At 51.8% G+C, this 57,671-nt stretch carries 51 protein-coding genes and 1 pseudogene (1 of these 52 running past the window's edge); 39 read left to right on the plus strand and 13 right to left on the minus strand.

Going from position 1 to position 57,671, the window contains the following annotated elements; all coding sequences use genetic code 11:
- The first annotated feature begins 250 nt into the window (after nt 1-250).
- Nucleotides 251-463 (plus strand): hypothetical protein, encoded by a 213-nt coding sequence (locus BN3772_RS07920; protein ID WP_042177311.1) that lies wholly within the window; start codon nt 251-253, stop codon nt 461-463.
- Nucleotides 464-663: 200 nt separating this feature from the next.
- On the opposite strand, the pseudogene BN3772_RS07925 reads toward BN3772_RS07920, so the two are convergent.
- Both BN3772_RS07925 and BN3772_RS07930 read right to left on the minus strand, forming a co-directional pair.
- Nucleotides 664-957, minus strand: a pseudogene (locus tag BN3772_RS07925) (transposase); the annotation flags it as partial.
- A gap of 237 nt (nt 958-1,194) precedes the next feature.
- Nucleotides 1,195-1,395, minus strand: coding sequence for a hypothetical protein (locus BN3772_RS07930; protein WP_157643564.1), 201 nt, complete (start codon nt 1,393-1,395; stop codon nt 1,195-1,197).
- A 251-nt stretch (nt 1,396-1,646) separates the two neighbouring features.
- Here BN3772_RS07930 and BN3772_RS07935 point away from each other — a divergent pair, with 251 nt between their 5' ends.
- The 15 genes from BN3772_RS07935 (at nt 1,647) to BN3772_RS08005 (ending at nt 17,861) form a co-directional block, all read left to right on the plus strand.
- On the plus strand, nt 1,647-2,069 hold the full coding sequence (locus tag BN3772_RS07935; protein ID WP_042198513.1) for a FixH family protein: 423 nt from the start codon (nt 1,647-1,649) through the stop codon (nt 2,067-2,069).
- 97 nt (nt 2,070-2,166) lie between these two features.
- Entirely contained in the window at nt 2,167-5,628 is a 3,462-nt protein-coding gene (metH, locus tag BN3772_RS07940; protein WP_425280425.1) for a methionine synthase, read from the plus strand.
- Nucleotides 5,629-5,925: 297 nt separating this feature from the next.
- The gene (gene rnz / locus BN3772_RS07945; RefSeq protein ID WP_042198518.1) at nt 5,926-6,855 is read left to right on the plus strand and encodes a ribonuclease Z; all 930 of its coding nucleotides are present in this window, start codon (nt 5,926-5,928) and stop codon (nt 6,853-6,855) included.
- 305 nt (nt 6,856-7,160) lie between these two features.
- The gene (locus BN3772_RS07950) at nt 7,161-7,949 is read left to right on the plus strand and encodes an HAD-IIA family hydrolase (protein WP_042198521.1); all 789 of its coding nucleotides are present in this window, start codon (nt 7,161-7,163) and stop codon (nt 7,947-7,949) included.
- A 45-nt stretch (nt 7,950-7,994) separates the two neighbouring features.
- Nucleotides 7,995-8,810 carry an Fpg/Nei family DNA glycosylase gene (locus tag BN3772_RS07955; protein WP_042198523.1) on the plus strand — a complete coding sequence of 272 codons (816 nt, stop codon included), beginning with the start codon at nt 7,995-7,997 and terminating at the stop codon, nt 8,808-8,810.
- On the plus strand, nt 8,800-9,663 hold the full coding sequence (locus tag BN3772_RS07960) for a deoxyribonuclease IV (RefSeq protein WP_042198526.1): 864 nt from the start codon (nt 8,800-8,802) through the stop codon (nt 9,661-9,663). The genes BN3772_RS07955 and BN3772_RS07960 overlap by 11 nt, the downstream gene beginning before the upstream one ends.
- Nucleotides 9,663-10,013, plus strand: a complete 351-nt coding sequence (locus BN3772_RS07965) for a cyclic-phosphate processing receiver domain-containing protein (RefSeq protein WP_052380433.1) — start codon at nt 9,663-9,665, stop codon at nt 10,011-10,013. Before BN3772_RS07960 ends, BN3772_RS07965 begins: the two co-directional genes overlap by 1 nt.
- Complete coding sequence (locus BN3772_RS07970) at nt 10,010-10,342, plus strand: thioredoxin family protein (RefSeq protein WP_042198532.1); 333 nt, start codon at nt 10,010-10,012, stop codon at nt 10,340-10,342. The genes BN3772_RS07965 and BN3772_RS07970 overlap by 4 nt, the downstream gene beginning before the upstream one ends.
- A complete protein-coding gene (locus BN3772_RS07975; protein WP_042198535.1) occupies nt 10,342-11,118 on the plus strand; it encodes an ABC transporter ATP-binding protein in 777 nt (258 codons plus the stop codon). Before BN3772_RS07970 ends, BN3772_RS07975 begins: the two co-directional genes overlap by 1 nt.
- Nucleotides 11,114-12,187: an SAM-dependent methyltransferase gene (locus BN3772_RS07980; protein ID WP_042198954.1), complete on the plus strand. Its 1,074-nt coding sequence runs from the start codon at nt 11,114-11,116 to the stop codon at nt 12,185-12,187. Before BN3772_RS07975 ends, BN3772_RS07980 begins: the two co-directional genes overlap by 5 nt.
- A 127-nt stretch (nt 12,188-12,314) precedes the next feature.
- Complete coding sequence (locus tag BN3772_RS07985) at nt 12,315-13,814, plus strand: serine/threonine protein kinase (protein ID WP_042198538.1); 1,500 nt, start codon at nt 12,315-12,317, stop codon at nt 13,812-13,814.
- A 134-nt stretch (nt 13,815-13,948) separates the two neighbouring features.
- Nucleotides 13,949-15,502: an ABC-F family ATP-binding cassette domain-containing protein gene (locus tag BN3772_RS07990; protein WP_042198540.1), complete on the plus strand. Its 1,554-nt coding sequence runs from the start codon at nt 13,949-13,951 to the stop codon at nt 15,500-15,502.
- A gap of 79 nt (nt 15,503-15,581) precedes the next feature.
- A complete protein-coding gene (locus tag BN3772_RS07995) occupies nt 15,582-16,637 on the plus strand; it encodes a ThiF family adenylyltransferase (protein ID WP_042198542.1) in 1,056 nt (351 codons plus the stop codon).
- 17 nt (nt 16,638-16,654) lie between these two features.
- Nucleotides 16,655-16,957: a Dabb family protein gene (locus tag BN3772_RS08000; protein WP_042198544.1), complete on the plus strand. Its 303-nt coding sequence runs from the start codon at nt 16,655-16,657 to the stop codon at nt 16,955-16,957.
- Nucleotides 16,958-17,108: 151 nt separating this feature from the next.
- Nucleotides 17,109-17,861: a response regulator transcription factor gene (locus BN3772_RS08005; RefSeq protein WP_052380418.1), complete on the plus strand. Its 753-nt coding sequence runs from the start codon at nt 17,109-17,111 to the stop codon at nt 17,859-17,861.
- A gap of 21 nt (nt 17,862-17,882) precedes the next feature.
- On the opposite strand, the gene BN3772_RS08010 is transcribed toward BN3772_RS08005, so the two are convergent.
- Together BN3772_RS08010 and BN3772_RS08015 are read right to left on the minus strand one after the other, a co-directional pair.
- Nucleotides 17,883-18,389, minus strand: a complete 507-nt coding sequence (locus BN3772_RS08010; protein WP_042198546.1) for a C40 family peptidase — start codon at nt 18,387-18,389, stop codon at nt 17,883-17,885.
- Between the two features lie 275 nt (nt 18,390-18,664).
- The gene (locus BN3772_RS08015; RefSeq protein WP_042198548.1) at nt 18,665-19,306 is read right to left on the minus strand and encodes a thiamine diphosphokinase; all 642 of its coding nucleotides are present in this window, start codon (nt 19,304-19,306) and stop codon (nt 18,665-18,667) included.
- A gap of 188 nt (nt 19,307-19,494) precedes the next feature.
- On the opposite strand from BN3772_RS08015, the gene BN3772_RS08020 reads away from it, so the two are divergent.
- On the plus strand, nt 19,495-19,959 hold the full coding sequence (locus BN3772_RS08020; RefSeq protein WP_042198959.1) for a low molecular weight protein-tyrosine-phosphatase: 465 nt from the start codon (nt 19,495-19,497) through the stop codon (nt 19,957-19,959).
- Nucleotides 19,960-20,098: 139 nt separating this feature from the next.
- On the opposite strand, the gene BN3772_RS08025 is transcribed toward BN3772_RS08020, so the two are convergent.
- Nucleotides 20,099-20,830: an alpha/beta hydrolase gene (locus BN3772_RS08025; RefSeq protein ID WP_042198550.1), complete on the minus strand. Its 732-nt coding sequence runs from the start codon at nt 20,828-20,830 to the stop codon at nt 20,099-20,101.
- A gap of 265 nt (nt 20,831-21,095) precedes the next feature.
- Between BN3772_RS08025 and pdhA the strand changes: the two genes are divergently transcribed.
- The 8 genes from pdhA (at nt 21,096) to BN3772_RS08065 (ending at nt 30,682) form a co-directional block, all read left to right on the plus strand.
- Nucleotides 21,096-22,163, plus strand: coding sequence for a pyruvate dehydrogenase (acetyl-transferring) E1 component subunit alpha (pdhA, locus tag BN3772_RS08030; protein ID WP_042177294.1), 1,068 nt, complete (start codon nt 21,096-21,098; stop codon nt 22,161-22,163).
- A 15-nt stretch (nt 22,164-22,178) separates the two neighbouring features.
- Nucleotides 22,179-23,156 (plus strand): alpha-ketoacid dehydrogenase subunit beta, encoded by a 978-nt coding sequence (locus BN3772_RS08035; RefSeq protein WP_042198551.1) that lies wholly within the window; start codon nt 22,179-22,181, stop codon nt 23,154-23,156.
- 121 nt (nt 23,157-23,277) lie between these two features.
- Complete coding sequence (locus BN3772_RS08040) at nt 23,278-24,930, plus strand: 2-oxo acid dehydrogenase subunit E2 (protein WP_042198553.1); 1,653 nt, start codon at nt 23,278-23,280, stop codon at nt 24,928-24,930.
- Between the two features lie 3 nt (nt 24,931-24,933).
- Nucleotides 24,934-26,346 (plus strand): dihydrolipoyl dehydrogenase, encoded by a 1,413-nt coding sequence (gene lpdA, locus BN3772_RS08045; RefSeq protein ID WP_039873749.1) that lies wholly within the window; start codon nt 24,934-24,936, stop codon nt 26,344-26,346.
- A 118-nt stretch (nt 26,347-26,464) separates the two neighbouring features.
- Complete coding sequence (locus tag BN3772_RS08050) at nt 26,465-27,439, plus strand: S66 peptidase family protein (RefSeq protein ID WP_042198554.1); 975 nt, start codon at nt 26,465-26,467, stop codon at nt 27,437-27,439.
- Between the two features lie 192 nt (nt 27,440-27,631).
- Nucleotides 27,632-28,426, plus strand: a complete 795-nt coding sequence (gene thyA, locus BN3772_RS08055; RefSeq protein ID WP_042198555.1) for a thymidylate synthase — start codon at nt 27,632-27,634, stop codon at nt 28,424-28,426.
- Nucleotides 28,427-28,469: 43 nt separating this feature from the next.
- The gene (locus tag BN3772_RS08060; protein WP_042198556.1) at nt 28,470-28,961 is read left to right on the plus strand and encodes a dihydrofolate reductase; all 492 of its coding nucleotides are present in this window, start codon (nt 28,470-28,472) and stop codon (nt 28,959-28,961) included.
- A 233-nt stretch (nt 28,962-29,194) separates the two neighbouring features.
- Nucleotides 29,195-30,682, plus strand: coding sequence for a glutamate synthase subunit beta (locus BN3772_RS08065; protein ID WP_042177287.1), 1,488 nt, complete (start codon nt 29,195-29,197; stop codon nt 30,680-30,682).
- Nucleotides 30,683-30,821: 139 nt separating this feature from the next.
- On the opposite strand, the gene BN3772_RS08070 is transcribed toward BN3772_RS08065, so the two are convergent.
- Complete coding sequence (locus tag BN3772_RS08070) at nt 30,822-32,822, minus strand: methyl-accepting chemotaxis protein (protein ID WP_042198557.1); 2,001 nt, start codon at nt 32,820-32,822, stop codon at nt 30,822-30,824.
- 573 nt (nt 32,823-33,395) lie between these two features.
- Here BN3772_RS08070 and BN3772_RS08075 point away from each other — a divergent pair.
- Nucleotides 33,396-35,111 (plus strand): proline--tRNA ligase, encoded by a 1,716-nt coding sequence (locus BN3772_RS08075; RefSeq protein ID WP_042198559.1) that lies wholly within the window; start codon nt 33,396-33,398, stop codon nt 35,109-35,111.
- Between the two features lie 130 nt (nt 35,112-35,241).
- Here BN3772_RS08075 and BN3772_RS08080 read toward each other — a convergent pair whose 3' ends face one another.
- Nucleotides 35,242-35,793 (minus strand): GNAT family N-acetyltransferase, encoded by a 552-nt coding sequence (locus BN3772_RS08080; RefSeq protein WP_042198561.1) that lies wholly within the window; start codon nt 35,791-35,793, stop codon nt 35,242-35,244.
- A 168-nt stretch (nt 35,794-35,961) separates the two neighbouring features.
- On the opposite strand from BN3772_RS08080, the gene BN3772_RS08085 reads away from it, so the two are divergent.
- The gene (locus tag BN3772_RS08085) at nt 35,962-38,259 is read left to right on the plus strand and encodes a type IA DNA topoisomerase (protein WP_042198563.1); all 2,298 of its coding nucleotides are present in this window, start codon (nt 35,962-35,964) and stop codon (nt 38,257-38,259) included.
- Nucleotides 38,260-38,366: 107 nt separating this feature from the next.
- Here the strand turns inward: BN3772_RS08085 and BN3772_RS08090 are convergent, their stop codons facing one another.
- The 3 genes from BN3772_RS08090 to BN3772_RS08100 all read right to left on the minus strand — a co-directional run bounded on the left by BN3772_RS08090 (nt 38,367) and on the right by BN3772_RS08100 (nt 40,960).
- Nucleotides 38,367-39,128, minus strand: coding sequence for a DsbA family protein (locus BN3772_RS08090; protein WP_042198565.1), 762 nt, complete (start codon nt 39,126-39,128; stop codon nt 38,367-38,369).
- A 100-nt stretch (nt 39,129-39,228) separates the two neighbouring features.
- Nucleotides 39,229-39,981 carry an HAD family hydrolase gene (locus BN3772_RS08095; RefSeq protein WP_042198567.1) on the minus strand — a complete coding sequence of 251 codons (753 nt, stop codon included), beginning with the start codon at nt 39,979-39,981 and terminating at the stop codon, nt 39,229-39,231.
- 55 nt (nt 39,982-40,036) lie between these two features.
- Entirely contained in the window at nt 40,037-40,960 is a 924-nt protein-coding gene (locus BN3772_RS08100) for an ArsR/SmtB family transcription factor (RefSeq protein ID WP_042198569.1), read from the minus strand.
- A 144-nt stretch (nt 40,961-41,104) separates the two neighbouring features.
- Here BN3772_RS08100 and BN3772_RS08105 point away from each other — a divergent pair, with 144 nt between their 5' ends.
- From BN3772_RS08105 to BN3772_RS08125, 5 genes are all read left to right on the plus strand, one after another.
- Nucleotides 41,105-42,280, plus strand: a complete 1,176-nt coding sequence (locus BN3772_RS08105) for an MFS transporter (RefSeq protein ID WP_042198571.1) — start codon at nt 41,105-41,107, stop codon at nt 42,278-42,280.
- 90 nt (nt 42,281-42,370) lie between these two features.
- The gene (locus tag BN3772_RS08110) at nt 42,371-43,096 is read left to right on the plus strand and encodes a phosphonate ABC transporter ATP-binding protein (RefSeq protein WP_042177278.1); all 726 of its coding nucleotides are present in this window, start codon (nt 42,371-42,373) and stop codon (nt 43,094-43,096) included.
- Nucleotides 43,097-43,133: 37 nt separating this feature from the next.
- Entirely contained in the window at nt 43,134-44,417 is a 1,284-nt protein-coding gene (locus BN3772_RS08115) for a hypothetical protein (protein WP_042198573.1), read from the plus strand.
- Nucleotides 44,410-45,108, plus strand: a complete 699-nt coding sequence (locus tag BN3772_RS08120; protein WP_042198575.1) for a response regulator transcription factor — start codon at nt 44,410-44,412, stop codon at nt 45,106-45,108. The genes BN3772_RS08115 and BN3772_RS08120 overlap by 8 nt, the downstream gene beginning before the upstream one ends.
- Entirely contained in the window at nt 45,105-46,544 is a 1,440-nt protein-coding gene (locus tag BN3772_RS08125) for a sensor histidine kinase (RefSeq protein WP_042198577.1), read from the plus strand. The genes BN3772_RS08120 and BN3772_RS08125 overlap by 4 nt, the downstream gene beginning before the upstream one ends.
- A 110-nt stretch (nt 46,545-46,654) precedes the next feature.
- Here the strand turns inward: BN3772_RS08125 and BN3772_RS08130 are convergent, their stop codons facing one another.
- Nucleotides 46,655-47,878 carry a glucose-1-phosphate adenylyltransferase gene (locus BN3772_RS08130; RefSeq protein ID WP_042198580.1) on the minus strand — a complete coding sequence of 408 codons (1,224 nt, stop codon included), beginning with the start codon at nt 47,876-47,878 and terminating at the stop codon, nt 46,655-46,657.
- Between the two features lie 217 nt (nt 47,879-48,095).
- On the opposite strand from BN3772_RS08130, the gene glgB reads away from it, so the two are divergent.
- The 3 genes from glgB (at nt 48,096) to BN3772_RS08145 (ending at nt 51,957) form a co-directional block, all read left to right on the plus strand.
- Nucleotides 48,096-50,024, plus strand: a complete 1,929-nt coding sequence (glgB, locus tag BN3772_RS08135; protein ID WP_042198582.1) for a 1,4-alpha-glucan branching protein GlgB — start codon at nt 48,096-48,098, stop codon at nt 50,022-50,024.
- Between the two features lie 32 nt (nt 50,025-50,056).
- Nucleotides 50,057-51,481 carry a glycogen synthase GlgA gene (gene glgA, locus BN3772_RS08140; protein WP_042198583.1) on the plus strand — a complete coding sequence of 475 codons (1,425 nt, stop codon included), beginning with the start codon at nt 50,057-50,059 and terminating at the stop codon, nt 51,479-51,481.
- A 227-nt stretch (nt 51,482-51,708) separates the two neighbouring features.
- On the plus strand, nt 51,709-51,957 hold the full coding sequence (locus BN3772_RS08145) for a hypothetical protein (protein ID WP_042198585.1): 249 nt from the start codon (nt 51,709-51,711) through the stop codon (nt 51,955-51,957).
- Between the two features lie 182 nt (nt 51,958-52,139).
- Here the strand turns inward: BN3772_RS08145 and BN3772_RS08155 are convergent, their stop codons facing one another.
- Nucleotides 52,140-52,691, minus strand: coding sequence for a DUF4334 domain-containing protein (locus BN3772_RS08155; RefSeq protein WP_042198589.1), 552 nt, complete (start codon nt 52,689-52,691; stop codon nt 52,140-52,142).
- A 46-nt stretch (nt 52,692-52,737) separates the two neighbouring features.
- Nucleotides 52,738-54,495, minus strand: coding sequence for an alpha-glycosidase (locus BN3772_RS08160; RefSeq protein ID WP_042198592.1), 1,758 nt, complete (start codon nt 54,493-54,495; stop codon nt 52,738-52,740).
- A 545-nt stretch (nt 54,496-55,040) separates the two neighbouring features.
- Here BN3772_RS08160 and BN3772_RS08165 point away from each other — a divergent pair.
- The 4 genes from BN3772_RS08165 to BN3772_RS08180 all read left to right on the plus strand — a co-directional run.
- A complete protein-coding gene (locus tag BN3772_RS08165; protein ID WP_042198594.1) occupies nt 55,041-55,859 on the plus strand; it encodes a transporter substrate-binding domain-containing protein in 819 nt (272 codons plus the stop codon).
- 102 nt (nt 55,860-55,961) lie between these two features.
- Entirely contained in the window at nt 55,962-56,621 is a 660-nt protein-coding gene (locus tag BN3772_RS08170; protein ID WP_042177263.1) for an amino acid ABC transporter permease, read from the plus strand.
- Nucleotides 56,608-57,330, plus strand: a complete 723-nt coding sequence (locus BN3772_RS08175; RefSeq protein ID WP_042198597.1) for an amino acid ABC transporter ATP-binding protein — start codon at nt 56,608-56,610, stop codon at nt 57,328-57,330. Before BN3772_RS08170 ends, BN3772_RS08175 begins: the two co-directional genes overlap by 14 nt.
- 127 nt (nt 57,331-57,457) lie before the next feature.
- On the plus strand, nt 57,458-57,671 hold the 5' portion of the coding sequence (locus tag BN3772_RS08180) for a Ppx/GppA phosphatase family protein (protein ID WP_042198599.1). The gene runs 1,316 nt beyond the window's last position; the window shows 214 of its 1,530 coding nt (coding positions 1-214); its start codon is at nt 57,458-57,460; its stop codon lies off the right edge, out of view.

Raw genomic sequence — 57,671 nt, forward strand, 5'->3', positions numbered from 1 at the left:
TATTTCAATACAACTGCCAGCTGCCAAGAACAATGAACTCCTTAAGTGGGTAAGACCAAGCAGCTGCTAGAAGTCAGCAAAATAGGTTCTTAAGTACTCTATATATAAATCCACCCTTCGGGTGGATTTGTTCTTGTCTTTATGCGGCTTAGAATGCCTTTAAGCATGTAATTTACCGCTCATCACATACATAATGTTCCAGATAAGGTATACTCAATAAATACATTATGTTAAGGAGCTGATATATACGATGATAAGCCAACCCGGATTTTTTGTTAGCGGGGCGTTCAGTGTGTTTTTCTTTTTAGTGTGGCTGGCATGCATAGGGGCAGGGATCGTTGTCTTTGTTCTGTTTGTAAAGCTTGCTCTCCGGGCGATTGCAGCCTTGGACTTATACAATCATGCCAAAAACCTGGAAATCCGTGAACGGTATGAAACGGTCAAAAAGGACGGCAACCTGTAAACGCTGTGCTCTTGGCACCGAAATATGAGGGAAGCAGCCACCGGCAAGGCTGGAGATAATCAGGTACGCTTAATGGAGCTGTCCCAAAAGTGGATTTTCTACGAGCGGAAACAGACCCTTCCTATTTTCAAAACCGTAAAAATGTCAACAGAGCCGCAATTCTCCTGTTATTGGAGAATTGCGGCTCTGCGTTTTTGGTCCTATGTCGCTTGCTTCAGTAGACTGTGGGCAAGGGAAAGCCACCCGACTTCAAGCGTCACTTTTTCCATGCCGCGAAGCAGAAACCGCCGGAAGCCCCGGTTGTTCTTTAGTTGTCCAAAAACACTTTCCGGCTCTGTCATCCGGCGTACAGCCAAAGCGTATCCTTCCTTGCTTTGCAAGATGGCCCGAGCCTGTTTCTGGTACCGCAGTCGTTCCAGACTGACAACCACTTCCCGATTACCTCCAGCCTTTGTACAGCGTTCCTTTAGCGGGCAACCGTCGCAACTTAAACTTAGATCCAATTTCCGCTTAAACAGTGGAGAGAACGGATTGATTGTGGAAAAGCGGCAGCGGTCGCCTTGGTCTCCGGATTTTCACCGCTAAGGGGAATGAAAAAAATCTGGAGAGCACAGCGATTGGAACAACGGTCCGTTCGCGGAGCGTCCTCACCGAGCGCAAACGCCCATCCAACTCCAAAACAAGGGGTGTCCAGCCATTTCATGGCTTATGGGACACCCTCGCTGTGACACCTAGTTCCGGCTGTCTCTGATTCTTCTTTCGTACCCGTTGATGTAATCAAGCCCGGCCTGAGTGAGACCGCTTCCGCTGCTGTCTGTATAACCTGCGTCGACAATGTGCTTCAGTGCAACCGCAAAGTCTCTTTCATCCATGCCGGTTTGCCTGAATTCAGGCTCTTCCTGTTCCTGCAGCAGCTTTAAAATGTGATACACAGGATCCATGCTGAACAATTTTTTCAACAACCCTTCTACAGTCGTTATGCCTACAGCTTATGCAGTGACTGTCAGAAGGGTGAATTGGAGCGGTATATTGTCAGAGGAGATACGGGAATACGCGTATTTAATGCGGTTAACGATTTAATGCCGAAGCAATAGTTAAAATTATATGTATAATAGATACAGAATGGATTACTCGCGCTGTAAGCTTCGAAGGGAACCTTACTATTCAATCGGGAGGATGCCGGATGATCAGACCTAAGCAGCTGGCAGCTGCACTGTCCGTTATTGCTGTGGTATCTTTGGCAGGCTGTTCGTCAAACCGTACGGAGCATAATCATATGCATGCTGCCGCTAATGTTTCTATGGAACCGATTCAGGTGGAATTGAGCTGGAGTCCGCAGCAGGCGAAAGCGGGCGAGCCGGTAACTTTTCAGGCGGCGGTTACCCAGGCCGGCGAGGCGGTAGAGGACGCACGGGAAGTTCTTTTTGAAGTGGTAAGCAGTGAGGATGAGACGGTAAAGGTTGAAGTGAAGGGAGTCTCTGCCGGAGACGGCGTGTATGAGGCGGAATGGACCTTTGCAGACGACGGCGAATATAAGGTTACTTCACATGTAACTGCCCGCACCCAGCACTCCATGCCGGCCAAAATGCTGACAGTGCAGCCGTAGCTGCACTGCCTTCTGCATCAACCGCCAAATAATAACAATTATGCAGAGTGGAAAGCAATGCTTTCCGATTTCGCTTTATTCTGCTAAACTAACTCTAATGTTTTCGGGGGGGATAAAAAAAGTGGCTAAATATACACTTGCTGAGAGCTTGGAGCAGCGCATACTGATTCTGGACGGAGCAATGGGTACAATGATTCAACAGGTTCCCCTTACCGGAGAGGATTTTGGCGGAGAAGAGCTGGACGGCTGCAATGAAATGCTGGTGCTTACACGTCCGGAGGTCATCCAGAGCATTCATGAAAAATACCTGGAGGCCGGCGCGGATCTGATAGAGACGAATACCTTTGGCGCGACTTCCGTCGTGCTGGCGGAATATGAAATCTCGCAGCGGGCGCGTGAGATTAACCTGGAGGCGGCAAGGCTGGCCCGCAATGCTGCAGATAAATACGATACACCTGAGCATCCGCGTTATGTAGTGGGAGCGATGGGGCCGACGACCAAGACACTGTCTGTGACCGGCGGCGTGACCTTCCAGGAGCTGGTGGACAGCTACCAGGAGCAGGCGGTTGCTCTTATTGACGGTAAAGTAGACGCCCTGCTGCTGGAAACGTCGCAGGATACACTGAATGTGAAGGCGGGCAGTATCGGAATCCGCAATGCTTTTGAACAGACAGGCTTTACGCTTCCTGTAATGATCTCGGGCACGATTGAGCCGATGGGTACAACGCTGGCCGGCCAGAATATCGAGGCGTTCTACATCTCGCTTGAGCATCTGAATCCGATCTCGATTGGACTGAACTGTGCTACAGGTCCTGAGTTTATGCGTGATCATATCCGGTCGCTGTCGGAGATTTCTTCGGCGGCTGTAAGCTGCTACCCGAATGCCGGACTTCCGGATGAGAACGGGAATTACCATGAGTCACCGGATTCGCTGGCCCGTAAGCTGGCAGGTTTTGCCGAGAAGGGCTGGCTGAATATCGCCGGCGGCTGCTGCGGAACGACACCGGATCATATCCGTGCTATGGTAGAGCAGATTACGGCCTATCCTCCCCGTCCGCTGAACGGGACTCATCCGCCTGCGCTGTCCGGGATTGAGCCGGTGTACGTAGAGGATGCCAACCGTCCTTATATGGTCGGGGAGCGCACGAACGTATTGGGCTCGCGTAAATTCAAGCGGCTGATTGTCGAAGGCAAGTATGAGGAAGCCTCAGAGATTGCGCGGGCACAGGTCAAGAGCGGCGCGCAGGTCATCGACGTCTGTGTGCAGGACCCGGACCGAGATGAGAGCGAGGATATTAAGAAATTCCTGGAGCTGGTAGTCAAAAAGGTTAAAGTTCCGCTGATGATTGATACCACGGACCCTAAGGTTATTGATCTCGCACTGCAGTATTGTCAGGGTAAGGCGATCATTAACTCCATTAACCTTGAGGACGGCGAGGAGAAATTCGAGCATGTTACACCGCTGATCCATAAGTACGGGGCGGCAATTGTAGTCGGTACCATTGATGAAACCGGACAGGCAATCCAGGCGGATGCCAAGCTTGCAGTTGCGAAGCGCTCCCATGATCTGCTGGTGAACAAGTATGGCCTCCAGGCGCAGGATCTGATCTTTGATACACTGGTGTTCCCTGTCGGAACAGGGGATGAGCAGTATATCGGGTCGGCTAAAGAAACCATCGACGGCATCAGGCTGATTAAGGAAGCTCTTCCGGGGGTGCACACCATCCTGGGAATCAGTAACGTCTCCTTCGGGCTGCCTGAGGCCGGACGTGAAGTGCTGAACTCTGTGTTCCTGTACGAATGCACGAAGGCCGGGCTGGATTATGCGATTGTGAACACCGAGAAGGTCGAACGTTATGCCTCCATTCCGGATGAAGAACGCAGGCTTGCTGAAGAGCTGATCTACAACACGAATGACGAGACACTGGCTGCCTTTGTCGCCGCCTTCCGCGAGAAAAAAGTGGAGAAGAAGGAGAAGATCTCTAACCTGTCCCTGGAAGAGCGGCTGGCTTCCTATGTTGTTGAAGGGACCAAGGAAGGTCTTATTCCTGACCTGAATGAGGCGCTGGGTAAAAACAGTCCGCTGGAAATCATCAACGGGCCGCTTATGGCCGGGATGTCTGAAGTAGGCCGGCTGTTCAATAACAATGAGCTGATTGTTGCTGAGGTGCTGCAAAGCGCTGAAGTGATGAAGGCCTCGGTAGGCCATCTGGAGCAGTTCATGCAGAAGGATGAGACAGCTGTGAAGGGCAAGATTATGCTGGCGACTGTCAAGGGCGATGTACATGACATCGGTAAAAACCTGGTGGAGATCATTCTGTCCAATAACGGCTACGAGATTATCAACCTGGGGATTAAGGTGCCGCCTGAGAATATTATCGAAGCCTTCCGCCGTGAAAAAGCAGATGCCATCGGCTTATCCGGCCTCCTGGTCAAATCGGCTCAGCAGATGGTCACAACTGCGCAGGATCTGCGCTCTGCGGGCATTGATGTGCCGATTCTCGTAGGAGGCGCTGCGTTGACCCGCAAATTCACCAAGACACGTATCCGTCCTGAATATGACGGTCTGGTACTGTATGCGAAGGATGCCATGGACGGTCTGGATATCGCCAACAAGCTGATGAATCCGCAGGAGCGGATCAAGCTGGAGGAAGAGGTGCGTCAGGAAGCTGAGGCTGCGGTTGCAGTAGCTCCGAAGCAGGAGCTTCCAGAACTGACCCGGGCCGTGCGCTCGAAGATTTCAGCGGATGCGCCGGTATTTACGCCGCCGGATCTGGAGCGTCATGTGCTGCGGAATTATCCGCTTGGCCATATTGTGCCTTATGTGAACATGCAGATGCTGCTCGGCCATCATCTCGGGCTGCGCGGTTCGGTGGAAGCCCAGCTTGCTGCCGGAGATCAGCGAACGGTTGAGCTCAAAGAGACCGTGGATGATATTCTGCATCAGGCAATGGTTGAAGGGACAATTGCTCCCCATGCACTGTATCAGTTCTTCCCGGCGCAGTCGCGCGGCAACGATATTCTGATCTATGATCCGCAGGATCAGTCAAGCATTCTGCATACCTTTACTTTCCCGAGGCAGAATGTTGAGCCGCATCTGTGCCTTGCCGACTTCCTGAAGCCGGCAGACAGCGGTATTATGGATTATGTCGGCTTCCTGGTCGTGACCGCCGGACACGGAGTCCGTGAAATGTCGACCGAGCTGAAGGAAAAAGGTGACTACCTGCGTTCCCACGCCCTGCAGGCTGTAGCCCTTGAGGTAGCCGAAGGGCTGGCCGAGCGCGTCCATCACATGATGCGGGATACCTGGGGCTTCCCTGATCCGGCAGATATGACAATGAAGCAGCGGCACGGCGCACGCTATCAGGGAATACGCGTATCCTTCGGATATCCGGCCTGCCCGGATCTGGAGGATCAAGGTCCCCTGTTCAAGCTGCTGAAGCCGGAGGACATCGGAGTAGAGCTTACAGACGGCTTCATGATGGAGCCGGAGGCCTCAGTCTCGGCTATGGTCTTTGCCCATCCGGAAGCGCAGTATTTCAATGTGGAGAAGCAGTAATCTCCCCGCTCTGAACCCAAAATAAGCGAAGGGGGTGCTCCTCCTTCGTAAGCGGACCTCCCGTAACCGGGAGGTTTTTTGCGGACCTATGGTTTAAGGGGCCCCGAAAAGTAACGGGGTCAGTATCCTGTTAAAGGGCCTGCTGTGTGGGGGAATTGTACCCGTTTTAATGAGCTGAACAGGAGCAGGACAAAAGGAAAGGTGCTTTCAGCGCCCAAAAAGGGTAAAATTCAGTTCAGAGACTGGGCAGCAATGATTGCTGCCTAAGGATGCAGATAGATGAAGGGAGGATCTGGAATGGAAATATATTTTCTCGGCACCAATGCCGGGGTACCTACACTGCAGCGCAATGTAACCTCGATTGCCCTCAGGCTGATGGAGGAACGGCGCAGCTTCTGGATGTTCGATTGCGGAGAAGGGACGCAGCATCAGGTGTTGCGCTCGCCGCTGCGGCTCGGCAAGCTGGAAAAGCTGTTCATCACCCATTTACATGGTGACCATCTGTTCGGGCTGCCGGGGCTGCTGTCCAGCCGCGGCTACCAGGGAGGCACAGCACCGCTGACCGTATACGGGCCGCCTGGATTGAAGGCTTTTCTGGAGGTATCCTTATCCGTCAGCCAGTCGCGTGTTCCATATAAGCTGGAGATTGTTGAGCATACAGGCGGACTGATTTTTGAGGATGACACCTTCAAGGTGGAAGCCGGTCTGCTGGAGCACCGGATTGACAGCTACGGATACCGGGTAACTGAGAAGGACAGTCCGGGCAGCCTGAATACTGAGCTGCTGCTGAGCTACGGGCTAAAGCCCGGACCTGTGTACGGCAGGCTGAAAAAGGGCGAGGATATAACGGCTGAGGACGGAACCGTTATCCGGTCGGCTGATGTGGTCTGCGAACCGAAGAAAGGGCGGATTGTCACTATACTGGGCGATACCCGGCCGTGTCCGGGCAGTCTGCCGCTGGCGCAAGGGGCGGACCTGATTATTCATGAGGCGACCTTTGCCCATGAGCTGGCGGATATGGCTTACCAGTATCATCACAGCACAGCTGCCCAGGCGGCAGAGCTGGCTAGCCGGGCCGGCGGGCGGGAACTGCTGCTGACCCACTTCAGCTCACGTTATGTTTCCCAGGAGGAGCTGCTGCCCCTTTTGGAGGAGGCGCAGGCGATTTTTCCGCAAACCCTGCTCGCTGAGGAGTTCTGCACCTTCCCGGTGCACCGGAGAAAGTAGGCGGGGAAATCAAAATTATTTTCCGGGAAAGCGCAGGAAATGACAGTGTGCTGTCAAAAAAAGCCCGGCACCGCAGCAGTTCGCTAGCGTTCGACTGTGTATGTTAAATTTTAAATAAAAGGGCATCGTTTGCTCCACGAAGCAGTAGAGATTATGACGAAACCGGGACAGCGCCGCCCGTTACCGGTGGTCCATTAAGACTAATAGGATCACCCTGCTAGAGCATTTGCTGTAATGTTTTCTGTTAGATTAACAATATTAATGATTAATGTTATAAATAAATTATGCGGAGACGGAGGACGATGATGGATAATATCGGAGGCTTGCTGATCGATCTGGACGGGACGCTGTTCCACGGAGGGCGGATGATTCCCGGTGCAGATAAGCTGATTGAAGGTCTGCGGAAGGCGGGAATTCCCTTTTTATTCGTAACAAACAATTCTTCGCGTACAGCCGCTGGCGTGGCTGCACATCTTAGAAGTATGGGGATTGAGGCAAAGGCAGAGGAAGTATGCACCTCCTCACTGGCGGCAGCCCGTTATATTGCCGGGGAATTACCGGAGGCGCGGGTGGCGATACTTGGAGAAGAAGGGCTGATTGATGCCTGCCGGACTGCGGGGTTGAACATTGTTGAGGATGACCCGCAATTTGTGGTACAGGGTATCTACAGGGCTTTTACATATGATTCACTGGCACAGGCTTCCCGCTGGATTATGGGCGGTGCAAGGTTCGTGCTGACCAACCCGGATCTGATGCTGCCCTCAGATGACGGAGTTATGCCTGGAGCAGGAACGATAGGCGCTGCAATTGAAGCGGCAAGCGGTGTGGCACCGGTAGTGATTGGCAAGCCGGAAGCCCATCTGATTACTTATGCCGCTTCCATACTGGGCATCAAGCCGGAAGAGGCTGTTGTAGTCGGCGATAACATGCGGACGGATATTTCAGCTGGAGTGAATGCGGGCTGCCGGACAGTATTAGTTCTGACAGGACTGACTACAGCGGACAATCTGGAGCATTATAAAAGCGTTACCGGTGTAACTCCGGATGAAATTTGCGGCGATTTAGCTGAACTTATGGCGATGCTCGGTGTATAATGGCAAAGGTATGAGTTTTGACCAACCTAGAAGGGAAGATGATCAATGCCGGAATTACCGGAAATGGAGAACTACAGAAGGCTGCTTAGCCAGCATCTTATAAATGTGCCGATTACGGGTGTGACCGTAAACCGGGAGAAGACAATCAATATGGAGACCGACGCATTTCAAAAAGCGCTGCTGGGTGCACGTATTGTCTTTATCGAGCGCCGGGCCAAGCATATCCTGTTCCATCTGCATGACGGACGCAGGCTGCTGCTTCACCTGATGCTGGGCGGACTGCTGTATTATGGAACCGAGGCGGAGCGTCCGGACCGCACTACCCAGGTAGAACTGGCCTTCGGGGACAATATCCTGTATTTCATAGGCCTGCGCCTTGGCTATCTGCACCTGCTGTCGGTGAAGGAGGGCGAAGCGGCTATGGGTAAGCTCGGACCTGAATTGTTGGACCGGCGGATGACGGCAGAACGGTTCGCTGCGCTGCTGAAGGGACGCCGGGGAGCACTTAAGAGTCTGCTGGTGAATCAGCAGGTGATGGCCGGCATCGGCAACTGCTACGCGGATGAAATTGCCTTTGAAGCCAGACTGCTGCCGTCCACGCTGGTACAGAACCTGTCAGCGGAAGCTGTTGCACGCCTGTATGACAGTGTGCGTAAGGTGCTGACAGAAGCGACGGAGATCGGCGGATACATGGAAATGCCGTTTATGGCCGGCGATAAGGTGACCGGCTCGTATAATGACCGGTGCAAAGTGTATGACCGTGAGGGCGAACCCTGCCTGCGCGGCGGGGGAACCATTGTTAAGGTAGAGCAATCCGGGCGCAAAGTGTTTTACTGTCCGGACTGCCAGCATGAAGGGTAGCCCCAAAATAGGGGCTCATGTCAGCATCCGCGGCGGATACGGCCGTGCGGCCCGGTTCGCCTGGGAGAGCGGTGCGGCATGCTTTCAATATTTTCCGAAGAATCCGCGCAGTCTGAAGCTGAAGCCGCTTGACGGTCGGGATGCCGAGGATTGTGCCGCCTTCTGCCGCAAGCATGGAATGGTCTCAATTGCGCATACTCCTTATCCGACCAATATGGCGGCGGGCACCGCCGGTGCTGCCTCAAGACAGGTGATGGTCGGCTCGCTGCGCAATGATCTGGAGATTGCCGAAGCATGCGGCTCGCTGGGTATTGTGGTGCATTTCGGAACGTTTGGCGGGATGGAGCCGTTACAAGGCTATCAAAATATTATACAATGTATGAATGAAACGCTCGAATCCTGGAACGGGCGGGCGAGACTGCTGATCGAGAATCAGGCAGGCAATCACGGAAGCGAGGGGATGACGCTGGAAGAGCTGGTTAAGGTTCGCGAGCTCAGCCGTCATCCGGACAAGATCGGATTCTGTTTTGATACCTGTCATGCCTTCGCTTCCGGGATATGGAACCCTGAACAGACCGAGGAACTGCTTGGACGCGGGACTGAGCTGGGATATTGGCCGCATCTCGTTGCGGTTCACCTGAATGATTCTATGTTCCCCTACGGGCAGCGAAGGGACAGGCATGCGGGAATCGGGCAGGGCTGTATCGGTGAAGAGAAGCTGCGGGAGCTGCTGCTCTCAGAGCCTTTCCGCCGTGCGGCGGTAGCCATGGAGACCGCCAAGGGCACGGACGGCAGCCACCGCCGGGAAATAGCAGCTGTGCAGAATTGGTATGAAGCGGAGGAACAGCCGTGATTAACATATTTATGGATGACTGCCGCAGACGTCCTGAGGGCTTCACGCTGGCGAGGACAACTGATGAGTGTCTGCTGCTCCTGCGGGAGTGCGAGGTGAATATTCTGTCACTCGATTATGATATGGGACCGTACGATTATAACGGGGATGAGGTTGCCGGGAGGATAGTACTGGAACAATTGTATCCCCGTGAAATTTATCTCCATACCTCAAGCCCTCAGGGGCGCAGGGCAATGTATGAAATGCTCTATGCTGCTGTACCCCGGGAGACGGTGCTGTACAACAGGCCGCTTAGTCATGAACAGCTTGCAGAGATTGCCGCGGCAGCTTCAGGAGAATACGGACAATGAAAGTATTTAAGCATATGAACGAACAAGAGCTGACGCTTGCGCTGGAGCAGGCCGGTGAGCCGCTGGTTGTCTTTCTGCATACACCGCTGTGCGGAACATGCAAGGCCGCGAGACGCATGCTGGAGGTGGCAGCACATCTGCTGCCGCCCGGGCTGCTGATTGCTGAGGCCAATGTTAACATGCTGCCCGGAATAGTCGGCCAATACCGCATATCAAGTGTGCCGGCTCTGCTGATAGCCGGAGCAGACCGGACTGAGGAGCCGGAAATATATTATTCGATGGGCTCTGTGGAGCAGATGCTGGAGTACATAAGGAGAGTGACCTCATAATGATATCATTACAACATCTTACCCTGCGGAGAGAGCAAAGCCTGATTCTTGATGATGTATCGCTTGAAATGAAGCCGGGTGAAAACTGGGTTATTCTTGGACGGAACGGCTCAGGCAAAACAACGATTCTGGAAATGATGACCGGCTACCTGTTCCCGAGCAGCGGCTCGGTGGAAGTACTCGGCTACAAATTCGGGCAATGTGATGTCCGAGAAGTGCGCAAGGAGATCGGGTATATCGGCCCTTCCCTGATGGAAAAGCTGTCACTCAGCGACCCGGTCTGGGAAGTGGTGGCTACCGGAGCCTATGCCTACCTCCGTTTCTATCAGGCGATTCCGCAGCAGGTAAAGGAGCAGGCAATCAAGCTGCTTGAGGATATGAACCTGGGCGGCCTGGCGCATCACCCTTTCGGCACCCTGTCCCAGGGAGAACGCAAAAAGGCGATGCTGGCCAGATGCCTGATGGCTGAGCCCAAGCTGCTCATTATGGACGAGCCCTGTGCCGGTCTTGACCTGTATGAACGCGAGAAGATGCTTGCTGAGATCGACAAGCTGAAGCAGCGCAACGTGTCTGTTGTCTACGTTACCCATCATGTTGAGGAGATCGTGCCGCTCTTTACCCATGTGGCGCTGATCCGTGACGGCAAGCTGGCCGGCTCCGGCCCTAAGGAGCAAGTATTAACGAAAGAGATGATCCTGGCTACATTTGATATTCCGGTGGATGTCGAATGGGATGGCGGCCGCCCCTGGATCAAAATCAGACCTGGAGGCAATTGATTTGAACGAAATAACCCAAGAACCCGGAGAGCAGGCAGCTGCTCCCGAAGACAAAATAATTTCCCGCTATATCTGCACCGCCAATCACGGCTTTGCCCCCTACGCCCAGGAGGAGCTGCGCCGCCTGTTCGGTGCGGTCAAGAGCACGCTGCTGCTGCCCGGCGAGATTTTTCTGGCTACGCTGGAGGGAAGTTCCGGCGAGGTGTCACAAGCACTTAGTGACAATCCGCCGGTATTCCTGCGGCATATCCAGCCTGTCCAGTTCCAGGACCAGGGAGATCTGTCCGCACTGGAACGGCTGGCTGTGTATTTGAGCCGCCGCAGCGAGCTGGAAGGTGAGAAGGTCTCCCTGCATGTCCGGAAGGGAAATACCTCCTTCTGGCCTGACAGCCCCGGAGAACTGCGGATCTGGCTGCAGGAACGCCTGGAGAGCCTGCAGGCCGACTTCACTGTACAGGAGCCTTCATGGATCATCTCCGTTTATGCGGACGGTGATGCCCTATATGCCGGGGTATCCCGGCCGGAGGAGAATCTGTCCAGCTGGAACGGCGGAATGATCCGCTTCCGTAAGGAGGACGGGCAGATCTCACGGGCCAAGTTCAAGCTGATGGAAGCGGAAAAGGAATTTGCCATTCCGTTCTCAAGCTTCCGCAATGCGGTGGATATCGGCGCTTCGCCGGGCGGCTGGACCTCCTTTCTGCTGGAGCGCGGCCTTAAGGTCACGGCAATCGATCCGGCGCTGATGCATGAGTCGCTCCGGAAACAGCCGAACCTGAAGATTCTGCGCAAGAACGCCGGCGAGGTTAAATTCAGCGAGAATGAATTTGATCTGCTTGTCTGTGACATGAGCTGGAGCCCCAAGCTGATGGCTAAGCTCGTTACCGGTCTGCTGCACAGTCTGGCGCCGGGAGGCACAGCTGTAGTAACGGTGAAGCTGATGCACAAGAAGCCGATGGCTGTAATCAAGGAGATCATCACTATGTTCGAGGGAGAGCGGATGCAGCTCCAGCGGGCAAAGCAGCTGTTCCATAACCGGGATGAAATAACACTTTATATGATTAAATATTAATCAGGTGAATAGCATGATGAACAGGGAAAGCCTCCCGTTGTCTGCGCCGCCGGCCTTGTGCCGGCCGTACGCAGCGCGGCAGGTTTTCTTTTTTTTGTATGATGACTAAGAATGGGGGAGAAGCAGTATGAATTTTGCTTCAAGGCTTGCTGAAGGACAGGTTCTGGGGGGCAGATACCGGATTGTAAGGCGGATCGGCTCCGGAGGAATGAGCCAGGTATATCTGGCTGAGGATATGCGGCTGCCGGGGCAGCGCTGGGCGGTGAAGGAGAGCTTCAGTCAGCCGGGCAGCCGTACTGCCGTGGCCGCTGAAGCAGAGCTGCTGATCTCGCTGAACCACCGTCTGCTTCCGCGGGTTGCCGATTTTTTTCCGCCGGATGGTCAGGGCTGCTGCTATCTGGTCATGGATTACATCGAGGGGATGACGCTGGCGGAGTACATGAAGGAGAACCCGGGGCCGCTTGCTGCAGGGCGGATTATTTCCTGCGCCGGTCAGCTGCTTGAGGTGCTGCAGTATCTGCACGGACACCGGCCGCCGGTTATCTACCGTGATCTGAAGCCGGGAAACATCATGCTGACAGGCGGCGGCGATCTGAAGCTGATAGACTTCGGCATTGCCCGCAGCTTCAGAACCGGGGCCGGAGAAGATACAGAGAAGCTTGGTACTGCCGGATTTGCGGCACCGGAGCAGTACGGAGGCGGACAGAGCGGGCCGGCTGCAGATCTGTACGGTCTGGGCGCACTGCTGCTCTATATGGCATCGGGCGGAATATACAGCCGCTGGGAACCGGGAATGGAGGCGAAGCTGCCCGGGCTGCCGGAACGCCTTATTCCAATCATCCGCCGGCTGCTGCGGTATCATCCTGAAGAGCGGTTTCAATGTGCAGAAGATGTATTAGAGGCGCTTCAGCCTTTGTTAGAGCTGCCGGGCAAATCCCGTCTTACAGAGGGGGGACACCTTGATGTACCCTCCAGACAGCGGCCTGTTATGATAGCTGCGCTTGGAGTGGCTGCGGGCCTCGGTACTACCCACACCTCACTGGCTGTCAGCAGCTGTCTGGCCCGAAAGGGTGAAACGGCATGGATAGGCCTGAGTCCGGATTCAATGGTTTTTGACCGGATTCGCAGCCTGCTGGATAATCCGCCCGAATCGGCAGATACCGCTGCCGCAGAGAGGCCTTTAAGCTGGAAGGGCATCGATTTCTGGGCGTGTTCAGCACAGGACGCCCTAAGCAAGTTGTATGAAAAAAACTATGATTATATCGTTGCCGACCTTGGCACAGGCGGGTATGACGGGGCGCTTGAGGCGTTTGCAGACAGTGATATTCCGCTGCTGCTGGCCTCGGGCGCAGACTGGCGGCTGGAGGATACGCTGCACTGGCTGCGCCGCAGCGGACTGACGCCGCTTACAGAGATCTGTATTGGCCTGCCGCTGGCCAGCCGCTCTGCGGCGGCGCTGCTTACCTCAGTGCTGGGGGGAGAGATCCAGGTGTATAGCCTTCCGCTTCAAGTGAACCCATTTCAGCGGAGCGGCAAGCTGATTGGGGTGCTGGATCAGCTTCTCGATGGCACCGGAAAGCTGGCTGTTTCTGCAAAAAGAAAAAGATGGTTTCAGAAAAAAAACTGAACCCAGGAGAATACCTATTCCGGCACAGCGTGTACATGTGCTAAAATGGTCGTTATATGCATAAATAGACCGTTCCTCATGCTTAGCATAGACAGGAATTAGACAGAAGATAGATAGGAGCTTAACGAGAATTTATGAGTTTACTTACTGTAGAAGATGTTTCACATAATTTTGGTGACCGGCAGCTGTTCAAGGATGTATCCTTCCGGCTGCTGGACGGAGAGCATGTCGGATTTGTGGGTGCGAACGGCGCCGGCAAATCGACGCTGATGAATATTTTGACCGGAACACTGCTCAAGGACAGCGGAAAAGTGGAATGGACACCGCGGGTCCGTTATGGTTATCTGGATCAGCATACGAAGCTTTCCCCGGGAAAAACGGTGCGCGATGTGCTTAAGGATGCTTTTCTGCCGCTCCTGGAGCTGGAGAAGGAAATGATGGCCATTACCGATAAGATGGGTGATGCCACGCCTGAGGCGCTTGAGCAGCTGCTGGAGCAGATGGGCGAAATCCAGGAACAGCTGGATATCGGTGATTTTTATCTGATCGATGTCAAAGTGGAGGAAATGGGCAACGGCCTCGGCCTCTCGGCAATCGGACTGGATCGTGATGTTGCGTCGCTGAGCGGGGGACAACGGACCAAGGTACTGCTGGCGAAGCTGCTGCTGGAGAAACCGACTGTACTGCTGCTCGATGAGCCGACCAACTATCTGGACGTTGAGCATATCGACTGGCTGACTAACTACCTGAAGCAGTATCCGTATGCTTTTATGCTGATCTCCCATGATACTGAATTTATGAATAAGGTTGTTAATGTGGTTTATCATCTGGAATTCGGCAAGCTGACACGTTACACAGCGAATTATGAGAAGTTCCTGGATATGGCTGAAATGAATAAGACCCAGCATATTGAAGCTTACGAGAAGCAGCGTGAATTCATTAAGAAGCAAGAGGAGTTTATTCAGAAAAACAAAGCGCGTGCCTCGACCTCAGGCCGGGCGAAAAGCCGTGAAAAGCAGCTCGACCGCATAGAACGGATCGACCGCCCGGAGGAGGCGGCCAAACCAAGCTTCTCGTTCAAGGAGAGCCGCTCCAGCGGCAAAACCGTGTTCGAGGGCATTGACTTCGAAATCGGCTATGACCGTCCGCTGCTGCCGAAGCTGAACATGACGATCGAACGCGGTGATAAAATTGCGATTGTCGGCAGCAACGGTGTAGGCAAATCCACACTGCTGAAGACGATTTTGGGTGTAATTCCGCCGTACAGCGGCAAAACCTATCTCGGTGATTACCTCAATTCCGCGTATTTCCAGCAGGAGGTCAAAGCTGCCAGTGTTACGCCGATTGATGATGTATGGAATGAATTCTCCAGTCTTACCCAGAATGAAGTGCGCGGCCATCTGGCCCGCTGCGGGCTGAAAAACGAGCATATCACCCGTCCGCTGAGCATGCTGAGCGGCGGAGAACAGGCTAAGGTGCGCCTGTGCAAGCTGATGATGCGAGAGAGCAACTGGATTCTGTTCGATGAGCCGACCAACCACCTTGATATCATTGCCAAGGCTGAGCTGAAGCGTGCCCTTCAGGAATACAAAGGTACCGTTCTGCTGGTCTCCCATGAACCGGAATTCTATGAGGATTGGGTAACGAAGACCTGGAATGTTGAGCAGTGGTCTGCACAGAAGGTATAGAATAATTTCAGAATCCGGGTACAGGCAGTCTTTGCAGGCTGCTGTTTCCCGGGTTTTTAATACAGGGGGCTGTTCAGGAATGAGTGACAGTGATAATATCCAGACGACCGGCCAGAACGGCCGCTATTCCCGGCAGGTACGGTTCACCCCGTTCGGCGCAGATGGACAAGCAGGGCTTGCAGCAGCAAGTGTCCTTATTGTGGGAGCGGGTGCACTGGGCACCGGCATGGCCGAGACTCTGGCCCGCTGCGGCGTCGGGCGGCTGATTCTGGCAGACCGGGATTATGTGGAATGGAGCAACCTTCAGCGGCAGCAGCTGTACACCGAAGAAGACGCACGCCTGCGGATTCCTAAGGCAGAGGCTGCCAAGGCCAGGCTGGAGCAGATTAATTCGCAGATCCGCATTGAAGCCCATATAATGGACGTACGGGCGGAAGAGCTGGAGGGTCTGCTGTCCGGAGTGGATCTGATCATGGACGGCACAGATAACTTTGATACTCGCCTGATCATCAATGATATGGCCCAGAAGCATGACATCCCCTGGATTTACGGCGCCTGTGTCGGCAGCTATGGAATTACATATACCATCATCCCCGGCGAGACGCCGTGCCTGAATTGTCTGCTGGGTACGGTTCCGCTGGGAGGAGACACCTGTGATACTGCAGGGATTCTCCCGCAGGCCGTTCAGCTTGTGACTGCCAATGCGACTGCGGAGGCGCTGAAGCTGCTGGGCGGCAGGCGCGGGCAGCTGCGCGGCAGGCTGCTAAGCTTTGATGTATGGCGCAATGAGCATCAGGAGATCGGAGTTAAGGCGGCGAAGAAAGCGGATTGTCCTTCCTGCGGAAGCCATGCTGTCTATCCTTATCTGACTGCAGCGAATACGGAGCGCAGCGATGTGCTGTGCGGCAGGGATACTGTGCAGATCCGTCCGGCGCAGCGCAGGCAGCTTGATCTGCAGGAGACAGCGGCAAGACTCGCGAAGCTGGGAAGCGGCAGAGTGGAGAGCAATCCGTTCCTTGTCTCTTTTACGGACGAGACCTACAGGCTGGTGGTTTTTGCTGACGGACGGGCACTGATTCATGGAACCAGTGATATTGCTGCTGCGCGCAGTGTATATCACAGGTATTTTGGCTAAGGAAGGGAAGGATATCAATGGACACAGGAACAATCAGGCATATGGCACTCTTTACCCTGAAGTATCCGGCGGATTCAAAGGAGGCGGAGGCCTTCTTGAAGAACGGGGAGAAGATTCTGAGTGCAATTCCCGCCGTGCGCCGGTTTGAGGCGCTGCGCCAGATCAGCAGCAAGTGCCAATATGATTTTTGCTTCTCGATGGAGTTTGCAGGCCAGACAGAGTATGATGCCTACAACAATGATCCGGCCCATAAGGCCTTTGTTACGGAGCGCTGGGAGACTGAGGTTGTGAAGTTTCAGGAGATCGATCTGCGGCATTAATCTGATAAGGTATCCTGCAGGCCTGACAAGCGGAATAAACAGCCGGAAAGACCATTCATGCGGAATGGTCTTTTTGCTTTATGGGGACGCTAAGGGCTAACTGCGGCGGTCATACCGCACTGCAAGGCTGAATGGATGCGGGGTACAAAGAATGAATGAAATAGTCGCCTGGTTTACGGAAGATCAATCTTCTGCCGATGGCGGAAGCACCGGAGGGTTCCTGCCGCAGGCAGAAGCGCACCGTCAGATGGAGCAGCTGCTAAGTGAGCTTGGGCTCCATACGGTAATAAGCGAAGATCCCGGGGATCTTCGCTTATTACTGGACAGGGTGCGGCCTGTGCTGCTGCTTGCGGAAATCAGCAATGCCGGGGCTTGGCAGGGGTGGAATATCATATCGGAGTACCGGTCACAGGGGGTATTCATACCGGTGATGGTGATAGCTGGCGAAGGCAGCGGAGAGGAAGCCGTAGCCGTATTCGAGGCTGGAGGTAATGAATACATGATGAGGCCGCTGCACACCGGAGAATTCAGGTGCAGAGTAATGAATCTGCTCTGGCTCACCGGACGGCGGCGGGGGCACGAATCCCTGATCAAAATTGACGGCCTGATGCTGGACTCCGGCCGGCGGCTGGTCAGCCGTGACGGAATTCAGCTCAGTCTGACGCCTAAAGAATTTGATCTGCTTCATTACCTTGCTGTACGTCATGGGGAAATCTGTCCGCGGGATGAGATTCTAAAGCATGTATGGGGGTACCATTTTCATGCAGATACCAATGTCGTCGATGTATACATCAGACACATCCGCATGAAAGTGGATAAAGGTCACCGGAGCAAGCTGATTCAGACCGTGCGCGGAACGGGATATATGCTGAAGGCGCCGGAAAGCAGCCCTGCGGGTCATTGAGCTGCAGGCTATCTTGCAGGTCTACAGTACGCGGCGCGCCTTCAGATATGTTTTTTTCCAGTTGCCCGAGTTCAGGTCTGATACGGTTACGCCCGGTGAGCCGTATGTGTGCAGAATTTTACCGTTGCCGGCGTAGACTGCTACATGGGTAACATTTTTCCCGTTGGCTCTGCTGCCGCTGGAGAAGAATACGAGGTCGCCTACACGGAGATTGTCTTTGGACACTGCTTTTCCTACTTTGGACTGTGCCACAGAGGTGCGCGGCAGGTTAACGCCATATTTGGAGAAGATATATTTTGTAAAAGATGAGCAGTCGAAGTATTTTGTTGTTGAAGTGGATGCACCGAATTTATAACGGGTGCCTAAGTATTTTTTGCCCAGGTTAACGATGCTTTGTCCGGTTGAGGCTGTCACAGAAGCGGCAGCAACAGGTGCTGTGCCGGCTCCGGTAGCCATCAGAGTACTCAAGCCGATTGTAGTACACATTCCTACGATAACTGCTTGTTTGAACCATTGGTGCTTTTTCATGCTGAAATACCTCCCAGGTTTATATCTTTCTTGTATTCTTCTTCCTCTGTTTCGTAGTATAGCAGTTTATGTATAGCCTATAATTTTCCATAACTGCCTTGGAATCAAGCCCTGCCTGGATTGGAAGCGTTATATTAAAAAAACATTAAAAGTTACAAAATATTAATATTTACAGCTCTGAACAGCACAAAAAAACCGGGAAACCCATGCGGATCAAGGGGAATCCCGGTTTTACACTTTTGAAACAAAGGTTACAACGATGTCTCCGATATGTATTAATCCTTGCTCTGAATGATCAGCAGCAGGCCGCTTTCAATGGTAACCGTACCGGTCTCTTCCAGCAGGCGGTTGCTGACAGCTAAGGACTGGCCCAGCTTAAGGGTCGCGTTATCTAGCGGATACTGGAAGCCCTGCAGTGTAATCCCTGTTACCTCTGGTGTCAGCGGAAGCAGGGAGACATAGGTATAGCCCTGTTCATGAACCAGCGACTGGGAACCGGTAAGAGTAATATAGTTATGAGTGTCCATTATAGAACAGCTTACCTGGCGCTGCAGCGCTCTTGTCATCATCTGGATGCTGGCCAGCGTGTGATCCATTCTTGTACCAGTAACCCCCATAAGCAGGATGGATTCAGGCAGGGTATTCAGCGCCAGATCAAGTGCCAGCTCGCTGTCTGTCAAATCCTTGTCTACGGGATCGCAGGTGACCGTTTCTTTGCTGCCTGCCCTGATGCGTTCCAGCGCCTCTGGACTGACAGAATCAAAATCACCTACCGCTATATCAGGCTTGATGCCATGCTCAACAAGAAACAAGGCCCCTCTATCTGCTCCTATAATAAAATCCTCTTCATCAATATGGCGTAAAAAGTCCGCAGACAGCTCACCCCCGGCGAAGATAACCACGCGATTGGATGGCAAAGCAATCTCCCTCCTCTATTGTTGTTTATAGTTCGTCATCCTCCACAAAGTATAAAGCAATCCTAAAAGTTGTACAATTGCAGCCGGTAACGCTAAAATGGATATAGCGGGTTCCTTCTATATATAGTAGGTAGAATAGATACCGCTCTTAAGTCTTAACATCAGAACCCTGCCGGGAGGTGAGAGAAATCGTAAACGTATTATTCGTATGTCTGGGCAATATTTGCCGTTCGCCGATGGCGGAAGCCGTTCTCCGCAGCAAAATTGCGCAGCGCGGCCTGCAGGAATCCATTAAGGTGGATTCAGCGGGAACCGGAGACTGGCATATCGGGCACGTACCCCATGAGGGGACCCGGCGCATTCTCGATCAGAAGGGAATCAGCTACGCGGATATGACTGCACGGCTTGTAAGCAGCAATGATTTTGACAGCTTCCAGTATATCGTCTGTATGGATGATTCAAACGTGGTGAATGTCCGCAAGCTCCCCGGAGGAGAGAAGGCGGAGCTGCTGACTTTTATGGAGCTGCTTCCGGATGAAGAACTTCGTGAGGTGCCCGACCCTTACTTCACAGGTAACTTTGAACAGGTCTATGCCCTCATTGATGCCGGCTGTGATGTACTGCTGGATACAATAGCAGAGGAAAGGCTGTAGCCAAGGAGATATATATCCGGTACCGTCCTTGAAAAAAGAAGGACGGGCACCGTGTGCCCGTCTCCTATTGGAAGCGTAAACAGTCAGCATCTATACATAAATTAGCTGTTCGTTCACCGTTTCGTCATTTTAAGCTGTTTCATGGGGTTAAGAAATAGAGTAATGATTCTGGGAGTTCTTTTTGCCAAAATCCCCAAAGATGCTTCCCGTCCTTCTCCCGGTAGGAGACGGTGGCTCCGCGGGATTCAAGCAGGGCTTTGGTATCCCGGTTCATCTGCACGAAATCGTATACGCCGGTATCGGTCTGGTAATCTGTCTCCTGTAGTCCTACTACCATATTAATAGTAAGCCAGGACAGATCCTCCTCCTGGGCGATGATATCGCGGGATTCGGGATAATAAGCGCCGGATAAGCTAAGCACACGGCTGAATAAGCCCGGATAGGCAAGCGCCAGATGCAGCGAAACACTGCCGCCCAGAGAGTCACCGGCGATGATACGCTGATCAGGCGTGCGGCGGACCGGATAATTGTGCTCAATGAAGGGAATAATTTCTTCGGCGAAGCAGGAAAGGTACTGCCTGAACCGGCTGCCGAAGGGAGCATACTCCTGAGTCCGGACGGCAACGTTTACCTCTACGCCTACAATAATGAAGGGTTCAACATCTTCTTCAATAATGAGCTGTCCGGCGATAGTGGCAATACGGCCGAAGTTGAAGAATTCCTCGCCGTCCTGGCAATAGATTACGGGATAGCTGAGTACTTCATTGTAGCCCGGGGGAAGATAAATGCGGAGCTTGCGTTCCTCCTGCAGCTGTTCACTCCAGAGGGTTTGCTTAACAATTGTACGTTTCAGAAAAACAGGTTCGCTCATGACTATATCGTCGCCTTTCTTGTCGAATTTTGCATTACACATGCGCTTGCGTTAAAATTACCCAAGCGGTAAATGTATTAAAAATCATTTACATGCTCGAAAAACTTAAATCTGTTATATGATATTAAATATCCTGTTATACATACAAAATTTATGGAAACATAAATTTTATGCGTATTTCTTTGACGAAACATATAAAACAGGTGTATAATAATTCTATAACAGATACCACTGATGTTCAAATTTTTTTATTGAGGTGAAGATGATGACTAGAGTTCCTTATGAAGTGTATACAGAGGACGTGGAGGCCCTTTCGGTGCTTTCTCCGGATGGAGAGGTTATCAACAAAGAGAAAATGCCTGCACTTACCGATGATCAGCTGAAAGAAATTATGTACCGTATGGTCTTTACCCGTACTTGGGATGACCGTGCCGTTAACCTTGGCCGTCAGGGCCGTCTTGGCTTCTATGCTCCGGTATCCGGACAGGAAGCAACCATGATCGGCAGTGAATTCGCACTGCAGAAAGAAGATTTCGTATGCCCGGGCTACCGCGATATTCCACAGCTGGTATGGCACGGACTTCCATTATATCAGGCTTTCCTGTATTCCCGCGGTCATCAGCACGGCGGACAGATTCCGGACGGCGTAAACGTACTTATGCCGCAGATTATCATCGGCGCGCAGATTCTGCATGCTACCGGTATTGCAATGGGCTTCAAGCTGAAGAAACAGCAGAATGTTGCAATCACCTATACTGGTGACGGCGGTTCTTCCGAAGGCGACTTCTATGAAGGCCTGAACTTTGCCGGTCGCTTCAAATTGCCGGTAATCTTCTTCGTACAGAACAATGGCTATGCGATTACTACTCCGTTTGCTAAGCAGACGGCATCCAAATCCATTGCCCACAAAGCAGTAGCTGTAGGTATTCCGGGAATCAAGGTAGACGGCATGGACGTCTTTGCTGTAATCGCTGCGGTTCAGGAAGCTGCAGAACGTGCACGCAAAGGCGAAGGCGCTACGCTGATTGAAGCTGTAACTTACCGTTTCCGTCCGCATTCCCTTTCAGATGACGCCAGCAAATACCGTTCCAAGGATGAAGAAGGCCAATGGAACGAGAAGGATCCTATCGCCCGTCTTGCCAAGTATTTGGAGAAGAAAGGCCTGTGGACCGAAGAAGATACACTGCGCGTAAGAGAAGAAGCGAAAGCGACTGTAAATGAGCAGATCAAAAAAGCAGAGCAAACCGAAAAAATGACCGTTTCAGGCTTGATCGACAGCATGTTCGAGGTAACTCCGAAACATCTGGAAGAGCAAAAAGCCGATTTCGAATAAGGGGGATATCAGGCAATGGCACAAATGAATATGAAAGAAGCAATTCGTGACGCACTGCGCGTTGAACTGAATCGCGACCCTAATGTTATGATCTTTGGGGAAGACGTTGGTAATGTAGGCGGCGTTTTCCGCGTAACAGAAGGGCTGCAGAAAGATTTTGGCGAAGACCGTGTGTTTGATACACCGCTCGCTGAGTCCGCAATCGGCGGTCTGGCTTTTGGTCTGGGAATCCAAGGTTTCCGTCCAATCGCAGAAATTCAGTTTGTCGGCTTCATCTATGAAGCACTTGACCAGATCGTTATCCAGGCTGCACGCCTTCGTTACCGTTCCGGCGGTAAATATAACGCTCCAGTCGTATTCCGTACTCCGTTTGGCGGCGGCGTTAAGGCTGCTGAGCTTCATACGGATTCCCTTGAGGGCCTGATTGCACAGAGTCCGGGGATCAAGGTTGTTATTCCTTCCAACCCTTATGATGCCAAAGGTCTCATGATCGCATCGATCCGCGATAATGACCCTGTATTCTTCATGGAGCACCTGAACCTGTACCATGCGTTCCGCGCTGAAGTACCTGAAGGTGAGTACACTGTTGAACTGGGCAAGGCTAATATTGTCCGTGAAGGTTCTGATGTAACAATCATCTCTTACGGCCTGATGGTACATACTGCTACCAAAGCGGCTGATCAGCTGGAAAAGGAAGGCATTAAGGCTGAAATTATCGACCTGCGCACGGTTAGCCCGATTGATATTGATACAATCGTAGCTTCTGTTAAGAAGACTAACCGCGCAATTGTTGTACAAGAAGCGCAGAAGAGCTCCGGTGTTGCCGCTGAGGTTATCGCGCAAATCAATGAAAAAGCAATTCTGCACCTTGAAGCACCTGTACTTCGTGTGGCAGGTCCGGATACCATCTATCCGTTCGCACAGATCGAAGATAGCTGGATCCCTACACCGGCACGCGTTGTAGCAGCTGTGAAGAAAGTTCTGGAATTCTAATAGAGATTATTTCTGCCGTCCTTGCACAAAGGGCGGCACCACTTTCTGCAATATACTTATACATTAAGCGAATGTTTTCGCTATCCCAAATGAAGCTAAAAACTTTTAGGAGGTTATCAAGGTGGCAAAATTTGAGTACCGGTTCCCGGAGCTGGGCGAAGGTTTGCATGAAGGCGAAATTATTAAAATGCACATCAAAGCCGGCGACAAAGTAACCGATGACGATATCGTAATGGAAGTGCAAAACGACAAGGCAGTGGTAGAAGTACCTTGTCCTGTTAACGGCACAGTGCTTGAAGTATTCACTAAAGACGGCCAGGTATGCCGCGTTGGTGAAGTTGTAGCAATCATTGATGCAGAAGGCGATGTTCCTGAGCAGGAAGGCGGCCATCCGGCTGAAGCAGCTTCCCAGGAAGCAGATGCAGCTAAAGGCGGAGCAGATACTACTTCTTCCCCGGGAACCAGTGCTCCATCAGCTGGCGGCGCTGTAAACTTTGAATACCGTTTCCCTGAGCTGGGTGAAGGCCTGCATGAGGGTGAAATCATCAAGATGCACATCAAAGTCGGCGATAAAGTAACTGACGATGATATCATCATGGAAGTACAGAACGATAAGGCAGTAGTTGAAGTGCCATGCCCGGTTAACGGAACTGTAACTGAAGTCCGTGTTAAAGACGGACAGGTATGCCGTGTAGGCGAAGTTGTGGCTATTATCGCTGCAGAAGGCGAAGTTCCACAGCAGGAAGGCGGCCACGCTGAAGCTCCGGCAGCACAGGAAGCTGCAGCAGCACCAGCCGCTGCACAGGCTGCTGCTCCGGCACCTAACCGTGATATTCTGGCTACTCCTAGCGTCCGCAAAGCCGCACGTGAGCAAGGTGTTGATCTTGCGAAGGTGAACGGCAGCGGCAAAAACGGCAAGATTACACATGATGATGTTGCAGCCTTCCTGAAGGGCGGCTCCGCGGCTCCGGCTGCAGCAGCACCAGCAGAGGCGTCTGCACCTGCAGCAGCTGCTCCAAAAGCAGAAGCTAAAGCGCCAGCGGCAGCACCAGCTGCGTCAGGCAATGCCAGCCTGGAAGAAGAGCGCGTACCATTCAAGGGTATCCGCAAAGCCATCTCCAATGCTATGGTTAAATCGGCATACACAGCGCCGCATGTTACCATCATGGACGAAGTGGATGTTACTGAGCTGGTAGCTTTCCGTACCCGCATGAAGCCTGTTGCTGAGAAGAAGGGCGTTAAGGTTACTTACCTGCCGTTCATCGTTAAGGCTCTGGTTGCCGCATCCCGTCAGTTCCCTGCGCTTAATGCAATGATTGACGAAACCACTAATGAAATTGTGTACAAAAAGTACTACAACATCGGTATCGCTACAGATACAGACAATGGTCTGATCGTGCCGGTAATCAAGGATGCTGACCGTAAGAGCATCTGGATGATCGCAAGTGCAATCACAGATCTGGCTGTTCGCGGACGCGACGGCAAGCTGACTTCTAATGAAATGAAGGGCAGCACGATCTCTATCTCCAATATCGGTTCCGCCGGCGGTATGTTCTTTACTCCGATCATCAACTTCCCTGAAGTTGCGATTCTGGGTACAGGCCGTATCACTGAGAAGCCTGTTGTGAAGAACGGTGAAATCGTAGCAGCTCCGGTTATGGCGCTGTCCCTGAGCTTTGACCACCGTATCATCGACGGTGCAACTGCACAGAACTTCATGAATTACATTAAGACCCTGCTTGCAAATCCTGATATGTTAGTTATGGAGGTGTAATAAATGGTAGTCGGAGACGCTTCAATTGAAATCGACACATTGGTTATTGGTGCAGGTCCCGGCGGGTATGTGGCGGCAATTCGTGCCGCCCAGCTCGGCCAAAAAGTCCTCATTGTAGATAAATCGGAGCTCGGCGGTGTCTGCCTGAACCGCGGATGTATCCCTTCCAAAGCGCTGATCTCTGCAGCTCACAGCTATGAGGCTGCACAGCACGGTGATGTTTTCGGTGTTACTGCCGAGAACGTAAAGGTAGACTGGGCCAAAACCCAGGAGTTCAAAAACGGTGTAGTTAAGAGAATGACCACCGGTGTAACCAGCCTGATGAAGGGCAACAAAATTGAAGTATTCAGCGGCGAAGCAATGTTCATCAGCACAAACGAAGCCCGTTTGTTCAATGACCATGAATCCCCGCGCTACAAATTCAATAACTGCATCATCGCTACAGGCTCCCGTCCGATTGAGCTGAAGCCATTCCCGTTCGGCGGACGTATCCTGTCCTCGACAGAAGCTCTGGATCTGCCAGAGATTCCTAAGAGCATGATCGTAATCGGCGGCGGCTATATCGGCGCTGAGCTTGGTCAAATGTACTCCAAATTCGGCACTAAAGTAACGATCATCGAAGGTCTGGACACTGTATTGCCAGGCTTCGATAAAGATATGACCCGTCTGGTTGCCAAGAACATGGCGAAGACCGGCATCGAGATCGTAACGAATGCCAAAGCGGAAAGTGCAGTTCAGAACGACAAGGAAGTAACCGTTAAGTACTCTGTAGGCGGCGAAACCAAAGAAGTTACAGCAGACTACCTGCTTGTGACTGTAGGCCGTCGTCCGAATACAGACGGCGAGCTGGGTCTTGACCTGATCGGCGTTGAGCTGGACGAGCGCGGTCTGATCAAAGTAGACCATCAGGGCCGCACTAACGTGCCTAACATCTACGCAATCGGCGATATCGTTGCAGGACTTGCTTTGGCACACAAAGCTTCCTACGAAGGCAAGATTGCTGCTGAAGCCATCTCCGGCCACAAATCCGTAGTTGATTACAAAGTCATCCCGGCTGTTGTGTTCACCGATCCTGAGTGCTCCAGCGTCGGCCTGACTGAGAAAGAAGCTAAGGACAAGGGCTACAAGGTAAAAGCCGGCAAATTCCCGTTCGCGGGCAACGGCCGTGCGGTTTCCCTGAACGCTCCGGAAGGTTTCATCAAGATTGTGGCTAACAGCGAGAACAACCTCGTACTGGGTGCGCAAATCGTTGGTCTGGAAGCTTCCAACCTGATTGCTGAGCTGGGTCTGGCAATTGAAATGGGCGCTACGCTCGAAGATATCGCTCTGACAATCCATGCACATCCAACCCTTGGCGAAATCGTCATGGAAGCGGCTGAGCTGGTAGAAGGACATCCAATCCACGTAGTGAAATAATACATTACCGTCTGCTGTTAAGCAGAATCATCATAGAAGAGACTCCCAATGTCATGGTAATGGCTGAGGGGGTCTCTTCTTTTTACATAAAAAATGAACAAGGAGAGGAGTCATCCCAATGAAAGCACCTAAACTGCAGGCCGGCGACGAAATCCGTATCATCTCCCCGTCTAATAGTCTCGGCATCATTGCACCGGAACAAATTGAGGCTTCTCTCAGGCTGCTGGAGGGCTACGGCTTTAAGGTAACTTTTGCAGAGCACGCTTATGAAATGGATCATTTCTCCTCGTCTTCAGTCCGCTCCAGGGTAGAGGATATTCATGAGGCTTTCCGTGATCCTGCGGTCAAAGGCATACTAACCACGCTGGGAGGGTATAACTGCAACCAGCTGCTGCGGGAGCTTGATTACAAGCTGATTGCAGACCATCCCAAGCGTCTCTGCGGCTTCTCCGATATTACTGCGCTTAGCGGTGCCATTTACCGGAAGACCGGACTGATTACCTATTCAGGTCCCCACTTCTCCACCTTCGCCATGCGCCGCGGCAATGAATATACGGTCCGGCATTTTATCCGGATGATGATGGAGGATGAACCTGTCCTGGTGCAGCCTTCGGCATATTGGAGTGATGATGCGTGGTTTCTGGATCAGGAGAACAGGTGCTTTGAGCCGAGTGAAGGGCCATATACGATCTGTTCCGGTCCAGCAGAGGGCATCATCATCGGCGGCAATCTGTGTACGCTGAACCTGCTGCAGGGCACGGAATACATGCCAAGCCTGAAGGACGCCATTCTGTTTGTGGAGGATGATTTTGAATCGGGGCCGGAGGTCTTTGACCGTGATCTTCAGTCTCTGATTCATCAGCCGGGCTTTGAGCAGGTTAGAGGGCTCGTCATCGGCAGATTTCAGCGGGCATCCGGAGTAACAAAGGACATGCTGATTACAATCATTCAGAGCAAAAAGGAGCTGCTGCATCTTCCGGTCGCCGCTGACGTGAACTTCGGCCACACCTCACCGATATTTACTTTTCCTGTTGGAGGCCAGGCTAAGCTGACAGCAGCTGCGGACACTGTAGATTTGCTGATTTGGGAATAACAGCAGAGCGAATGTATGCGGGGTGAACAACAATACAGCCGGACTTCCCACTATTTTCGTACAAAGGAAATCACTGTGCGCAGAAGGATAGTGAACGACAGGAAATTGCATTTTCTGCGCTGAAGTAAGTTACAAGGGTGGTCAGGTCATGGTAAACTGGGAGAAGAAAAAAAGGGGAGATGAGTTTAACTTTTGCGCAACTACTTAGACTTACTTCAGGATGTACTGGATCACGGCACGGCAAAAAGCGACCGTACAGGAACAGGCACCATATCCGTGTTCGGGCGTCAGCTCCGTTTCAATCTGTCCGAGGGCTTTCCGCTGGTTACGACCAAGCGCATTCATCTGAAATCCGTTGTTCATGAGCTCCTGTGGTTTTTGAAGGGAGATACCAATATCTCTTATCTGAAAGAAAACGGTGTGTCGATCTGGGATGAATGGGCAGATGAGAACGGTGAACTGGGACCGGTCTACGGCTCACAGTGGCGTGCCTGGGAGAGCAGTGACGGCCGGCATATTGATCAGATCGCTGCGGTTATTGGTTCCATTAAGAACAACCCGGATTCCCGCCGTCATATTGTAAGCGCGTGGAATGTAGGAGAGATAGAGCAGATGAAGCTTCCGCCCTGCCACTTTGTGTTCCAATTCTATGTGGCTGACGGCAAGCTGAGCTGTATGCTGACTATGCGTTCAGTGGATACATTTCTCGGCCTGCCTTTTAACATTGCAAGCTATGCTTTACTTACCCATATGGTTGCCCAGCAGACGGGCTATGAGGTAGGAGACTTCATCTGGTCCGGAGGCGATGTGCACATTTATACAAATCATCTGGAGCAGGTGGCCACCCAGCTGTCCAGAGAACCGCATCCGCTGCCTAAGCTGAACATCCTCAGAAAGCCGGAGAGTATTTTTGATTATACATTTGAAGACTTTGAGTTTGAAGGGTATGTATATCACCCGGGGATTAAAGCACCGGTTGCCATTTAATCTTTCCGGGACATGATGATTCTTGGAAAAGGAGGGCATAAATATGAGTATCACTATGATTTGGGCGATGGCGGAGAATGATGTGATCGGCAAAGATAATGATATGCCTTGGCATCTGCCGCTGGATTTTGCCTATTTTAAAGAACAGACGCTGGGCAAAAGAATGCTGATGGGCCGCAAAACCTGGGAATCGCTCGGCAGCAAGCCGCTCAAGGGCAGAACGAGCATCGTGATAACAAGGGATACCAGCTTTGCCCCTGAGGGGGCAGAAGTGATTCATTCACTGGAGGAAGCAGTCGCTGAAGGGCGCAAGGACGATGAGCTGATGATTATCGGCGGAGCTGAAATCTACGGGATGATGCTTCCCTATGCGGATAAGCTGCTAGTGACCCGGATTCATGAGCAATTTGCCGGTGAGACGAAATTTCCGGTGGTCGGCTGGGAAGACTGGGAAGAGATCTCATGCGTACAGGGAATTCGTAATGAGCAGAACCCGTATGATTACCGTTTTTACGTCTACGAACGTACGCTTTAACGAAAAAGCGTTTTCTCTGACACAACATGTGAAATAGTACAAATAATCAGCAGATTAATCCATTACAGTGCGAAAGTATTGAATGCTACTATAGTTAAAATTAGAATTGCTAAACTTAAAAATAGTATAGAATGTGCAGGTACTTCATTGCGCTGAATCGACACGAATCTGCCGCAGTATGCTACAATGTACTATACATCAACACGAAGAGAACGGATGGGGGAAACGTAAATATGTCTACACCTACTGGATTTATGGAGTATAAGCGGCAGCTCCCAGGTGACCGGGATCCTGAGCAGCGCATTAAAGACTGGGAAGAATTTCACCATCACCTTACCGAGGATGAGCTCCGCACACAGGGTGCGCGCTGCATGGACTGCGGAACCCCCTATTGCCATACCGGCATTGATATGACCGGCGGCACATCTGGCTGCCCGGTGCACAACCTGATTCCCGAGTGGAACAATCTGGTCTACCGCGGGCTGTGGAAGGAAGCGCTGGAGCGCCTGCACAAGACGAACAATTTCCCTGAATTTACAGGCAGCATCTGTCCTGCACCCTGCGAAGGCTCCTGTACCGTCGGTCTGATCGGCCAGCCGGTTACGATCAAGACCATCGAGCTTGCTATCGTTGATAAAGGCTTTGAGGAAGGCTGGGTTGTCCCTAATCCGCCTGAGAAGCGTACCGGTAAAAGAGTGGCTGTTGTCGGCTCCGGGCCTGCCGGACTTGCCGCTGCAGCGCAGCTGAACAAAGCCGGACATACAGTAACTGTATTTGAACGCAGTGACCGCGTCGGCGGTTTGTTGACATATGGCATTCCAACAATGAAGCTGGATAAGCGTGTCGTTCAGCGCCGGGTGGATCTGCTGGCCGCTGAAGGCATCACCTTTGTTGTGAACACCGAGATCGGCAAAGATATCCCTACACAGCAGCTCGTTGATGAGTATGATGCTGTAGTCCTGTGCGGGGGGGCAACCAAAGCACGCCGGTTCAATGTTGAGGGCAGCGAGCTTAACGGTGTAATGTACGCAATGGATTACCTGACCGGAACAATCAAGAGCTACCTGAACTCAAATCTGGAGGACGGTAACTACGTCTCAGCCGCAGGTAAAGATGTTGTCGTACTGGGCGGCGGGGATACCGGCTCCGACTGTGTAGCAACCTCCCTGCGCCACGGCTGCAAGAGCATTACCCAGTTCGGCACGCATGACAAAGCGCCGCTTGAGCGTGATCCGATTGCCAATCCTTGGCCGCAGTTCCCGAATGTGTATACCCTTGACTATGCACAGCAGGAAGCCAAAGCTATCTTTGGTGACGATCCGCGTGAATTCTCCATTATGACAACCAAGTTTGTCGGTGATGAAGAGGGCAACCTGAAGGAGCTGCACACGGTGCAAATCCGCCGTATGGTGGACGAAACCGGCCGCAAGATTTACCAGCCAGTACCGGGAACTGAAGCAGTCTATCCGGCTCAGCTTGCGCTGATCGCGATTGGCTTCGACGGACCTGAGCAGGATATCATTCAGGAGCTGAACCTCGATACGGACCGCCGCAGCAACGTTAAGGCCCGCTACGGCAAATTCAATACAAACGTTGATAAAGTCTTCGCTGCAGGCGATATGCGCCGCGGACAGAGCCTGGTAGTCTGGGCGATCAATGAAGGCCGCGCAGCTGCCCGCGAGGTTGATAAATATCTGATGGGTTCCACCGTTCTCGTCTAGCCTGTCATGCACGAAGTATATAATCCGTCCTTCCGGCATTCGCTGGTGGGGCGGTTTTTGTTTTTGCCGCATAAAAAGGATGCCATCACTTAGTGTGAGGCATCCTTTTACAACTTCAGCCTTCGTCCGGGCGAAAGGCTTAGTCTTCCAGCTTGAAGCGTTCGATTTTAACCTGCAGGGCTGAAGCCATCTTGGACAGCTCGCCTGAGGAGGCCATTATCTCATCCATTGATGCAAGCTGCTCCTCTGTAGCTGCCGTCACACTCTGGAATGCATCTGAGGTATTGCGGGCAATATTGGAGATCTCGACCACCGAAGCGGCGACCTCTTCAGCTCCGGCTGACATCTGCTCCGTAACGGCGGAGATATCATGAATCTGGCCGTTGATTTTGGCGGCAGACTGTTCAATATTCGCAAATGCCGCTTTTGCTTCTTCTGTAACCTGAATTCCCAGATCCACATCAGCCGATACCCGGGTATGGATAGTCTCATAGGTCTGATCAATAAGGACGGTCATCTGTTCAATGGTATCTTGGATATTACCGGCCGTTGTTTTAGACTGGTCAGCGAGCTTCCGCACTTCAGTTGCCACTACGGCGAAGCCGCGGCCATGCTCTCCGGCGCGGGCAGCCTCAATCCCGGCATTCAGCGACAGCAGATTGGTCTGCGCGGCAATATTCGAAATCGCACTGCTCATTGCGGATACCTGTGAATTCAGGCCGTTCAACTGGCCGATCAGCTCTGATGACAGGTGGGTGGACTCACGGATTGCATCCATCTGCCGGCTGACCTGATTAATCTTCTCGCTGCCGCTGTGGACATCAGCTTCCGTATCTGCCGAGGAGCTGACGATGGAAGATGCTGCTTCGGCAATTTTTTGAATGCCGGAGGACATTTCCTCCATCGCGCGCGACGTCTCAACCATGGCCGCGGACTGTGTCTCGGCTCCGGCGGATGAATCTTCGACCATCCGGGCCACATAAGCTGTAGCTGTAGCATTCTCTTCAGTTGTGGCGGTCAGCTGCTGGCTGGATGCGGCTAATAGTCCGGAGGTTTCGGAGATATCAGTGACAATGTTGCGCAGTGATTCTACCATAAGGTTATAATTTTTGGCCAGATCACCGAGCTCATCGGCACGGTCTACGGTAATCTGTTCATTCAAGTATCCTTCGCTGACGCGCCGGGCAGAACGGTTGAGCCTGATGATAGGACGTGAAATGGCTCTGACCACGAAGTACATCAGAAAGAGTGCGACTACCAGTGCACAGCCCAGGACGATTAACCCGTTAAATAATACAGGGAGTGAAGCGTCAGAAAATTCTTTGGTTTTGATGACACCTACCACAGTGAAGCCTGTTTCAGGATCAGTCATATAATAGCCGCTCATATCAAGCCCGTCATCAGGATTGGTGTAAGCCAGTTGTCCCTGGCCGCCGGCCAGCAGCTCAGCGACGTAAGGTGCGATGTCCTCACCGGCTTTTTTTAGCGGATGGGATACAAATTTATTATTCCGGTCTACAACATAGTAATAGCCTTCTTTGCCAAGCTTATTTTTACTGATCCGGTCGCTTAATGCCTTCAGATTAAAGGTAGTGGCAATGGCACCCTTGCCGTCCTGGAGTGTTTTGGAGATGAACAGGGTATAGTTGCCGGTTGTCATGGATATTGTCGGGTCGGTAAGGGTAACTTTACCGGGATTGCCAAGTGCTGCGGTGTACCAGTCGCGGGTCCGGGGATCATAATCCTGCGGGCCCGGGTCCGGTGCTTTCATCCAGGCTCCGCTCTCGTTGCCGGCTACAAAGAGTTCAAGCTCTGGATGCTCTTTTATAAATAATTCTATAAGCGTACGTGTAGCAGAGGTTTTGTTATCCAGATTGGCAGAGGTCAGCTGCTGGCTGAGCTGTGAGACATTCTGTTTGGCTGCAGCAACTGATTCGCTAATGCCTTCTGCCAGCAGGTCTACGCTAGTGTGCATGGATTCCTGCATTCTGAACTCCAGCTGCTTACTGGAGCTGGTGTAAGAAAAGTAGCTTACCAGCACAACTGGAATAACCAGCATTACGGTAAAAAGCAACAGCATTTTTCTCTGCAGTGAACGGGATGTGAGATTGTAAACAGCATTTTTGATTTTTGTGAACATGGCTATGACTCCCCCTTGGATGCATATGCATAGAGGCTTGACCAGCAGGCAGCTTCCTCTTGAAATGCTCTATTGATTATTTCGGTTTATTTTCAAAAAAAATTCATATGTCAGAGCGTTTACAGGAAACATTTAATTTACAGACCGTATGAAAGGTGTAAGCGTATACAAGGAGAGGGGTGAAACGTTATAAATTATGGCTGTTTGATGACGGGCTTGACGCAATTTGTTGCTTAGTATACATTTAATAACAATTCAATAACGCAGCAGCATTGACCAAGGATCTGCATTCCTGAATATCGCTAGAACAGAGAGAGGATTCACCGGCTGAAAGGTCCTCCGAACCGCGACGGGAGTACACCCTGCCTTGAAAGCTGCAGTAATGAAGGTTAACCTTTATTTACTGCCGGCTCCGGCCGTTATCCGGATAGAGGATTTCCCGGTTTTTTTGCGGGAGTCGAAACAGGGTGGTAACACGACGCATTCGTCCCTGGCGAATGCGTCTTTTTTGTGTTTTAGCAGATTTCCGCGATGATCAATGTTGTCGCAACCTATCAGAGGAGATGATTCTTAATGCGTCAAAGCCAACTATTACTTACCACACTGCGAGATGCACCGGCGGAAGCGGAAACGGCCAGCCACAGGCTGCTGCTGCGTGCCGGATATATCAGGATGCTCGCTTCAGGAATATACAGCTATTTGCCGCTGGGCCGCAAGGTACTGCGTAAGATCGAGCATATTATCCGTGAGGAAATGGATGGTGCCGGAGCCCAGGAGGTCCAGCTTCCGTCTTTGCTGCCTGCCGAGCTCTGGAAAGAGTCCGGCCGCTTTGAGCCTTACGGTAAAGACCTGATGACCATGCTGGACCGCCATGACCGCCAATTTGTACTCGGGCCTACTCATGAGGAGGCTATAACCGCGCTGGTCCGGGGAGAAATAAGCTCTTACCGGAAGCTGCCGGTTACGCTGTACCAGGTTCAGACCAAGTTTCGTGATGAGCTCCGTCCGCGTTCAGGTCTCCTGCGGGGAAGAGAGTTCCTGATGAAGGATGCTTATTCCTTTGATGCAGACTGGGCGGGTCTTGATGATGCTTACAGCCGTATATTCAAAGCATATGAGCGCATCTTTACCCGCTGCGGGCTGAATTTCAAGTCTGTACAGGCGAATGCAGGGGCAATGGGCGGTGAAGGCGGAAATCATGAGTTTATGGCTTTAGCGGAAATAGGTGAAGATACGCTTGCCGTGTGCACCAGCTGTGATTATGCTGCTAATCTGGAAGAAGCTGAGGGTGGTACAGCAGGGATTCTTACCGGTTCGGACCAGGCAGATCAGCCTGCAGCAGAAAGATTTCATACACCGGGAATACGGACCATCGGCCAGCTCGAGCAGGAGCTGCAGATCGCACCGCACCGTATTATCAAGACGCTGGTTTACAGCGGCGGCGGCAGCCTATTTGCCGTGCTGGTCCGCGGTGACCATGAGGTGAATGAGCTCAAGCTGGCTGCTGCCGCGGGCCTTGACGAAATAAGCCTTGCTGATTATGATGCGGTTCAGGAAGGAGCAGGTGTAGAAAGCGGTTATGTCGGACCTGTCGGCCTGAAGCTGCGGCTGATTATTGACAAGGCGGTTGCAGCGATGAATAGCGGAGTTACCGGAGCCGGGGAAAAGGATTACCACCTTAGGCATGTTGTGCCTGGGCGTGATTTCGAACTGAAGCATATAGCGGATATAAGAAATGCTTCCGAGGGTGAGACTTGTCCAAAATGCGGAACGGGCGTATACAAGTTTCATAAAGGAATTGAAATCGGCCATGTCTTCAAGCTGGGCACCCGTTACAGCGGGAAGCTCGGTGCCGTCTATCTGGATGCTTCCGGCAGCAGCAAGCCGATAATTATGGGCTGCTACGGTATCGGCGTCTCACGCCTGATGGCTGCAATAGCTGAACAGAGCCATGATGAGGAAGGTCTGCTCTGGCCGTCTGCACTGGCACCCTACCAGGTGCATATTCTGCAGCTGTCCGCCAGGGATCAGGAGCAGTCTCTGCTTGCTGAAGCGTTATACGGGGAGCTAGGCAGGCTGGGTATTGAAGCCTTGCTGGATGACCGGGACGAACGCGCCGGAGTGAAGTTCAAGGACGCCGGGCTGATCGGCATTCCGGTTGTGCTGGTAGTCGGCAAAGCTGCTGGTGAAGGGAAGGTAGAGTTCTGGGACCGGAGAAGCGGTACGAAAGAGGTTGTCGGCAGCGCAGAGGCTGTATCGCGGGTGCAGGGTAAATTGAACAATACTTGATCCACGTAATGGATAAGCTGGTACCTTCGTTATGTCCTTCTGTATCAATAAGCGGCCCCCCGCTAATCAGCATCAGCCGATGAGCGGGGAGCTGCTTATCAGCATTACTTGGAGGGATCGGTCAGCATGCTCATGCAGGGTTATATCTCGCCATCATATATGTACTGTAATATTTTCCGTCTGACAAAATGCGGTCCTGCTTCAGCAGTCCTTCAATTTCAAAACCAAGGCTTTTATACAGCCGGACGGCAGGTTCATTCATTTCCAGAACACCGCTTAGAATCATTTTGGTAATACCGTTAGCGTCAGCCCAATCTATAGAAGCTTTCAGCAGATTTCTCCCTATGCCGAATCCCCAGTATTCCTTAAGGACACCAACTCCGAATTCTGCCTTATGCAAAAACCGCCTCAGATCATATCCTGCACACCTCGAATAGCCGATAATCTGCCCGTTCATTTCTGCTGCCAGACATATATTATGCGGATGATTCGTATCCTTCTCAATGATAGCTTTGAATCCTTCCTCATCAATATAATCTTCACCGGGAATCCGGTCCATATGCTCTGTTTCACCGTCAACCTGCAGTCGTAAGGCAGACAGCTTCTTTGCATCCCCGGGGATTGCAGAGCGGATTGTATAGTGAAGACCCTTTACCTGAAATTCTTGCCGGTTAATAATCATAGTACGTTCCCTTCTTCCTGTTTTTGAGCTCTTTCTCCACTATAATCCAAAGGCTTCTCTCTATTCAATGATCATACAAGATTAATAGCAGGTAATTATTTTGGCAAAATGGTATAATAAAAAATCTGGATGCATTTTGGAACAATGAAGGGTAAGGAGCGATTTTTTTTGAAAACACTCATTATTGCGGAAAAACCGGACATGGGGCGGAATATCGCCGCCGCAATAGAACCGAAGGCCAAAAATCACCGTTCCTATCTGGAAGGGGATCAATACATCATTACTTGGGCAATCGGGCATCTTATCGGGCTTGCAGAGCCGGATGCTTATGATGTCAAATACAAAAAGTGGAATATTAACGACCTGCCGATCATCCCTGATTCATTCAAGCTGGTTCCGAATGCCCGTACCATTGACCAGCTGAAGGTAATTGGCGAGCTGGCAAAACGCAGCAATCTGCTCGTCAATTCCTGTGACGCCGGGCGGGAGGGGCAGCATATTTTCTCACTGATCCAGCGGCATCTAAAGCTAAACCAGCCTGTAAAGCGGCTGTGGATATCAGACCTGACGCCGGAGACGATCCGCAAAGGCTTTCAGGAGCTGAAGGACGGCTCGGAATATGAGAATCTGACCAAAGCGGCCCGGGCACGAAGCGAGGCGGACTGGCTGATCGGGATGAACGGCTCCCGCGCTTTTACTACGAAGCATAATGTACTGCTGTCAGTTGGACGGGTGCAGACGCCTGTCCTGGCGCTGATCTATGACCGGCAAAAAACGATTGAGGCGTTTTCGTCGCTGAAGTTTTTTGAGGTGGAGGGTCATTTTGCCCAGAATGAGGTTGTCTATAAAGGCATGTGGCAGGGGGACCGCCTGACCGACAAGGAGAAGGCTGACGCGCTGGCCCTTAAGGTTAAGGGAAAACCCGGCCGGATCGCCTCCTATGAGGTTAAGGATACGAAGGAGTATCCGAACAAGCTGTATGATCTGACGCTGCTGCAGCGTGAGGCGAACGGGAAATACGCTTTCTCGGCCAAAAAAACACTGGATATCGCCCAGGCGCTCTACGAGAAGCATAAGGTTATATCTTATCCGCGGACGAACTCCAACTACGTTACCGAGCAGAACATCCCGGAGATGCATAAGACGCTGAATGCGCTGCAGGGCACCTCCTACGATGAGCTGGTCAAGGGTGCGAACCGCAGCCTGGTCCATAAAGGCAATAAATTTGTCTGCAATCCGTCAAAGGTAGAGGATCACCATGCGATCCTGCCGACGAACCGCAAGGCATCGGGGCTGAGTGCAGATGAAGCCAAGCTGTACGATCTGATTGTGCGCCGTTTCCTGTCGCAGTTCTATCCGCCCGCCGAGTATAAGGTGCATACCGTTCTAACGGAGGTGGAGGGCGAGACCTTTAAGACTACGGTCAAGGAACTGCTGAGTCTGGGCTGGAAGGTGATCTATGCCGACCAGAAGAAGGATAAGGCTAAGCCGGCCAAAGGAAAAGGCAAGGACGAGGAGGAGGAAGAGGAGATTGAGGTGAATGAGCCGTTCTCCGTCTCCCCTGCGGATGAAGTGCTGTGCAGCGATGCGGTGGTCAAAGAGAAGGATACGCAGCCGCCCAAGCATTACACCGAAGGCACCCTGCTCAAAGCAATGGAAAGCGCGGGCAAGCAGATTGAGGACGAGGAGCTGCGCGATGTCATGAAGGACTCCGGGCTCGGTACACCGGCTACCCGTGCAGCAACCATCGAGCGGCTGAAAAACGTCGGTTATGTGGAAATGCAGGGCAAAAAAATCGCGATTACCCAGAAGGGGCGGACAGCGATCGAGTTGATCCGCGGAGCGGGCATCGAGCTGCTGACCTCACCGGAGATGACCGGGCAATGGGAGCGGCGGCTTAATGAGATTGCCCGGGGCACGGCGGCGGACGGGCAGTTCATGGAGAACGTCAAGCGCTTCGCTTCCATGATTGTCGACAAGGTTAAAGTCCAGTCCCGGGCGGCCAAAACCTCCTTTGAAGGCGAAACGCCTTCTATCCGGGCCGGCTCCAAAAGCCGGAGCAGCGGGGCAGCGTCCAAGGTAGCTGCGGACAAGCCGGCCGCTGCACGCAAGCGCAGCAGTGCCGGAGACGGTGGAGGCGGCGCCAAGCCAGCCGCTGCAAGAACAGCCAAGCCTGCAGAGCAGGGGAGCGGCGGACCGAAGATTATCGGCAGCTGTCCGCGCCCCGGCTGCGGCGGCACCATCTTCATGGGCCGCAAGGGCTACGGCTGCTCCCATTACAAAGAGGGCTGCAAGTTCGTGATTTGGAAGGAAACGCACGGGCGGACACTGACGGACACCCAGGTTAAGGCGCTGATCGAGAAGGGGAAGACCGGTAAGCTCAAGCTGGCTGACGAGGACGGAGCGCCGCTTGAAGGCAAGCTGATACTGGCGAATGCAGATACCGGGCAGCTCAGTGTAGAATAATCCTGCCCTTCCAGGGTCGACGGGAAGACAAGCCCCAAAAAAGAGGATGCAGCCATGCCGCAGTAGATCCGGCACGTTGCATCCTCTTCTTTTACAGGAACAAACCGTTATTTCGCTGCCTCAGCCAGACTGCTCTCGATCGCAGCCGTCAGTCCCTCATAGGAGGAATCCGGCAGAAGGACACCGTTCACCATGAACTTGGGTGTGCCGTTAACTCCGTATGCCCCGGCGATTTTGAAATCCTCTTTAACGTCGAACATGTGGGTGTGGTTCTTCACATCCTGCTCGAACAAGGCGTAATCGATGCCTTCAATGTTCTCTTTGACGAAGTTAAGGATAAATTTCTGGGTGGCCCAGATGGTGCTCTCATCGCCCTGATTGGCGTACAGCTTATGAACATATTCCCAGAACTTCTCGTTGCTCTGCTTATAGATCGCTTCCCCGGCACTGGCTGCCAGGTAGGAGTCACGGTCAATAAAAGCGAAGTTCATGAAATAGAGCTCAGCCTTTCCGGTATCAACATAGTCTTTGATGAAGGTATCCAGATTAGCCTCGGTCCATTTCTTGCAGGCAGGGCATTTGAAATCGGCGAACTCAATGACCTTGACCTTGGCCTCAGGATTGCCCAGACGCGGCTGCTTCTCATATTTCAGGCCGTCAACCACAATCGTACCCTTCACATCCGTATAGTTAGGCAGACCTTCGAGCACATCTGCCTCTTTGGAGTTGCCGTCCGTGATAACGTAGATAAGTACGATTGCCAGAATAACTGCGATGATTCCCAGCAGCATGGGCAGCAGACGGGAGCCGGATTTGTTCCGGGCAGACTGCTTGTTCGGTGTGCGGTTAGGACTTGCTTGCTTGTTCATTCCTACCTCCTGAATGAGTTTGAAAAAATCTACTCAAACAGTATAAATGTTACCTGTGCAGTATGCCTATGGCATTTGTAACAGGAGGCCGGTCTTATTGTCAGCCGTGACTTTGGAGCTTGGAAGCGGTGCGGATCACCGGCGGAACCTCACTGATCGAGGAAATGGTCATGACCGACTGCTGCAGCTCGCGCTGAAGCTCAATCAGGTTATACAGCCATTCATTCTGCTGCTTCAGATAGATGCTGTTAATGCCGGCAGTCAAGGCCGGAAGCACGTCAGTACGCAGGGAATTGCCGATCATCCAGGTGCGCTGGCGTTCAAACGGATGGGCGACCAGGATATTTTCAAGGGATTCAATATTTTTATGCTGGCGGATAAAGATCCGGTCGTCGAAATAGACATCGAGCTTCATCTGCTCAATTTTGCGCTGCTGAATGGTATCATCCCCGCCGGTATACAGGTACAGGTCGTGCCCGTCATGCTTCAGTGCATCGAGGGTCTCCACCATGCCGGGATAGGCTTCTACCTCCTGATCATACACACTGAGTCCGAGCTTCATCAGCTGCTGCTCATGGTAGGAATCCATAGGTCGGTTATATTTGGCGCAGAAAAAGCGGTAGGTGGCGATCAGCGATTTGGGGAAATTGTCGCTGGCCAGGCCGCTGGTGCTGACCGTTTCAACATCTATTTCTACCTGTTTGGTGCGGAATTCGCCGGTGGTCGGGCCGTATTCCCCGAACCAGCCGGACATGAGCTCGAAATACTGCCCCAAAATGAGGTCAAAATATTTGTTGCAATGCACCAGGGTGTCGTCCAGATCAAAAATAACTTGTTGCGGCAAATATTTCATAACGCTCACTCCTAAACCTGTATGTTATTCAGCAATCACTGCTTGTGTACAGCTATTATAAACGAATATAGGACTCCAGGAACATCTGCAGATCGGAAGCGCCGTCCGGACGGACACTGTAACGCTCATTGCCTTCACCTTCACTGCCCAGATGAACGCGCAGCAATCCGGCAACACGCAGCATCAGCAGATGGTGCATCATAGTATCGCTGGTCTGGCCCAGTACAGATTGAAGCTCCCATAAGGTCTTGGGCTCATGTGCGGCATAACGCAGCAGCCTCAGCCGGGTAGGATCGGACAGCGCTTTGGCTAAGCGGAGCAGAACGGTCGGCGGTTCATCCTCGTTATCTGAAGGAACATCTACCGGGTACTGGATAATCATTAATGTATTATAGAAGCAATACATATTAATCGGCCGGTTATGAATCGTAGGAATGAGCACCACGGTCTGCAGATCAGGTATATCCTCGATGACGACACCGCCTGAGGCATACTCAATCAGCGCTGCCGGGCCCATTTTGCTCTCCAGCATTTTTTTCTCGGAAGCATCCTCAATCAGAAGCGGCAGGAGCTTCTGCTCGGTATGGCGGAAATACTGCTCGTACCACAGCCGCAGAAGCGGCGGATAGTCCTGCTTGATCCGTGCACATTCTTCTATGGTGAAATCCGGGAACAACGGCGCTGTCTGCTCAAAGCACTCTTCCAGTGACTGTGATTCCAGTTCTGAGAGGAACTGCAATACCTTCGAAGCCGGACGGCGCCGGTAAGCCCACACATACAGGACATCATAATCGGTAAACGGCCATTCGGCTGCCTGCCTAAGCATAGATACCTGCTGCGGAGGAATGCGGCCGTCAATATCACGTATCCAGTCCGGACCCATATCCAGGTTGGAGATCCATTTGCGCGTTACATATAACATAAAGCTGTCGATCAGTTCATAGACAGGCGAGACATCAATTTTGAGTTCATAAGTCATGAAGCTTGCACCCCCAGGAAATCGGTCACTTCTATATATTATCTCTTGTTTAGAAGAGGGTTGTCCACTATAATGTTCCATGTTTGCCCTAAAGGGCAGGTTTTATCCGCTATTACCTGATAACCGTTCAAGGAGGATTCATCTGTGTCAGACCGGCTTTTAGCTACACGTTCAAACAGTAAGCTTAACTATTTCATTCTTATTACCGTTATCATTGCTGCCGGCCTGAGCCAGGGGCTGCTGCTGCCGGTGCTGTCTATCCTGCTGGAGCAAAAGGGGGTTTCCTCCTCGCTCAACGGACTGAACGCCGCAGCACTCTATGTCGGATCGTTTGCTATGACCCTTGTTGCTGAGCGGGTCCTTGGTGCTATCGGCTTCAAAAAGCTCATTGCTGCCGGCTTAAGCCTGGTCCTCGTTACGCTGCTGCTGTTCCCGCTGGTGCCGGGTGTCACCGCCTGGTTCGTACTGCGGCTGCTGGTCGGCATCGGTGATGCAGCCATTAATTATGCAGCTCAGCTATGGGTACTCCTTATGGCACCGGCAGAGCACCGGGGGCGTAACCTTTCGCTGTACGGAATGTCCTACGGCCTGGGATTCAGCCTGGGTCCGGCCGGAATCAGCCTGCTCCGCTTCGGCGAGGCGGCACCGTTTCTGATTCTGGCCGGATTATTCCTGCTGGCTCTGCTACTCGTGTTGTTCAAGCTCCCCAATTCCCGCCCGGACAAGGTAGAGCAGAACGAAGGTCAAGCCCGCCGGTTCGGCCGCAGCTACAGCCTGGCCTGGTATGCGCTCATTCCGGCGCTGCTGTACGGGTATATGGAGGCGAGCCTGAACAGTAACTTCCCGGTTTACGGCCTGCGCTCAGGCTTCACCACTGACCAGATTGCCGCGCTCCTGCCGTTTGCAGGCATCGGCGGCCTGCTGCTCCAGCTGCCGCTCGGGCTGTGGAGCGACCGTCACGGACGCAAAAAAATCCTGATCTTTGCCGGAACCTCCGGCGGGTTAGCCTTTATGCTGCTGCCGCTTGCCGGCAACCATTTCATGCTGACACTGTTCGTGCTGCTGGTGGCGGGGGGCCTTGTAGGCTCGTTCTTTTCACTGGGCTTAAGCTATGCAGCGGATATTCTGCCGCGTAATCTGCTGCCCGCGGCGAATGTTGTTTCTTCTTTTCATTTTAGTATCGGCAGTATCATCGGTCCCGGCGTCGGAGGCCTGCTGCTGGAGTACGGCTGGGGCAGCGGTGTATTCGCGCTGCTGGGCGGCTTGTATATATTGTTTGGCTTAACCGGGCTGATATTCTCGCCAAGACAGCTGAATTGAGTTAAGATAGGAACGGATGTACGCATGGCAATTGGTCCCGTTTTCAGAGTACACTATAGAGTAGAGACCAAGACAGGGAGAGGCTGAACTATGATTACAGTTGAACATCTAGCCAAAGCAGTCGGAGAAGATAAGCTGCCGGTTCTGCAGGATATCGGTTTTCAATTAGAGCCGGGGGAGCTCGTAGTGCTGGTGGGAGCCAGCGGAAGCGGTAAGTCCACGCTGCTGCGCTGTCTGGCGCTGCGTGAGAAATGGGATAGAGGGAATTTCCGGGTAGACGGAACAGATATCATGAAAAGTCCGCTGGCCGGCAGACGCAAAATCCGCCGGGAATGGGCGTATCTGGAGCAGAATGCCGAGCTTAATCCGAACCGGACTGCACTGAAGAATGTACTGATCGGACAGTCCTCGCAGACGCCGCTATGGCGGATGGTGACGGGAATGGTCCGTCAGGATGATTATATGGGAGCAATGGACGAGCTGGATACGCTTGGCCTGCTGGACAAAGCTAAGCTAAAAACAAACCAGCTCAGCGGTGGAGAGCGGCAGCGTGTTGCCATTGCGCGGGCGCTTGTGCATGGTGCGAAGGTTATCCTGGCCGATGAGCCGGTAACCGGGCTAGACCCGCGGACAGCAGAGGGCGTTCTGGAGACACTGCGCAGGCTCTGCAAAGAAACGGGGCTGATCGTAATTACCGTACTTCCGCTGGAGCTGGCAGAACGTTATGCAACCAGGCTGTGGGTACTCGAGAACGGCAGAATCAAGCATGATGTGCGGGGACGCCGCCTGACCTCCCAGGAGCGCATTAATCTGTAGCTGAGATGAGCATGAAACAAGGAAAGAGTGATGAAGCTTGAAGCGAAGTGTTGCTAGACGTCTGGCGGCAGCTGTTCTGTCATTGTCCGTACTGTCGGGATGTACCTTCATCAGCGATCCTGTTTCAAAGATGAAGGCGCCTGAGCTGACCGCCGATAAGGCTTCCCTGATGACAGCGATCAAGTCGCAGATGCCGGCCAGCGCTACGCTAATCCGGCCTGCCGGAGAAGATGACAGCTCGATTTTTACAGAGGATCTGGACAAGGACGGCACATTGGAGACGCTGGTGTTCTATTTAACCGAGAATGAATCGGTTCTGATTCACGGCATGATCCTGGAGAAGACAGAGGATGGCTGGGTGAAAAAGCTTGATTTCGACGGTGACGGCAATCAGCTGGAGTCGGTTGAGTTGAGAGATGTGACTGGTGACGGGAAGCTGGATATCATAGCCGGCTATTCGCGCGGCGTGGAAAAGGGAATGGTTGTCTATACCTATTCCGGCGGTGAGCTGGAGGAGGTGCTGTCACAGCCTTATACCAGATTTATGATAGACGATCTGAACGAGGATGATATTGCCGACATTACGGTGGTCTATTTTAAACGCAATGAGCTGAACAAAATAACAACCTATCAGTTTGACGACGGCTTCAAGGTATTGGACCAGCTTGATGACCTTGACCCTTATTTTAATAATTATTACAATATTGTCTCAGGTAAAGTGGCAGAGAATAAAGAAGGTATTGTACTGGATGCGGCGGTGGATTCCCGGTCGGCTTATACCACTGTGGTTGTGATGGAGAACAATAAGCTGCGGGTAGTTATTCCGGGCGATGCCAAAACGTTTAAGGACAGAAAGATTGCCAGCGAGGATATCGACGGCGACGGCATTATCGAGATTGGCATGCTGGAGCCGCCGGGCGGGTGGGATTACTTTGACCCGGAAGCTATTCCTTACTTCACCTCCTATTATAAATGGGACGGTAAGGACGGGCTGAGCTTTACTGCGCAGAAGTACCGTGATCCGTCAGACCGCTTCGTGATTGATTTTCTGCCGGAGTGGCACGGCAAGATTACGGTGGATACCAAATCCGTACAGGATAAATCACTGAAGTTTATCATGTCGGACACGGGCGAGACGGTCGTAGAGGTAACATTCTTTACCCAGCAGGAATGGGACCGTGTCAAGAACAGCGGCTGGAAGGTGCTCAGCAGGGACATGGACAAAATTATCGGCTACCGGGGTGAACTGGTACAGAGCACGGGCGGGAGCGACAGCGATAAAATAACCGCTCCAATGGAAAGGAAGGGAATCGATGAGTAAAGTACTGATACTGGAGGATGAAGAATCCATCCGCAGTTTTATTGTAATCAACCTGAAACGTAACGGCTTCGAGGTGCTGGAGGCAGCTGACGGTAATGAGGCGCTGCACAAGCTGACCACCGTGCCTGATATTGATATTGCCTTGCTGGATGTGATGGTTCCGGGTATCGACGGCTTTGAGGTCTGCCGGCGCATCCGTGAGACCAATGAGCGTCTCGGGATTATTTTTCTGACTGCCAAGGTGCAGGAGCAGGATAAGGTCTATGCGCTTTCCGTAGGGGCTGATGATCATGTCAGCAAGCCGTTCAGCCCGACCGAGCTGATTGCGCGCATTCAATCGCTGCTGCGCCGGGTGAATGTCCACCGTGAGCAGTCGGCCAAGGTATCCTTTCACTCGGGCCCGTTTACGCTGGATCTGATCTCCAAGCAGTTTAAACGCAGCGGGGAACCAATTGAGCTGACGCCGACAGAATTTTCTCTGGTGCAGTTTTTCCTGGAGAAAGAGAATACGCCGCTCAGCCGCGACTCCCTGCTTGACCATGTCTGGGGCAAGGAGTATATGGGTGATCCGAAGATCGTCGATGTGAACATCCGCCGGCTGCGCCAAAAAATTGAAAACAACCCGTCTGAGCCTGAATATCTGCAGACTGTATGGGGACACGGCTACAAATGGAAAGGTCAGGTACAATGATAAAGAAGGGGATGCGCAGACAGATCGTACTGCACTATATTCTTGTAGTCTTTGTAGCGCTTCTCCTGGTCGAGGTTATCTTCCTGCTGGCGATCCGGACGTATTATTATGACAGTGTATACAGTAAAATTACGACCAATATCGTCACAGCTGAAGGCTTCGTGAAATTTAAGTTTTCAGGTGAACGGTCGCCCAACCAGATGCAGCAGGTGCTTGAGCTTTTTGGATTGGAGTATACAGAGCTGGAGGTGCTGTCCACCAGCGGGGATATCCTGGCCAGCTCGACCGGCTTTCAGCCTGACCGTACCATTACGACAAGTGATGTACCGGAGGCGGTAGGCGGCAGCATCGGTAAATGGATTGGCAGACAGGCAGGTACGAATGAAAGCGTGATGGCAGTCTCCAAGCTGATTCAGGTGAACACCCGTGACAAGTATGTAATCCGTTATCTTACCTCCATGGAGCGGATAGACAAGGATCTGCTTAACCTCACCCTCGTATCCATCGGTATCGGTGCGGCTGTTATGGTGATCGTTGTCCTGTTCAGCTTCGGTCTGGCGAACTCGATCGTCAAGCCGCTGAACAATATTACCGCGGTCTCAGCGCAGATGGCGAAGGGCAGGTTCAACGCCCGGATTAAGGGAGATTACAAATATGAAATCGGCGATCTGGCAACTACGCTCAATTACATGGCAGATGAGATCATCCGCAGCAATCAGATCAAGGATGACTTTATTTCCTCTATCTCCCACGAGCTGCGGACTCCGCTGACCAGCATCAAGGGCTGGAGCGAGACGCTGATTTCAGGCGGATACGATCCGGAGGAGACGAAGCTCGGCATGGGAATCATCTCTAAGGAAAGTGACCGTCTGATCGGGCTGGTGGAGGAAATCCTGGACTTCTCCAAGCTGCAGCAGAATGAAATGAAGCTGTCCATTGTATTGACAGACATCAGAGTAGTGCTGCAGGAGACGATTCTGAACATTTGGGCCAAGGCAGAGAAGAAGCGGATTCACCTGGTGCTGGAATGTGAGGATTCCGTCTACATCAAGGGTGATCCCAACCGGCTCAAGCAGGTATTTCTTAATCTTGTGGACAATGCCGTCAAATTTTCTCCGGAGGATTCCAGCATCGTCCTGTCCGCACAGCGTTTGTCGGGATCAGAGATGGCTGTTATAGTCAGAGACAGCGGGATCGGAATCAGCGAGGCCCATCTCTCCAGAGTGCGGGACCGGTTCTTCCAGGTGGATGCCTTGAACGGCGGAACCGGTCTGGGGCTGGCAATTTCCCAGCAGATTGTTGAGCTGCATCAAGGTAAGCTGGAGATGGACAGCGAGCTCGGCAAAGGCACACAGGTAACGGTAATTCTGCCGCTGACCGATGAGCGTCCGCCGGCCCCAGAGCAGCCGCATAGCGTAGATGATTACGAATTATAGAATGCAGGCAGCAAATAGTAATGAAGGCATATAAAGAGGGCAGCAACAGGGTCTGGATGACCCTTATTGCTGCCCTTTTATATTACGTGGTGTATGATGGACAATGAGGCTTAAGAGGGAAGACCTTCAGCACGCAGTCTGCCGGTTTTCTCATAAACTTCCTGCAGCAGGCGTGAAGGCTGGGTCCGGATAACCGGCTTAGCAGCCACAATCTCATTAGGGCCGACCACAACAATATTGTCAGGGCTGCCTTTGATGACGGCTCCGTCCTTTATGACGGCTCCTTCACCGATAATGGCATTCTCAATCAGGACACCGCGCCCGATATGAACACCCGGCATTACAATGCTGTGATGGACTCTGCTGAGCTTGCCGATTTCTACGCCGCCAAAGATTACTGAGCGCTGCAGGCTGCCTTCGAGCAGGCAGGTCTCATTAACGAGGCAGTCGTCAGAATGTGCAGGAATACGTGATTTTACAGCTGAAGGCTTATTCCGGCGTGCCCGGCTGTACATCGGCCACTGAGCGTTATCCAGCTTGAAGCCGTTGTCTGCCTGCAGCAGATCCATGTGCGCTTCCCAGAGGCTGTCAACCGTACCTACATCTCTCCAGTAGCCCTGGAAGCGGTACGCGAACAGATCGTCATTGTTGCCAAGCATCGCCGGGATCACATCCTTGCCGAAATCATGGCTGGAGGAAGGGTCTGCCGCATCACGCAGCAAATGGTCCTTTAGGTAAGCCCATTCGAACAGATAGATACCCATCGACGCCAGATTGCTCTCGGGCACTTTAGGTTTTTCGGCGAACTCAGAAATTTTCAGCTCGTCGTTAACATTCATCACGCCAAAACGGCTCGCCTCATCCCAAGGCACCTCCATGACCGAAATCGTCGCCTTGGCGGATTTGCTGATATGATAATCCAGCATTTTGCGGTAATTCATATGGTAGATATGATCGGCAGAGAGGATCAGCACATGCTCCGGATTTTGGCTGTCAATAAAATCGATGTTCTTATAGATGGCATCAGCTGTTCCGGTGTAAGTGTCGCGTCCGTCCACACCGGATGGCAGCAGTCTGACACCCTGATCAGGTCTAGCGTGCAGCCCCCATGGCTCCCCTGAACCAATATGCTGATGTAAAGAGTTAGCTTCATACTGCGTCAGTACACCTACAGTATCAATACTTGAATTTACACAGTTGCTGAGGGGAAAGTCAATGATTCTATACTGTCCTCCGAAAGGGACTGCAGGTTTAGCCATCGTGGTGGTTAAGGGGGCCAGTCTGCGGCCTTCCCCGCCAGCCAGCAGCATGGCGACACATTCTTTTTTACTCATTTGTTATCCCTCCCGTTTTTTTGTCAATGCTTGTAATATAAACTCCCAACAAGCGCTTGAAACGACATAAGTGAAATATATTGATGTCCTGCTGTAAACATTACAATTTTATTTTCTTAGTTCAGAAAAACCTGTTTTTTCCTTAAAACACATTTTCAAATGCAGGACATTCGGGTAATGTTATAGGTGCATCTTATATAAAAAAGGTGGTGATGATTTGCCTGACATACCAAAAACAGTAAACCTCCCGTCAACTGAAGATATTTATCTGTTCCATGAGGGCACAAATTACCGCAGCTATACGATGCTGGGCGCGCACATTGCCGCTGAAGACGGGATGAAGGGCGTACGCTTTACCGTGTGGGCTCCTCATGCGACATATGTAGGACTGGCTGGTAATCATAATGCCTGGGACGGAACACTAGAAGAGGACTCGTTCATTAAGATACCCGATTCAGGATTTTGGAGTCGTTTTTTTCCGGGAATGGAGCCGGGAACTTTTTACAAATACAGGATTATCGCAGCTGACGGCGAAAGCTTCCTGAAGGCAGATCCCTTTGCCTTTAAATCCGAAGTAAGGCCGGCTACGGCGTCGGTGGTTACGGATCTTAGCGGCTACCAGTGGGGAGACAACCAGTGGAGACGCAGGAACAAAGCTCCTTATAACGGACCGATGAATATTTATGAAATGCATTTCGGCACCTGGAAGCAGAAGGAAGACGGCGAATTCTATACTTATAAGGAAATGGCCGGTCTGCTGATTCCCTATTTGGTGGAGATGAGCTATACACATGTTGAATTTATGCCGCTTGCCGAGCATCCTTATGATTTGTCCTGGGGTTATCAGGGGACAGGCTATTTTGCCGCCACCAGCCGCTACGGTGAACCCCAGGAGCTGATGTATCTGATTGACCAGCTGCACCAAGCCGGCATCAGCGTCATTCTGGACTGGGTACCGGCGCATTTTGCCAAGGATGCACACGGGCTAAGGATGTTTGACGGATCGCCGCTGTATGAATATGCCGATCCGCTGCTGGCCGAAAAGCCCGGCTGGGGCACGTTGTCCTTTGATTTCAGCAAACCGGAAATTTTCTCTTTCCTTATCTCCAATGCGCTCTTCTGGTACGACGTATACCACATTGACGGTATGAGAGTGGATGCGGTAACCAGCATGCTGCGTCTTGATTTCGAGAAGCAGAGCCACCAGTACAGACGCAACGTTAACGGAGGGCTGGAGAATCTGGAGGCGATCCGGTTTATCCAGCAGCTGAACAAGACGATTTTTCATTACTATCCAAAAGCATTGATGATGGCTGAGGAATCCAGCGCCTGGCCTGGAGTCACTGCTCCGGCGCACGAAGGCGGGCTGGGATTCAACTATAAATGGAATATGGGCTGGATGAATGACACCTTAGGTTACATAGAACATGATTTCGGGGGTCGTCCCTATCATCATAATTTGTTGACCTTTCCGATTGCCTATGCTTATGCTGAGAACTACACGCTGCCTTTATCCCACGACGAGGTTGTACACGGCAAAAAATCGCTGCTGGACAAAATGCCAGGCACCTACGAGCAGAAGTTCGCAGGCCTGCGGCTGCTGCTGGGCTATCAGATCTCCCATCCCGGTAAAAAGCTGCTGTTCATGGGCGGTGAATTCGGGCAGTTTATCGAGTGGAAGGATCAGGATCAGCTGGACTGGCTGCTGCTGGATTATGAGGCTCACCGCCGGATGCTGGCCTATACAGCTGCGCTTAATAAGCTCTATGTAACCGAGAAGGCGATGTGGGAGCTGGACCATGATTTGGAGGGCTATCAGTGGATTTATGCGGACGATAACCATCAGAGTGTGCTTTCGTACATCCGCAGAGGCAAAAAGCCGGTGGATACACTGGTTATTATTGCTAATTTTCAGCCGGTGGAACGGAAAAATTACCGGATAGGCGTTCCGCGTCCTGGCACGTATGAAGAGATTTTCAGCTCGGAGACGGCTGAATTCGGCGGTTCAGGTTATCATAACGGGCCAATGAAGAGCTCGAAGAAAGAATGGCATAACCAGGTGAACAGCCTGGAGCTGACAATTCCGCCGTTAAGCTTTTTGGTGCTAAAGAAGGCTGGACGCAAGCCTAAAGCCGTTTTGGAATAGAGAATCCGTACATTTTAAAGGGGGAAATCTGCATGAAATTATTATTTGCTGCTGCTGAAGCCCATCCGTTTGTCAAAACGGGAGGCCTGGCTGATGTCATTGGAGCTTTGCCCAAAGCACTGAAAGGTGCGGGAGTGGATGTACGGGTGATTTTGCCCAAATATAAAGGAATTCCGGAAGTATACACAGCTCAGATGGAGCATGTGGCCGTAGTGGATGTGCCGGTTGGCTGGCGCAGCCAGTATTGCGGGATTGAACGCATAATATTCGAAGGGATTCCGGTCTATTTTATCGACAACGAGTATTATTTCGGCAGGGACGGCATTTACGGGTATATGGATGACGGCGAACGCTTTGCCTTCTATAACCGGGCTGTGCTGGAATGCCTGCCGGCCATTGATTTTCAACCGGATGTGCTGCACTGCCATGACTGGCATGCGGCGGTTATTCCAATGCTGCTGAAGGCACATTACCGTCACCTGGAATTCTATAGCGGAATGCGCACTGTGTTCACCATTCATAACCTGCTGTACCAGGGTGTGTTCCCGTATTCTGTGCTCGGGGAGCTGCTCGGCCTGGATCACAGCTATTACGACAGTGTTGAATACTACGGTAACATCAATTACATGAAGGCCGGGATTGTGCACAGTGATCATGTCACTACCGTCAGTCCGACCTATGCCGAGGAAATCCGCACACCATATTACGGCTATGGGCTTGACGGGCTGCTGAACCACCGGGCTGAGAGTCTGAGCGGGATTGTTAACGGAATCGATACTAAGAGCTATAACCCTAATACGGACAGTAAGATCTTTACGAAATACCGTTCGAATCTGGCCAAAAAAGCGGAAAATAAGCTCGGTCTGCAGCAGGAGCTTGGGTTGCCGGTCGCACCTTACATCCCTATGGTAGCAATGGTTACCCGTCTGGTGGACTCCAAAGGCCTGGATTTGCTGACCCGGGTGCTCGACGAAATCCTGTACTACGACGATATTCAGTTCGTTCTTCTTGGTACAGGGGATGAAACGTATGAGCGCTGGTTCCGGGAAGCGGCATGGCGTTATCCGACCAAGCTGTCCTCACAAATTCTGTTCAATGATGCATTATCCCGTAAAATATATGCGGCCAGCGACATCTTCCTGATGCCGTCCAAATTCGAGCCGTGCGGCATCAGCCAGCTGCTGGCGTTACGTTATGGCAGTATTCCGGTTGTGCGCGAGACAGGCGGGCTGAACGATACCGTCCAGTCCTATGTTGAAGAGACGGGGCAGGGGAACGGCTTCACCTTTAAGGATTATAACGCCCATGATATGATGTTCACCCTCCGCCGGGCCGTCTCCCTCTATCACAAGCCGGAGCACTGGAAAAAGGTTACTAAGAACGCCTTCGCCGGTGATTACAGCTGGAACGTCTCAGCCCAGCAGTACATTGATATTTACAATAAAATAAGTGAATAATGGCTGACCGTGCATCCTTGTCCGGTTGTGCACACAACAAACACTCCGCAAAGATTAGACTTTGCGGAGTGTTTTGGTTTTTGAGTAAGGAGTTGAAGCATCTGGATTAAATAGAAGGGTGATAGTGGTAGTGAAGGGGGGAGTTAATGGAGGGATTGAAATGGAAAGTCCTTTTTAGGCGGTTGTCTTAGTGTTAATTGGGTGTGATAAAGGGAATAAGCACATTAATGGGAAAAGTCCCTTTATTATTAGCATCTTTTAAGATCGACGGGCGAATCAAGGGCAAAAATGTCCTTGATTTCAGCCTAAACGGTGAAATGGGCGAAATGAAGGGTATAAATGCCTTTGAATTCAGCTTGAACGGTGAAATGGGCGAAATGAAGGGCATAATTGCCTTTGAATTCAGCCTAAACGGTGAAATGGGCGAAATGAGAGGCATTTTTGCCTTTAATTATCTAGCCCAACCGGGTAACTAACATTATCCAGTAACCAACCACCAGCCCGCCTCAACCCAACATTATCCAGTAACCATCCACCACCAGCCCGCTCGAACCCACCATCAGCCAGTAACCAGCCACCATCCCGCCCCAATCCATCCATCAGCCTGTCAACAAACACACCCGCCCACCCGGCGCTGTACATCATCGCCACGGACCACCTAACTCGTCACCCTCTGCAAAATAAAAAAGTAGCCCAGCTCCTGCTGGCTTTTGGAATCCATTACGCCAAGCAGCGTATCTGCATCAATCCGCCGAAAATGGTCAATGATCGCCTTCTGGTCGTAGACCATGGAGGCACTGACCTTACCGCGGTATTCAATCATCCGCAGCCGGGCTTTACTGGAACGGGTTCGGATGAAGGGTGAGACCAAAGCGAAGAGCGGCCCGACTATCCGCTGCGGGATAAGCTGAAAGGGCAGGTTAAGCGGAATGAACCCGGGATTTGCGGTAAACAGCCTGCCGTTTTTCTTTTTGAAAATTAGCGGGTGGACCGTCTCGGCATCCTGGAATCCTTTACCGTACCAGCCCGTCAAACTAAGAAGACCATCCATGGGATGTCCTGAGGTTAGCTCACTACCGCACCAATTGCCCCATAACTGCTCCATTTCTGCAGGCTCAAGCTGATCAAACCAGCTGAATGCTTCCTCCTGGGTCAGCTGGCCTTTTTGTATGAATAGCTCATGTATATCGTTTGCGCTAACAGGTGACACAGCTGCTCCCCCTGATGAAATAATACTAAGGTAAATGAATTATAGTTTAGACTGTATACTGCTCCAGATTTCTTTTCAGAATGCGGTATCCGTACGGATCAAGCGAGATATTCATCATTCCATTATCCGGGATAACCTGCTCGCCGGTCAGCGCATCCAGCCAGTCGTCGGTCTCCATCGGATGGCTGAGTATGCGGGGCACCGGAGAATTGTTCATCCAGACTGTAAAATGAATAAGCTCGTCGGCCCGTTCATACACAATGCAGGGATCGTTCTCGCAGGCCTGGAGGATGCGGAAACGTCCCTCACGCAGCGCTTTGTGCTGCTTACGCAGCGCAATCATCATCCGGTAGAAATCATACAGCTCCCGGTCCTGCTTCTCCACATCCCATTCCATACATTTACGGCAGTCAGGGTCTTCATGGCCGGTTAAGCCGATCTCGTCACCGTAATAAATGCAGGGTGTCCCCATGAATGTAAAAAGAAACACAACCGCGAGCTTGAGCCGCCGTTTATCTTCACCGACTACCGTCAAAAGGCGGGGCGTGTCATGGCTGCCTAGCAGATTGAACACAACTTCGTTCGTCTGCTGCGGGTACCTCATTAGCAGGCTGCCGATTCGGTGACCAAAGGTAATTCCGTCCATGCCGCCGTTGAAGAATTCCAGCACGGTACCGGAAAAGGGATAATTCATAACGGAGTCGAACTGGTCGCCCAGCAGCCAGGTGAGGGAGTCGCTCCATACCTCGCCTACGATGTAGGCATCCGGATTGGCAGCCTTTACGACCTTGCGGAAATCACGCCAGAAATGATGATCCACCTCATTCGCCACGTCCAGCCGCCAGCCGTCCACCTTAATCTCCTTAATCCAGTATTCCGCTACTTCAAGCAGATAGTTTTTGACTTCGCGGTTTGCGGTATTGAACTTCGGCATATTGCCAAAAAAGCCGAAAGTGTCATACGACGGAATACCGTCGACAATTTCAGCCGGGAAGCTGTTCATGTGGAACCAGTCTTTGTAAACAGAGTACTCTCCTTTTTCCAGAACGTCCTGGAACGGGGGGAACTGGTCACTGCAATGGTTGAACACAGCATCGAGCATTACACGGATACCGCGGCTGTGGCACTCTTTAACGACCTGCTTCAGCAGCTCATTGTCGCCGAAATGCGGATCAACTTTTTTATAATCTACAATGTCATATTTATGGTTGGAGGGGGAGACGAACAGCGGCGTGAAATAAACGGCATTTATACCGAGCTCGTGCAGATCATCCAGATGGTCCAGCACACCCTGCAGGTCCCCGCCAAAAAAATTGTGGTACGCCGGCTTGCCGCCCCAAATCTCCGTACCTTCCGGATCGTTGGAGGCATCACCATTTGCGAAACGCTCCGTCATAATCTGATAGAATACAGCGTCCTTGGCCCATTTGGGCACCTGGAACAGGTCAATCTGATGAATATAAGGAAACTCATAGAAATGGGCCGGCGGATGCGGACATTCCGAACGTATGCTGTTGTCCAGCAGGTACACATTATCCGTCCCTTTACTGACACGAAAGGTGTAGCTGAGGCGCTTATATTTGGGCCTGACGGCGCACTCCCAATAATCGAATTTATCGTCCGAAGCTGCTTTGTCCATCATAATTTCGTAACAAGTATGCTCCCAGTCATATTTGTCCCCGGTAAGGGCTGTAACACAGTCCACATCATCCCTTTTGGTGCGTACACGCAGATGTATAGTCTTGGCATCGTAAGCATAGGCCCACTTATCGCGGGGCACATGGTACATAGCTTCCAAAAGCATGAAAGCACCTCCTAAAAGTTTTGTGAGCATGGCTACCAGAGATACATCGTACAAAACTGTCTTCGGAAGCATAAGCTTAGTTTTGTGAGCATGGCTACCAGAGATACGTCGTACAAAACTGTCTTCGGAAGCATGAGCTTAGTTTTGTGAGCATGGCTACCAGAGATACGTCGTACAAAACTGCCTTCGGAAGCATGAGCTTAGTTTTGTGAGCATGGCTACCAGAGATACGTCGTACAAAACTGCAGTCGGAGTATACACTTGCTGGTGATCTGGCTTCATAAGCTTTAGGTAAATATTACCACGTGCATGCCGGCTGTGAACCAGCCCGGTTAATTTGTCAGCTGCTGGAGATAGTAGTAGTATACCCCTCTTTTCCTGGAATGTGCAAAAGCGTGGGGCCGTCACGAAACTGATAGCGTTTTCCTGTCAAATAAGCATTTGCTGATAAAAAATGTCTTTGCATATTCATGCGCAGTGATTTATAATAAATCGGTCAAAGTACAACATAGATAACATAATGAGAGAATAGGGGAGATATAAAGATGAAAAAATGGGGTAAACTTTCACTGGGTATGCTGCTTGCGGCTTCACTTCTGGCAGGCTGCGGTAACAATAATAATAATGCGGCTACAACTGACAACGCTGCAGGCAATACCGGAGCTGCCGCTACTAAGACTCTGACACTGGGCACCAGTGCAGACTTCCCGCCTTACGAATTCCACAAAGTCATCGACGGTAAAGATACCATCGTAGGCTTTGATATTGATATTGCCAAGGACATTGCTGCTGATATGGGCGCTGAGCTCGTGATCAAGGATCTGCCGTTCGATTCCCTGCTTAACGAGCTGTCCAGCGGCAGAATTGATCTGGTTATTTCCGGCCTTAGCCCGACAGAAGAACGCAAAAAAGCTGTTGATTTGTCTGATATCTACTACAAAGCAGAGCAGGCGGTAGTTGTACGTGAAGCCGATAAAGATAAATATGCCACTATGGATTCCCTGAAGGGAGTCAAAATCGGCGTTCAGACCGGTTCCATCCAGGAGGACATTGCCAAAGGAATCGAAGGCGCACAGCTGACCTCCCTCGGCAAAATCTCTGAAATCGTCCTGCAGCTGAACTCTAACCGCGTTGACGCTTCTATTATGGAAGGACCGGTAGCCAAATCCTTTGTCAAAAATGTTGACGGACTGGTTATTACCGATGCCAAGCCTGAGGTTGAAGATGACGGTTATGTAATCGGCGTGAAGAAGGGCAACACAGAGCTGCTTGACCAAGTGAATACTACATTGACCCGCCTGAACTCCGAAGGCAAGATTGACGAGTATGTAGCGGCAGCAAGCGAGCTTGCTGAGAGCGAATAAGTTTCTAATATAAGTAAACATTGCTCTTTAAGTAGAAAATAGCGGTAATACGCTGTTTTCTATTTTTTTGAAAAGGATAGGAAGAGGAGGTTTTGCCGTCAAATGGATATTTTGAATATGGCTTATGAATACCGCAATTTTTTCTTTGCAGGATTAAAGTATACCTTGCTGCTGGCTGTGCTCGGCGTATTCTTCGGCTTCGTGCTGGGGATTATCGTCTCGCTGCTGCGCATGTCCAAATGGAGAGTGCTGCGTTTTATTGCAACCGCCTGGGTTGAATTTTTACGCGGAACGCCAATGCTGGTACAGCTGTTCCTGATCCATTACGGCCTGCCGGAATTCGGCCTGGAGTTCTCGCCGATTCAATCGGGGGCGATTACCCTAACGATCAACAGCTCGGCTTACCTGGCAGAAATCTTCCGCGCCGGTATTCAGGGCGTGGACAGGGGCCAGGTGGAGGCGGCGCGTTCGCTTGGGATGAAGCAAGGGATGACCATGCGCTACATTGTGCTCCCACAGGCACTCAAGAATGTGCTTCCGGCGATCGGGAATGAATTCATCACGATTATTAAAGAATCCTCCATTGTGTCGATGATCGGGGTAGCGGATCTGCTCTTTCAGGCGAGAACCATTACGACGATTACCTATGAAGGCTTGACGCCGCTGGTTGTCATTGCTGTCATGTATTTTGTACTGACATTTACCTTGTCCAAGCTGCTGGGTATACTCGAACGGAGGCTGAATACTGATGATCACCGTTAAGAATCTGCAGAAGCATTTTGGCAAGCTGGAAATTCTCAAAGGAATTGACCTGGAGATTAAGAAAGGTGAGGTGGTTGTTGTTATCGGTCCAAGCGGATCGGGTAAAAGCACCTTCCTGCGCTGTCTGAACCTGCTGGAGGAGCCGACCGGGGGCGAGATTACCTTTGAAGGCCAGTCCATTACCGGCAAGAAGCATGACATCAATCAGACCCGTGAAAAAATGGGCATGGTGTTCCAGCAGTTCAACCTGTTCCCGCATATGTCTGTGCTGCAGAACATTATGCTTGCCCCGCAAAAAGTGAAAAAGCAGCAAACTGCGGAAGCCCAGAAGATCGCCGTTGATCTGCTGCGCACCGTAGGCCTTGAGGACAAACGTGATGCCTATCCGGCACAGCTGTCCGGCGGACAGAAGCAGCGTATTGCAATTGCCCGCGCACTCGCGATGCAGCCGCATGTAATGCTGTTTGATGAGCCTACCTCGGCGCTTGACCCGGAAATGGTCGGTGAAGTTCTGGAGGTAATGAAGAAGCTGGCTGAGCAGGGCATGACCATGGTTATTGTTACTCATGAGATGGGCTTTGCCCGTGAGGTGGGTGACCGCATCCTGTTTATGGACGGCGGATACATCGTTGAGCAGGGCACTCCGGCAGAGGTATTCGGCAATCCGCAGCATGTACGGACCCGGGATTTCTTAAGTAAAGTGCTGTAATAAAGCGATAACGGCCCCTGGAGGATAATCCGGGAGCCGTTTTTTTTGGCTTATTATTTTGGCGGGCGGGCTATTGGGTGATATAGTATAACAAATGGCCAATCAACTTGAAAAGGAGTATATACAGATGAGAGATGAACTATGCCGGATTGGCATCATTGATATTGGTTCCAACTCTATCCGACTTGTAATCTATGATACAACCCCGGAAGGAGGCTACAAAATAATCAAGGAGTGCAAGTACTCTGCCCGTCTGAGTGAAAAGATTACCAAGGAAGGCAGACTGGAGCGGAAGGATATGGATACTGTTATTCCGGTTCTGCGCCAGTTCAGGGAGATCT

This window comes from Paenibacillus camerounensis, from assembly GCF_000723885.1.
GTDB lineage: Bacteria > Bacillota > Bacilli > Paenibacillales > Paenibacillaceae > Paenibacillus_AQ > Paenibacillus_AQ camerounensis.

Bases quoted from the DNA above. Each gene is read 5' to 3' on its own strand.
- glgA (WP_042198583.1), top strand. From the start codon at position 50,057: ATGAAATTATTATTTGCTGCTGCTGAAGCCCATCCGTTTGTCAAAACG.
- BN3772_RS08160 (WP_042198592.1), bottom strand. From the start codon at position 54,495: ATGCTTTTGGAAGCTATGTACCATGTGCCCCGCGATAAGTGGGCCTAT.
- BN3772_RS07950 (WP_042198521.1), top strand. From the start codon at position 7,161: ATGGATAATATCGGAGGCTTGCTGATCGATCTGGACGGGACGCTGTTC.
- BN3772_RS08065 (WP_042177287.1), top strand. From the start codon at position 29,195: ATGTCTACACCTACTGGATTTATGGAGTATAAGCGGCAGCTCCCAGGT.
- BN3772_RS08005 (WP_052380418.1), top strand. From the start codon at position 17,109: ATGAATGAAATAGTCGCCTGGTTTACGGAAGATCAATCTTCTGCCGAT.
- BN3772_RS08130 (WP_042198580.1), bottom strand. From the start codon at position 47,878: ATGAGTAAAAAAGAATGTGTCGCCATGCTGCTGGCTGGCGGGGAAGGC.
- BN3772_RS07960 (WP_042198526.1), top strand. From the start codon at position 8,800: ATGAAGGGTAGCCCCAAAATAGGGGCTCATGTCAGCATCCGCGGCGGA.
- BN3772_RS08075 (WP_042198559.1), top strand. From the start codon at position 33,396: ATGCGTCAAAGCCAACTATTACTTACCACACTGCGAGATGCACCGGCG.
- BN3772_RS07990 (WP_042198540.1), top strand. From the start codon at position 13,949: ATGAGTTTACTTACTGTAGAAGATGTTTCACATAATTTTGGTGACCGG.
- BN3772_RS07995 (WP_042198542.1), top strand. From the start codon at position 15,582: ATGAGTGACAGTGATAATATCCAGACGACCGGCCAGAACGGCCGCTAT.
- BN3772_RS08145 (WP_042198585.1), top strand. From the start codon at position 51,709: ATGGGAAAAGTCCCTTTATTATTAGCATCTTTTAAGATCGACGGGCGA.
- BN3772_RS08170 (WP_042177263.1), top strand. From the start codon at position 55,962: ATGGATATTTTGAATATGGCTTATGAATACCGCAATTTTTTCTTTGCA.
- BN3772_RS08125 (WP_042198577.1), top strand. From the start codon at position 45,105: ATGATAAAGAAGGGGATGCGCAGACAGATCGTACTGCACTATATTCTT.
- BN3772_RS08175 (WP_042198597.1), top strand. From the start codon at position 56,608: ATGATCACCGTTAAGAATCTGCAGAAGCATTTTGGCAAGCTGGAAATT.
- rnz (WP_042198518.1), top strand. From the start codon at position 5,926: ATGGAAATATATTTTCTCGGCACCAATGCCGGGGTACCTACACTGCAG.
- BN3772_RS07975 (WP_042198535.1), top strand. From the start codon at position 10,342: ATGATATCATTACAACATCTTACCCTGCGGAGAGAGCAAAGCCTGATT.
- BN3772_RS08110 (WP_042177278.1), top strand. From the start codon at position 42,371: ATGATTACAGTTGAACATCTAGCCAAAGCAGTCGGAGAAGATAAGCTG.
- BN3772_RS08060 (WP_042198556.1), top strand. From the start codon at position 28,470: ATGAGTATCACTATGATTTGGGCGATGGCGGAGAATGATGTGATCGGC.
- BN3772_RS08070 (WP_042198557.1), bottom strand. From the start codon at position 32,822: ATGTTCACAAAAATCAAAAATGCTGTTTACAATCTCACATCCCGTTCA.
- BN3772_RS08050 (WP_042198554.1), top strand. From the start codon at position 26,465: ATGAAAGCACCTAAACTGCAGGCCGGCGACGAAATCCGTATCATCTCC.
- BN3772_RS08025 (WP_042198550.1), bottom strand. From the start codon at position 20,830: ATGAGCGAACCTGTTTTTCTGAAACGTACAATTGTTAAGCAAACCCTC.
- BN3772_RS08100 (WP_042198569.1), bottom strand. From the start codon at position 40,960: ATGACTTATGAACTCAAAATTGATGTCTCGCCTGTCTATGAACTGATC.
- lpdA (WP_039873749.1), top strand. From the start codon at position 24,934: ATGGTAGTCGGAGACGCTTCAATTGAAATCGACACATTGGTTATTGGT.
- BN3772_RS07955 (WP_042198523.1), top strand. From the start codon at position 7,995: ATGCCGGAATTACCGGAAATGGAGAACTACAGAAGGCTGCTTAGCCAG.
- metH (WP_425280425.1), top strand. From the start codon at position 2,167: ATGTTTTCGGGGGGGATAAAAAAAGTGGCTAAATATACACTTGCTGAG.
- BN3772_RS07985 (WP_042198538.1), top strand. From the start codon at position 12,315: ATGAATTTTGCTTCAAGGCTTGCTGAAGGACAGGTTCTGGGGGGCAGA.
- BN3772_RS07935 (WP_042198513.1), top strand. From the start codon at position 1,647: ATGATCAGACCTAAGCAGCTGGCAGCTGCACTGTCCGTTATTGCTGTG.
- BN3772_RS08090 (WP_042198565.1), bottom strand. From the start codon at position 39,128: ATGAACAAGCAAGCAAGTCCTAACCGCACACCGAACAAGCAGTCTGCC.
- BN3772_RS08000 (WP_042198544.1), top strand. From the start codon at position 16,655: ATGGACACAGGAACAATCAGGCATATGGCACTCTTTACCCTGAAGTAT.
- BN3772_RS08095 (WP_042198567.1), bottom strand. From the start codon at position 39,981: ATGAAATATTTGCCGCAACAAGTTATTTTTGATCTGGACGACACCCTG.
- BN3772_RS07970 (WP_042198532.1), top strand. From the start codon at position 10,010: ATGAAAGTATTTAAGCATATGAACGAACAAGAGCTGACGCTTGCGCTG.
- pdhA (WP_042177294.1), top strand. From the start codon at position 21,096: ATGACTAGAGTTCCTTATGAAGTGTATACAGAGGACGTGGAGGCCCTT.
- BN3772_RS07920 (WP_042177311.1), top strand. From the start codon at position 251: ATGATAAGCCAACCCGGATTTTTTGTTAGCGGGGCGTTCAGTGTGTTT.
- BN3772_RS08080 (WP_042198561.1), bottom strand. From the start codon at position 35,793: ATGATTATTAACCGGCAAGAATTTCAGGTAAAGGGTCTTCACTATACA.
- BN3772_RS08035 (WP_042198551.1), top strand. From the start codon at position 22,179: ATGGCACAAATGAATATGAAAGAAGCAATTCGTGACGCACTGCGCGTT.
- BN3772_RS08010 (WP_042198546.1), bottom strand. From the start codon at position 18,389: ATGAAAAAGCACCAATGGTTCAAACAAGCAGTTATCGTAGGAATGTGT.
- BN3772_RS08120 (WP_042198575.1), top strand. From the start codon at position 44,410: ATGAGTAAAGTACTGATACTGGAGGATGAAGAATCCATCCGCAGTTTT.
- BN3772_RS08165 (WP_042198594.1), top strand. From the start codon at position 55,041: ATGAAAAAATGGGGTAAACTTTCACTGGGTATGCTGCTTGCGGCTTCA.